This window comes from Aliarcobacter vitoriensis (assembly GCF_048320235.1).
Taxonomy (GTDB): Bacteria; Campylobacterota; Campylobacteria; order Campylobacterales; family Arcobacteraceae; genus Aliarcobacter; species Aliarcobacter vitoriensis.
Window position 1 is genome coordinate 1,038,088 of sequence record NZ_CP182882.1, and the last position, 57,671, is coordinate 1,095,758.

59 protein-coding genes (2 of these 59 only partly in view) are annotated in these 57,671 nt (G+C 28.1%); 27 read left to right on the forward strand and 32 right to left on the reverse strand.

Features of this window, described 5'->3' with window-relative positions; translation table 11 throughout:
• The 3 genes from ACNSOS_RS05205 to ACNSOS_RS05215 all read left to right on the forward strand — a co-directional run.
• A protein-coding gene (locus ACNSOS_RS05205) for a F0F1 ATP synthase subunit A (protein ID WP_113894508.1) crosses the window boundary here: on the forward strand, positions 1–255 show its 3' portion. It extends 432 nt beyond the left edge of the window; the window shows 255 of its 687 coding nt (coding positions 433–687); its start codon lies beyond the left edge, outside the window; the stop codon is at positions 253–255.
• Between the two features lie 62 nt (positions 256–317).
• The gene (locus tag ACNSOS_RS05210; RefSeq protein ID WP_418186197.1) at positions 318–890 is read left to right on the forward strand and encodes a thiamine phosphate synthase; all 573 of its coding nucleotides are present in this window, start codon (positions 318–320) and stop codon (positions 888–890) included.
• 174 nt (positions 891–1,064) lie between these two features.
• The gene (locus ACNSOS_RS05215) at positions 1,065–2,354 is read left to right on the forward strand and encodes a major outer membrane protein (RefSeq protein ID WP_418186198.1); all 1,290 of its coding nucleotides are present in this window, start codon (positions 1,065–1,067) and stop codon (positions 2,352–2,354) included.
• Positions 2,355–2,490: 136 nt separating this feature from the next.
• Here ACNSOS_RS05215 and ACNSOS_RS05220 read toward each other — a convergent pair whose 3' ends face one another.
• Complete coding sequence (locus ACNSOS_RS05220; protein ID WP_418186199.1) at positions 2,491–5,229, reverse strand: RecB-like helicase; 2,739 nt, start codon at positions 5,227–5,229, stop codon at positions 2,491–2,493.
• 84 nt (positions 5,230–5,313) lie between these two features.
• On the opposite strand from ACNSOS_RS05220, the gene argB reads away from it, so the two are divergent.
• From argB to ACNSOS_RS05245, 5 genes are all read left to right on the forward strand, one after another.
• Positions 5,314–6,213 carry an acetylglutamate kinase gene (gene argB / locus ACNSOS_RS05225; RefSeq protein WP_418186200.1) on the forward strand — a complete coding sequence of 300 codons (900 nt, stop codon included), beginning with the start codon at positions 5,314–5,316 and terminating at the stop codon, positions 6,211–6,213.
• A gap of 119 nt (positions 6,214–6,332) precedes the next feature.
• Positions 6,333–7,814 (forward strand): threonine synthase, encoded by a 1,482-nt coding sequence (gene thrC, locus ACNSOS_RS05230; protein WP_418186201.1) that lies wholly within the window; start codon positions 6,333–6,335, stop codon positions 7,812–7,814.
• A 142-nt stretch (positions 7,815–7,956) separates the two neighbouring features.
• The gene (locus ACNSOS_RS05235; protein ID WP_113894503.1) at positions 7,957–8,457 is read left to right on the forward strand and encodes a Rieske 2Fe-2S domain-containing protein; all 501 of its coding nucleotides are present in this window, start codon (positions 7,957–7,959) and stop codon (positions 8,455–8,457) included.
• Positions 8,458–8,467: 10 nt separating this feature from the next.
• The gene (locus ACNSOS_RS05240) at positions 8,468–9,718 is read left to right on the forward strand and encodes a cytochrome b (RefSeq protein ID WP_418186202.1); all 1,251 of its coding nucleotides are present in this window, start codon (positions 8,468–8,470) and stop codon (positions 9,716–9,718) included.
• The gene (locus ACNSOS_RS05245) at positions 9,715–10,743 is read left to right on the forward strand and encodes a c-type cytochrome (protein WP_418186203.1); all 1,029 of its coding nucleotides are present in this window, start codon (positions 9,715–9,717) and stop codon (positions 10,741–10,743) included. The genes ACNSOS_RS05240 and ACNSOS_RS05245 overlap by 4 nt, the downstream gene beginning before the upstream one ends.
• A gap of 71 nt (positions 10,744–10,814) precedes the next feature.
• Here the strand turns inward: ACNSOS_RS05245 and ACNSOS_RS05250 are convergent, their stop codons facing one another.
• A complete protein-coding gene (locus tag ACNSOS_RS05250) occupies positions 10,815–11,486 on the reverse strand; it encodes a 16S rRNA (uracil(1498)-N(3))-methyltransferase (RefSeq protein ID WP_418186204.1) in 672 nt (223 codons plus the stop codon).
• The gene (locus ACNSOS_RS05255) at positions 11,486–11,890 is read right to left on the reverse strand and encodes a hypothetical protein (protein ID WP_113909776.1); all 405 of its coding nucleotides are present in this window, start codon (positions 11,888–11,890) and stop codon (positions 11,486–11,488) included. Before ACNSOS_RS05255 ends, ACNSOS_RS05250 begins: the two co-directional genes overlap by 1 nt.
• Positions 11,891–11,995: 105 nt before the next feature.
• Here ACNSOS_RS05255 and queC point away from each other — a divergent pair, with 105 nt between their 5' ends.
• The 7 genes from queC (at position 11,996) to accA (ending at position 17,442) form a co-directional block, all read left to right on the forward strand.
• Positions 11,996–12,679, forward strand: coding sequence for a 7-cyano-7-deazaguanine synthase QueC (queC, locus tag ACNSOS_RS05260; RefSeq protein WP_418186205.1), 684 nt, complete (start codon positions 11,996–11,998; stop codon positions 12,677–12,679).
• Positions 12,680–13,201, forward strand: coding sequence for a 6-carboxytetrahydropterin synthase (locus tag ACNSOS_RS05265; protein ID WP_418186206.1), 522 nt, complete (start codon positions 12,680–12,682; stop codon positions 13,199–13,201).
• Positions 13,194–13,958, forward strand: coding sequence for a 7-carboxy-7-deazaguanine synthase QueE (locus ACNSOS_RS05270; protein ID WP_418186207.1), 765 nt, complete (start codon positions 13,194–13,196; stop codon positions 13,956–13,958). The genes ACNSOS_RS05265 and ACNSOS_RS05270 overlap by 8 nt, the downstream gene beginning before the upstream one ends.
• A gap of 56 nt (positions 13,959–14,014) precedes the next feature.
• Entirely contained in the window at positions 14,015–14,758 is a 744-nt protein-coding gene (gene fabG, locus ACNSOS_RS05275; protein WP_418186208.1) for a 3-oxoacyl-ACP reductase FabG, read from the forward strand.
• A gap of 93 nt (positions 14,759–14,851) precedes the next feature.
• Complete coding sequence (gene acpP / locus ACNSOS_RS05280) at positions 14,852–15,082, forward strand: acyl carrier protein (protein ID WP_026804042.1); 231 nt, start codon at positions 14,852–14,854, stop codon at positions 15,080–15,082.
• A 117-nt stretch (positions 15,083–15,199) separates the two neighbouring features.
• Complete coding sequence (locus ACNSOS_RS05285) at positions 15,200–16,459, forward strand: beta-ketoacyl-ACP synthase II (protein ID WP_113894494.1); 1,260 nt, start codon at positions 15,200–15,202, stop codon at positions 16,457–16,459.
• A 47-nt stretch (positions 16,460–16,506) separates the two neighbouring features.
• Complete coding sequence (accA, locus tag ACNSOS_RS05290) at positions 16,507–17,442, forward strand: acetyl-CoA carboxylase carboxyl transferase subunit alpha (protein WP_418186209.1); 936 nt, start codon at positions 16,507–16,509, stop codon at positions 17,440–17,442.
• 22 nt (positions 17,443–17,464) lie between these two features.
• On the opposite strand, the gene ACNSOS_RS05295 is transcribed toward accA, so the two are convergent.
• On the reverse strand, positions 17,465–17,803 hold the full coding sequence (locus tag ACNSOS_RS05295; protein ID WP_418186210.1) for a histidine triad nucleotide-binding protein: 339 nt from the start codon (positions 17,801–17,803) through the stop codon (positions 17,465–17,467).
• A 127-nt stretch (positions 17,804–17,930) separates the two neighbouring features.
• Here ACNSOS_RS05295 and pheS point away from each other — a divergent pair, with 127 nt between their 5' ends.
• The 7 genes from pheS to efp all read left to right on the forward strand — a co-directional run bounded on the left by pheS (position 17,931) and on the right by efp (position 27,267).
• On the forward strand, positions 17,931–18,923 hold the full coding sequence (gene pheS / locus ACNSOS_RS05300; protein ID WP_418186211.1) for a phenylalanine--tRNA ligase subunit alpha: 993 nt from the start codon (positions 17,931–17,933) through the stop codon (positions 18,921–18,923).
• Complete coding sequence (gene pheT, locus ACNSOS_RS05305; RefSeq protein ID WP_418186212.1) at positions 18,920–21,238, forward strand: phenylalanine--tRNA ligase subunit beta; 2,319 nt, start codon at positions 18,920–18,922, stop codon at positions 21,236–21,238. Before pheS ends, pheT begins: the two co-directional genes overlap by 4 nt.
• 11 nt (positions 21,239–21,249) lie before the next feature.
• Entirely contained in the window at positions 21,250–22,530 is a 1,281-nt protein-coding gene (gene aroA / locus ACNSOS_RS05310) for a 3-phosphoshikimate 1-carboxyvinyltransferase (RefSeq protein WP_418186213.1), read from the forward strand.
• A gap of 9 nt (positions 22,531–22,539) precedes the next feature.
• Complete coding sequence (locus ACNSOS_RS05315; RefSeq protein ID WP_418186214.1) at positions 22,540–23,376, forward strand: 4-hydroxy-3-methylbut-2-enyl diphosphate reductase; 837 nt, start codon at positions 22,540–22,542, stop codon at positions 23,374–23,376.
• A gap of 69 nt (positions 23,377–23,445) precedes the next feature.
• Positions 23,446–25,098, forward strand: a complete 1,653-nt coding sequence (locus ACNSOS_RS05320; protein ID WP_418186215.1) for a 30S ribosomal protein S1 — start codon at positions 23,446–23,448, stop codon at positions 25,096–25,098.
• A 12-nt stretch (positions 25,099–25,110) separates the two neighbouring features.
• Positions 25,111–26,697, forward strand: coding sequence for a phosphoglycerate dehydrogenase (serA, locus tag ACNSOS_RS05325; RefSeq protein WP_418186216.1), 1,587 nt, complete (start codon positions 25,111–25,113; stop codon positions 26,695–26,697).
• A gap of 9 nt (positions 26,698–26,706) precedes the next feature.
• Positions 26,707–27,267, forward strand: a complete 561-nt coding sequence (gene efp, locus ACNSOS_RS05330; RefSeq protein ID WP_113894485.1) for an elongation factor P — start codon at positions 26,707–26,709, stop codon at positions 27,265–27,267.
• A gap of 47 nt (positions 27,268–27,314) precedes the next feature.
• Here efp and ribD read toward each other — a convergent pair whose 3' ends face one another.
• From ribD to nadA, 12 genes are read right to left on the reverse strand one after another with little or no spacing between them, the layout of a single operon-like run.
• Positions 27,315–28,325: a bifunctional diaminohydroxyphosphoribosylaminopyrimidine deaminase/5-amino-6-(5-phosphoribosylamino)uracil reductase RibD gene (gene ribD / locus ACNSOS_RS05335; protein WP_418186217.1), complete on the reverse strand. Its 1,011-nt coding sequence runs from the start codon at positions 28,323–28,325 to the stop codon at positions 27,315–27,317.
• Between the two features lie 12 nt (positions 28,326–28,337).
• Positions 28,338–28,766 carry a ribosome maturation factor RimP gene (rimP, locus tag ACNSOS_RS05340; protein ID WP_418186218.1) on the reverse strand — a complete coding sequence of 143 codons (429 nt, stop codon included), beginning with the start codon at positions 28,764–28,766 and terminating at the stop codon, positions 28,338–28,340.
• A complete protein-coding gene (gene rbfA / locus ACNSOS_RS05345; RefSeq protein ID WP_418186219.1) occupies positions 28,763–29,131 on the reverse strand; it encodes a 30S ribosome-binding factor RbfA in 369 nt (122 codons plus the stop codon). Before rbfA ends, rimP begins: the two co-directional genes overlap by 4 nt.
• A complete protein-coding gene (gene infB, locus ACNSOS_RS05350; RefSeq protein ID WP_418186220.1) occupies positions 29,131–31,806 on the reverse strand; it encodes a translation initiation factor IF-2 in 2,676 nt (891 codons plus the stop codon). The genes rbfA and infB overlap by 1 nt, the downstream gene beginning before the upstream one ends.
• Positions 31,796–32,062, reverse strand: coding sequence for a DUF448 domain-containing protein (locus ACNSOS_RS05355; RefSeq protein ID WP_418186221.1), 267 nt, complete (start codon positions 32,060–32,062; stop codon positions 31,796–31,798). Before ACNSOS_RS05355 ends, infB begins: the two co-directional genes overlap by 11 nt.
• Positions 32,063–32,099: 37 nt before the next feature.
• Positions 32,100–32,981: a homoserine kinase gene (gene thrB / locus ACNSOS_RS05360; RefSeq protein ID WP_418186222.1), complete on the reverse strand. Its 882-nt coding sequence runs from the start codon at positions 32,979–32,981 to the stop codon at positions 32,100–32,102.
• A gap of 13 nt (positions 32,982–32,994) precedes the next feature.
• Positions 32,995–33,447: a hypothetical protein gene (locus tag ACNSOS_RS05365; protein WP_418186223.1), complete on the reverse strand. Its 453-nt coding sequence runs from the start codon at positions 33,445–33,447 to the stop codon at positions 32,995–32,997.
• Positions 33,448–34,353, reverse strand: a complete 906-nt coding sequence (lpxC, locus tag ACNSOS_RS05370) for a UDP-3-O-acyl-N-acetylglucosamine deacetylase (protein ID WP_418186224.1) — start codon at positions 34,351–34,353, stop codon at positions 33,448–33,450.
• Positions 34,350–35,732 carry a M23 family metallopeptidase gene (locus tag ACNSOS_RS05375; protein ID WP_418186225.1) on the reverse strand — a complete coding sequence of 461 codons (1,383 nt, stop codon included), beginning with the start codon at positions 35,730–35,732 and terminating at the stop codon, positions 34,350–34,352. Before ACNSOS_RS05375 ends, lpxC begins: the two co-directional genes overlap by 4 nt.
• Entirely contained in the window at positions 35,725–36,711 is a 987-nt protein-coding gene (locus ACNSOS_RS05380; protein WP_113894541.1) for a DHH family phosphoesterase, read from the reverse strand. Before ACNSOS_RS05380 ends, ACNSOS_RS05375 begins: the two co-directional genes overlap by 8 nt.
• Before the next feature lie 5 nt (positions 36,712–36,716).
• Positions 36,717–37,538: a carboxylating nicotinate-nucleotide diphosphorylase gene (gene nadC, locus ACNSOS_RS05385; RefSeq protein WP_113909792.1), complete on the reverse strand. Its 822-nt coding sequence runs from the start codon at positions 37,536–37,538 to the stop codon at positions 36,717–36,719.
• On the reverse strand, positions 37,535–38,524 hold the full coding sequence (gene nadA, locus ACNSOS_RS05390; RefSeq protein ID WP_418186226.1) for a quinolinate synthase NadA: 990 nt from the start codon (positions 38,522–38,524) through the stop codon (positions 37,535–37,537). The genes nadC and nadA overlap by 4 nt, the downstream gene beginning before the upstream one ends.
• A 91-nt stretch (positions 38,525–38,615) precedes the next feature.
• Between nadA and plsY the strand changes: the two genes are divergently transcribed.
• The 4 genes from plsY (at position 38,616) to prfB (ending at position 41,380) form a co-directional block, all read left to right on the forward strand.
• On the forward strand, positions 38,616–39,239 hold the full coding sequence (gene plsY / locus ACNSOS_RS05395) for a glycerol-3-phosphate 1-O-acyltransferase PlsY (protein WP_418186227.1): 624 nt from the start codon (positions 38,616–38,618) through the stop codon (positions 39,237–39,239).
• Positions 39,236–39,547, forward strand: a complete 312-nt coding sequence (locus ACNSOS_RS05400; protein WP_418186228.1) for a dihydroneopterin aldolase — start codon at positions 39,236–39,238, stop codon at positions 39,545–39,547. Before plsY ends, ACNSOS_RS05400 begins: the two co-directional genes overlap by 4 nt.
• Positions 39,548–39,603: 56 nt before the next feature.
• Complete coding sequence (locus tag ACNSOS_RS05405) at positions 39,604–40,206, forward strand: c-type cytochrome (RefSeq protein WP_418186229.1); 603 nt, start codon at positions 39,604–39,606, stop codon at positions 40,204–40,206.
• Positions 40,207–40,282: 76 nt separating this feature from the next.
• The gene (prfB, locus tag ACNSOS_RS05410) at positions 40,283–41,380 is read left to right on the forward strand and encodes a peptide chain release factor 2 (protein ID WP_418186230.1); all 1,098 of its coding nucleotides are present in this window, start codon (positions 40,283–40,285) and stop codon (positions 41,378–41,380) included.
• A gap of 36 nt (positions 41,381–41,416) precedes the next feature.
• On the opposite strand, the gene ACNSOS_RS05415 is transcribed toward prfB, so the two are convergent.
• From ACNSOS_RS05415 to ACNSOS_RS05470, 12 genes are all read right to left on the reverse strand, one after another.
• Positions 41,417–43,771, reverse strand: coding sequence for a PD-(D/E)XK nuclease family protein (locus ACNSOS_RS05415; protein ID WP_418186231.1), 2,355 nt, complete (start codon positions 43,769–43,771; stop codon positions 41,417–41,419).
• Positions 43,761–44,318 (reverse strand): hypothetical protein, encoded by a 558-nt coding sequence (locus ACNSOS_RS05420; protein ID WP_418186232.1) that lies wholly within the window; start codon positions 44,316–44,318, stop codon positions 43,761–43,763. The genes ACNSOS_RS05415 and ACNSOS_RS05420 overlap by 11 nt, the downstream gene beginning before the upstream one ends.
• A gap of 1 nt (position 44,319) precedes the next feature.
• Positions 44,320–44,949 (reverse strand): hypothetical protein, encoded by a 630-nt coding sequence (locus ACNSOS_RS05425; protein ID WP_418186233.1) that lies wholly within the window; start codon positions 44,947–44,949, stop codon positions 44,320–44,322.
• Positions 44,950–45,045: 96 nt separating this feature from the next.
• Positions 45,046–45,294, reverse strand: coding sequence for a DUF4006 family protein (locus ACNSOS_RS05430; RefSeq protein WP_113894465.1), 249 nt, complete (start codon positions 45,292–45,294; stop codon positions 45,046–45,048).
• Positions 45,294–46,187 carry a c-type cytochrome gene (locus tag ACNSOS_RS05435; protein WP_113894464.1) on the reverse strand — a complete coding sequence of 298 codons (894 nt, stop codon included), beginning with the start codon at positions 46,185–46,187 and terminating at the stop codon, positions 45,294–45,296. The genes ACNSOS_RS05430 and ACNSOS_RS05435 overlap by 1 nt, the downstream gene beginning before the upstream one ends.
• Position 46,188: 1 nt before the next feature.
• Positions 46,189–46,413, reverse strand: a complete 225-nt coding sequence (locus ACNSOS_RS05440; RefSeq protein WP_113894463.1) for a CcoQ/FixQ family Cbb3-type cytochrome c oxidase assembly chaperone — start codon at positions 46,411–46,413, stop codon at positions 46,189–46,191.
• Positions 46,414–46,422: 9 nt separating this feature from the next.
• Entirely contained in the window at positions 46,423–47,088 is a 666-nt protein-coding gene (ccoO, locus tag ACNSOS_RS05445) for a cytochrome-c oxidase, cbb3-type subunit II (RefSeq protein ID WP_113909798.1), read from the reverse strand.
• 14 nt (positions 47,089–47,102) lie between these two features.
• On the reverse strand, positions 47,103–48,569 hold the full coding sequence (ccoN, locus tag ACNSOS_RS05450; RefSeq protein WP_113894461.1) for a cytochrome-c oxidase, cbb3-type subunit I: 1,467 nt from the start codon (positions 48,567–48,569) through the stop codon (positions 47,103–47,105).
• Between the two features lie 162 nt (positions 48,570–48,731).
• Entirely contained in the window at positions 48,732–49,208 is a 477-nt protein-coding gene (smpB, locus tag ACNSOS_RS05455; RefSeq protein WP_113894460.1) for an SsrA-binding protein SmpB, read from the reverse strand.
• Positions 49,198–49,962 carry a 4-(cytidine 5'-diphospho)-2-C-methyl-D-erythritol kinase gene (locus ACNSOS_RS05460; RefSeq protein ID WP_418186234.1) on the reverse strand — a complete coding sequence of 255 codons (765 nt, stop codon included), beginning with the start codon at positions 49,960–49,962 and terminating at the stop codon, positions 49,198–49,200. The genes smpB and ACNSOS_RS05460 overlap by 11 nt, the downstream gene beginning before the upstream one ends.
• On the reverse strand, positions 49,955–50,821 hold the full coding sequence (gene truB, locus ACNSOS_RS05465; RefSeq protein ID WP_418186235.1) for a tRNA pseudouridine(55) synthase TruB: 867 nt from the start codon (positions 50,819–50,821) through the stop codon (positions 49,955–49,957). The genes ACNSOS_RS05460 and truB overlap by 8 nt, the downstream gene beginning before the upstream one ends.
• 9 nt (positions 50,822–50,830) lie before the next feature.
• A complete protein-coding gene (locus ACNSOS_RS05470; protein ID WP_418186236.1) occupies positions 50,831–52,885 on the reverse strand; it encodes an ATP-dependent helicase in 2,055 nt (684 codons plus the stop codon).
• Between the two features lie 116 nt (positions 52,886–53,001).
• Between ACNSOS_RS05470 and ACNSOS_RS05475 the strand changes: the two genes are divergently transcribed.
• On the forward strand, positions 53,002–53,898 hold the full coding sequence (locus ACNSOS_RS05475; RefSeq protein ID WP_113909803.1) for a LysR family transcriptional regulator: 897 nt from the start codon (positions 53,002–53,004) through the stop codon (positions 53,896–53,898).
• 37 nt (positions 53,899–53,935) lie between these two features.
• On the opposite strand, the gene ACNSOS_RS05480 is transcribed toward ACNSOS_RS05475, so the two are convergent.
• The 4 genes in view from ACNSOS_RS05480 to trxB are tightly spaced (at most 11 nt apart) and all read right to left on the reverse strand, a layout consistent with a single transcriptional unit that may run on beyond the window.
• Complete coding sequence (locus ACNSOS_RS05480) at positions 53,936–54,901, reverse strand: TIGR01212 family radical SAM protein (RefSeq protein ID WP_418186237.1); 966 nt, start codon at positions 54,899–54,901, stop codon at positions 53,936–53,938.
• Entirely contained in the window at positions 54,901–56,247 is a 1,347-nt protein-coding gene (gene purF, locus ACNSOS_RS05485; protein WP_418186238.1) for an amidophosphoribosyltransferase, read from the reverse strand. Before purF ends, ACNSOS_RS05480 begins: the two co-directional genes overlap by 1 nt.
• Positions 56,248–56,258: 11 nt before the next feature.
• Entirely contained in the window at positions 56,259–57,032 is a 774-nt protein-coding gene (gene dapB / locus ACNSOS_RS05490; RefSeq protein WP_113894453.1) for a 4-hydroxy-tetrahydrodipicolinate reductase, read from the reverse strand.
• Between the two features lie 11 nt (positions 57,033–57,043).
• Positions 57,044–57,671: the 3' portion of a thioredoxin-disulfide reductase gene (gene trxB / locus ACNSOS_RS05495; protein ID WP_113894452.1), read on the reverse strand. It continues 302 nt past the right edge of the window; only the last 628 of its 930 coding nucleotides appear in the window; its start codon lies beyond the right edge, outside the window — the gene reads right to left on this strand; its stop codon occupies positions 57,044–57,046.

Below are 57,671 nucleotides of genomic sequence, written 5' to 3' on the forward strand. Positions count from 1 at the left end.
TTAGCTCCTTTAATGTTCCCAATAGAGATTATCTCTCATCTATCAAGAATTGTATCTTTATCTTTCAGGCTGTTTGGTTCTGTAAGAGGAGATGATATGTTCTTAATGGTACTTCTTATGTTAGTACCTTGGATTTTGCCATTACCAGGATTTTTCCTTTTAGCTGTAATGGGTGTATTACAAGCATTTATTTTTAGTATCCTAACTTATGTTTATATAGCAGGATCTATTATGATGGAAGAAGAACATCATTAAGATGTCTTTGTAAAATAAAAAGGGAATAAGTTTTACTTATTCCCTTTTTTTATGGAGAGAATATGACAAATATGAAATCTTATCTTATCACTGATCCAAAGTATTTTTCAGATAATCCAAAAATATTTAAACAAACTTTAGAAAATAGTTTAAAATTACACAAAATAGATCTTGCTTGTTTTAGAGATAAAACATCTACAAACTTTGAAGAATTAGCAAAATTATTTTTAGATACTTGCAAAGAGTTTAATATAAAAAATATATATCTAAATTCCAATATACAACTAGCAAAAGATTTAAATTTTGATGGAGTTCATCTAAACTCAACACAATTTGAAAAAATAGGATTTGCAAAAAATCTAAATCTAAAAACTATTATATCTTGTCACAATCATAAAGAGTTAAAACTAGCCTTTGATAAAAAAGTGGATTTTGTAACATACTCACCTATTTTTGATACACCAAATAAAAGTGAAGCAAAAGGAATAGAAGATTTAAAGCAAACTATAAAAGAGTTTAATAGTCTAAATATATTTGCTCTAGGTGGTATAATAAAGGATATTCAAGTAAAGAAAATATCGCAAACAAATGCCTATGGATTTGCTTCTATTCGCTACTTTATTGCTAGTAATTAAGCCAAATTATCTATCAAATATAAATTCAAACTTAAATTAATCAAGAATTAATACATATTTAATGACTTTAAGAAAAGTTTAATTTTTTCTCATATAAAATAGTCGCGACGGTAAGCAAGGAAATATTATTTTTTGCAAATCGATTAAAATTTCGAAATTTTAGGAGAAACGAATATGAGAAAAATCTCAAAATTAAGTTTAGTAGCAGCTGTTGCAGTTGCTGGTTTTAGTACTGCTAATGCTCAACCATTAGAAGAAGCAATCAAAAATGTAGAAGTATCTGGATCTGTAGTTTATAGATATAATGATGCAAAAGCTAAAGATAAATTAAATGGTCAAACGATTAGTGAAAATGCAGATGTAAATAACAATTATAAAATTGCTTTAAATCTGTCTTCAAAAGTAAATGATTATGTTAAATTTAACTCAAGATTTATCGTTGGTGGAGCTGATTCTGGATTTGCTAGATTAGATACGACAGACAATGGAGATCAAAATGTTGATGTTACATTATCAAATGCATACTTTGCCTTAACAGCTATTCCAAATACTACAGTTAATGTTGGTAAACAAGGTTTAACAACTCCATGGACTGTTGCAGTTGATTCTGATGGAAATGAACAAACAGGGACTGGAGTTTTAGCTCTTACAACAGTAGGACCAGTTACAGGTGCTGCTGGTTACTTTAACCAAACAAATTTAGGAAAATCAGGTAATGGTTTACCAAGTCTTAATTCTTATACTGCTAACACTGGTTTAGTAGTTACTGGTCCAGGTGCAGGAGGAACTGTTCTTCTTGGTACAACTCCAAATGATGATTTTGGTGGTAAAGACATCGCTGTAGTTGGATTAATTGGTGATTTAGATTTTGTTAAATTAGATGCTTGGTACTTAAACATGGATGATGTTTTTGATACTTACTCTTTATCTGCAAAAGCTAATTTTGATTTAGCTGAAAATGCAAAAATTGGTTTAGAAGCTAGATATGTTCAATTAGAATTAGAAGATGAAGTTGCAACTGCTTTAGGTAGAGATGATAAAAACTCTATGTTCAGATTTGCTGTAGATGGTAAAGTATCTATTGTTAATGCAAAAGTTGCATATACAACTACAGATAAAAAAGGTGGTTTAACTGCTTTAGATAATGATGCACAAAATACAACTTTAGGTTGGAATTTAACATCTAATAATACTTTTGATGCTGATTACTGGCAAGGTGTTATCGGTGTAGATATCTTAGATAACTTAAACCTATCAGCTAATTATGGTCAAATTAAACATAAAGAAGGTAACTTCGCAGGTGCAGATACTTTAAAAGATAAAGAATACTATGCACAATTAACTTATAAAATGTCTAAAAACTTAAATACTTATGTAAGATATGGTAAATTAGAAGAAAAAGTTAATGGTGATAAACAAGTTGACGATACAGTAGGAAGATTACAAGTTGAATATACATTCTAATTTTTTTAGAGTATAAAACTTTCTTTCAAAGGTTGGGCTTTTGCTCAACCTTTTTTTAATTAAGAAGTGAGAATTCAGTCCTAATAAATACAAAAATCATATTTAAGATAAACTAAAATATTCTTTATACAATAAATCAAACCTCAACTTCAACAATATCCAAACTATCTTCTTTCAAATAAAATAGATAAGCTTTAACATTATGATTTGTAAAAATATCACTTATAGCTTTTTTATAGTAGCTAACTTGTATTTTATGCTCATCTAAAATCTGTCTTGTTGTTTTATAATCGATAATATAAAAACAATCATCTTTAAAAAGTAATAAATCAAGAATTTTCAACTCTTCTTTATACATCAAAGCTTGTTCATGAACTATTTTTGAATTTTCTAACAAACTTTGAAAAAAACTATTTTCTACTAGATTTTTTACGATTTTTTCTATTTTTATAAAATCCATATCATCTAAATAGTTTGAATATCTAGCTTTTGATAAATTTATAGCATAAAGCATAGAATAGATAGTAAATTCACTCATCATTTCTAAAACATAGTGAGTTGCAAGTCCAAAATACCTAGCTTTTAAGATTTCATCTTCTTCAACACCTTTTTCATTTACTATTTTTTGCTCTTGTTTTCCCAAATATATAGGGGTATAAGATATTTTTTCTATTTTTTTATCTAAACTCAAAGTTTCACTTTGAGATAAATGCCCTATTTTGCAAACACTTAATCCCAAAATATCAAAAGCCGATGACTTGGCTTTTTTAAATATGATAAGATTATTTTTTGCCCTTGTAAGTGCTACATAAAGAACATTTTTATCATCATCTAAACTTAAATTCTTCTCTTTTTCCAAAGCATTTTTATACTCTAAATCAAAATTCTCATATCCTGATATTTTATAAAAAATATTTTTCAGCTCTATATTTTCATAATCAAACAATAAAGAACTTTTATCAAAATTCTTCCTTTTTATCCTATCAAGTACAATTACTGTATGAAACTCCAAACCTTTGGATTTAAAAATAGTTAAAATTTGAAGTCCATTGTCTTGACTATTTTCTATACTTGTTTCAAGTTTATCTATCTCATATACAAAATCAACAATATTCTTATAATTTGTTGCGATATCCATCAGTTTTACAATATTTTCATCTATAATATCAAAATGTTTAGCAAGTTCATACACAATCTGGCTCATACTTTTTTGTGATATTTCAAAATCAAACTCAAAAGACGTTAAAAGTTTTCTTCCTAAAAGAGCATTAAAATTTTCTTTATATATATCTTCACCAAAATATATATATTTTATAGCATTTATCACAGCTTTTACATTTTGTTGATTGATAAGCTTTGAAGTCATATCTGTTTTTATTTTAAGATTTGGAAATTTTTCTTTTAGATAGTAAAAAAGTTCTAGCACATCACCATTTGTATAACATAAAATCGCAATATCATTTGGATTTATTCCACTATTTATAAGTTCATCTATTTTTAAAGATATATTTAAAAATTTATCTTCATTTTGTAGATTTCCATCTTCAATAACTTCTACAAAACCATCTTTTCTGATACTTTCTTGCTGTTGATAGTCGTAATTTGGCAAATTTAAAAAAGCACTATTTACGAAATCTATGATATTTTTACAAGAACGATAATTTGTATTTAAATGTTCAAGTTCAATTATAGGATTTGTTTTTAAAACAAAATCAAAAAGTTCTCTTTTACCACCACGAAATCTATAAATACTTTGTTTTGGATCTCCAACATAAAAAAATGTTTTAAATTTTGTTTCATCTCCTGATAAAATCTCTTCTATTAAAGGTTTTAAAATCTTGTATTGCAAAATAGAAGTATCTTGAAACTCATCTATCAAAATATGATGGTAAGTGCTATCAAGCCTAAAATACAAAAAATCTCTATTGATTTTTTGATTTAGAAGTTCATAAACTAGATTTGAAATATCATTGAATTCAAAATAGTTTTTGATTTTATTGAAGTTTAATTTATACTCTTTAAACTCCAAATATAGTTTAAAAATTTTATTTAAACTATAAGTTGCTCGTATTTTGTAGTAGTTTCTAAACTCTTCTTTTAAGTTTATAAACTCTTGATTTATCTCATCAGTGGCACATTTTTTAAAATAAGAGTAGTCAAATAAACTATCTTTTTCTATCCAAGTTTTTTCAAATAATTCTTCAAAATTTGTAAAATCTACTGCTTTTATCGCACTATTACTAGCATTTGGACAATTTGAAAAATGCTCTTTAATTTTAAAAGCTTGTTGTAAAACATTTTCTTTTTGTAAATCTATAAAATAACCATCAATCTCTAAAAGATTTATATTTTCATTTTTTTCTATCAAGATTTTAAAAAGTTCAAAAATCGAGTTAAACTTTTTTCTTTCATAATTTGAAAATTCAACCAAATCTTTAAAACTATTTTCATCTAAAGATTGTAAAAATTTGTAGCTTAAAAGTTCTATATCATCATTTTTTATATCAAAATCATCACTGATTCCTATGTAGCCACAAAACTCTCTTAGTATTTTATTTACAAATTTATCTATTGTAAAAATAGAGATTGTAGTATTTGAAAAACTTTTTATTAAAAATGATTTTTTACCTAAAATCTCCTCTTTTGAAAATCCAGAAACTCTTATTAATTCACCTAAATATGCTTCATCATCACCCAAAGTTTGCAAAGTTTTATATATCCTTTGACTCATTTCAAGTGCGGCTTTGTTTGTAAAAGTAAGTGTTAAAATCTCACTTGCATTTGCACCTTTTAACAATAGGCTAATATATCTTACAGTTAATGCAAAAGTTTTTCCACTTCCAGCACTAGCTTTTAATGCTAAATATCTTTTCATAAATCTATTCTACTATAAATCGTTTTAATTAATAAGCGATTTTTAGATATAATCCGTGCTTTAAAACTTGCAAGGATTGGCAAAATGGCACAAATAAACCAAAAAGTTCAAACTCTAATAGACGCAATTCCATATTTCAAAAAATTTTATGGAAAAACAATAGTTATAAAGTATGGTGGTTCAGCACAAACAAGTGATGATTTAAAAGAAAAATTTGCTCAAGATATAGTGTTATTAACTCTTTTGGGAATAAGACCTATCATCGTTCATGGTGGAGGAGCAAGAATAACAGAACTTTTAAAAAAATTAGAAATTCCATCATCTTTTGTAGATGGATACAGAGTTACTTGTCAAGAAAGTATGAGAGTTGTTGAAATGGTTTTAAGTGGAGAAATAAATAAAAATATCTCTTCTTTACTAAATTTTCATGGTTCTAAAGCTATTGGAATTTCGGGGAAAGACTCTGGAATTATCAAAGCCATTCCAAAAGATGGTGGTAAATTTGGCTTTACTGGAGATATCACAGAAGTAAATGGAGAACTTATTAATAATTTACTAAAAGAAGGGTTTATTCCTGTAATTGCACCTATAGCAAATGGAGATGAGCCAAATCATCCAGGATTTAACATCAATGCTGATGTTGCAGCTTGTAAAATAGCAATGGCTGTAAAAGCACAAAAAGTAATATTTTTAACAGATACAATTGGAGTTTTAAATAAAAGTGGAGAGTTAATCCAAACTTTAGATAAATCAAATGTTGAAATGTTTAAAAGAGATGGAACAATAGCTGGTGGTATGATACCAAAAGTTGATTCTTGTATTGAAGCAATATATAATGGTGTAAATAAAGCCCATATAATTGATGGTAGAGTTGAACACTCTATTTTACTTGAGTTATTCACAAATGATGGTATTGGAACACAATTTATAAGAGTTGATAATCCAAATAATGGTATTAATATAGAGAAATTATTAAATAGCTAAGTTTATTATGCACTTTAGAGTTTTGCTACTTTTAGTAATTTTTTCAAAATTGCGTTAAAAAGTAGTTATTAAATAAAAAGGTTTCCTTTTAAATGGGAACCATTAAAAGGAGAATATATATGAATTTTATTGAAACTAGAGGAAATGATGGAATAAAACCAAAAGAGGTAAGTTTTAGTGAAGCTATACTAAATCCAAGTACATCTTTTGGTGGGCTTTATGTTCCAAAATATTTACCAACACTTGAAGAAAACTTTATTCAAAATCATTTAAACTCAAGCTACAAAGAGTTGGCTTATGACATTTTAAAAGCTTTTGAAATAGATATTGATGAAAGTGAGATAAAAAAAGCTTTAGATTTATATGATAATTTTGATGATAAGAACAATCCTTGTCCTGTTGTTAAAGTTAAAGATGACTTATTTGTCCACGAACAATATCATGGACCAACACGTGCTTTTAAAGATATGGCTTTACAACCTTTTGGTTCTATTTTATCTTCAATTGCAAAAAAGAAAGATGAAAAATATCTTATACTTGCTGCAACTTCTGGAGATACAGGACCAGCAGCACTAAATACTTTTAAAAATAAAGAAAATATTCAAGTTGTTTGTCTATATCCAGATGGTGGGACAAGCGATGTTCAAAAACTTCAAATGGTTTGTGAAGATGGAAAGAATTTAAAAGTTTTGGGAATAAAAGGAAATTTTGATGATGCACAAAATGCTCTTAAAAATCTTTTAGCTTCATCATCTTTTAAAACTGAACTAGAAAAAGATAATATAAAATTAAGTGCTGCAAACTCTGTAAACTTCGGAAGAATAATATTTCAAATAATCTATCATTTTTGGTCATATATTCAACTACTTAAACAAAATGAGATTCAAAATGGTGAAAAAATATATTTAGTAGTTCCAAGTGGAAATTTTGGAAACGTTTTAGGAGCTTACTATGCACAAAAAATGAATTTACCAATAGAAAAACTTTTAGTTGCTTCAAATGAGAATAATATTCTTACAGAGTGGATAAACACAGGTATTTATGATATTAGAAACAAATCTCTAAAATTAACTAGTTCTCCAGCTATGGATATACTCAAATCTTCAAATATTGAAAGAGTTATTTTTGACTTATTTGGTGATAAAAGAACAAAAGAACTTATGGAAAATCTAAATAAAAATAGTATTTTTACTTTGAGTAAAGATGAAACAACAAAATTACAAGAATATTTTAGTGCTACTTTTAGTAATGATACTTTTGGTAACGCTACTATAAAAGAGTTTTTGGATATTGGATACCTAATGGATCCACATACTGCAACTTGCATAAAAGCTTATAATGAACTAAGAGAAAAACCTTTAAAAACTGTAATTTACTCTACAGCTGAATGGACAAAATTTTCTCCAACAGTACTAAATGCTTTAAATCAAAACTCTATAAAATATGCTGATAAAGAGGCTTTAGAAGAGATTTCATCTAAATATAAAGCAACTTTACCACAGACTATTAAAGATTTATTTAGTTCAAAAATCAATCATGATTTAGTAATAAATAAAGAAAATATAGAATCTGAAATTGTTAAATTTATTAGAAAGTCATAAGATTTTCTAATAAATATTATTTACTACTTTTCTACTCATTAATATATTTAAAAACACTTATTTATGACCTAAATCAATATTATTTAAGTAATTTTATAATAAAATCTAGCCTGATTCTAATTTTAAAAAAAGGAAGCCAAATATGTCTAAAGATACAAATAGACGAGATTTTATTGGTTACTCATTTGCTGCTGTGGCTGCAGTTGGTGGTGCCGCGTCTCTTGTTGGTATGAAGCAAGTATGGGATCCACTTCCTAGCGTTCTAGCTGGTGGATTTACAGAAGTTGATTTAAGTGTATTAAAAGCTGGTGAACCAGAAACTTTTACATGGAGAGGGAAACCTATCTTTGTTCTTAAAAAAACATCTGATATGGAAGATAACAAAAGAGATTTAGTTGTTGGTAGTGATAGATATACTGTTGCTATTGGTCTTTGTACACACTTAGGGTGTATTCCAGCTTGGAAAAAAGATCAATGGAAATGTGCATGTCACGGTGGAGAATTTAATGCGAGTGGACAACAAACTTTTGGACCTCCACCAAGACCATTAGATTTACCTCCATTTGAAGTAAAAGGGAATACTATCGTTCTTGGAAATGAAGGACCTGAGTATAAACAAATCGCTGATGCGATGATGGCGTAAGGAGGAAGAGATGGCAAAATTTGAAAAAGCTAACTCTGTTGGAGAGTGGTTAGACCAAAGATTAAACTTAACTACGTTTAATAAAGTTATGATGACTGAATACTGGATTCCAAAAGATATTAACTTCTTATGGGCAATGGGTGTACTTTTAGCTACTACATTTGGTATTTTAGTTATTTCTGGACTATTTTTAATGATGTATTATAAGCCAGATGTTGCTTTAGCATTTGATTCAGTTAATTATACAATTATGCAAGAAGTTGCATTTGGTTGGTTATTTAGACATATGCATGGAGTTGCAGCTTCTGTTGTATTCTTAATTATCTATATTCATATGCTTACAGGAATTTACTATGGTTCTTATAAACAAGGAAGAGAGATGATTTGGATCTCTGGAATGTTATTATTTATGACATTTAGTGCTGCTGGTTTCTCTGGATATATGCTTCCTTGGGGACAAATGTCTTACTGGGCTGCTATGGTTATTACAAATTTATTTGGTGGAGTTCCTGTTATTGGAGATGCTTTAGTTGTATGGATTAGAGGAGATTTTAACGTTGCTGATGCAACATTAACAAGATTCTTTATGTTACACGTGTTCTTATTACCAATTACTATTATGGGACTTATTGGTCTACACTTCTATACGTTAAGAATTCCTCACGTAAATAATCAAAGTTCTGAAGAATTAGATTTTGATGCTGAAGCTGAAAAATATTTAAGTGGTAAGAAAAAAGAATCAAAAGTTATTCCTTTCTGGCCTGTATTTATCTCTAAAGATTTAGCAGTTCTTGGAATTTTCTTAATTTTCTATTTCTATTTAGTATTCTTCCATTATAACTTTGCTATGGATCCAGTAAACTTTGATCCTGCTGATTCAATGGTAACACCAGCACATATTTATCCTGAATGGTATTTCTTATGGTCATATGAAGTATTAAGAGGATTCTTCTTTGATATAGCTGGAATTAAAGCATTTGATATTGGTTTAATAGCATTTGCATTTGCAAATGGTATTTTCTTAGTATTACCTTGGCTAGATAGAGATCCAAAAATATTACCAGCACATAAAAGACCAGCATTCTTTATTTGGTTCTGGATATTGATGGCTGATTTAATTGTATTAACTATTTGGGGTAAACTTCCTCCAACAGGTACAAATGCGTGGGTAGGGTTCTTTGCGGCTGTTACATTTATTTTACTGTTCGTTCTACTTCCACTTATCACAAAAATTGATGCAAAAAGAAGGGGAACACTATGAGAGAATTAAAAATATTAGCAGTAGTAGTAGCTTTAACACTTATTACTTACTGGGGAGTTGAGCCATTTGCTCACTCACAAATGCATCCACATGTTTCACCTGCAAATTTTGATTTTGCAGATGCTGATAAACAATCGGCACAAGAAGGTATTGAAAAAGCTCAAAAAGATTTAGCAGATGCTGAAAAAGCTGGAGTAGAAAAAACTATAAATGGTGCTAAAGTAACTTTAAATGAAAAAGTGGAGTTTGAAAAAACTATAAATGCTTTTTGGGCTGCAAATGAAGAAGCTATAAAAGCAACAGGTGATATAGCAAATGGTGAAATGTTAGTAACTACAAACTGTACTGCTTGTCATAGTATTGAGTCAAAAGGCTTCCCACAAATTATGGATAATGCAACTGCTGGATCAGCTTATGGGGTAACTCCTCCTGATTTAGGAAGTGCTGGAAAACTTTATACAAAAGAGTATTTAGTTGCGTTCATTAATAATCCTGCACTTGCTTCAAAAACATCGCATAAATTTGTAGATGGTAAAGTTCATCCAATGCCAGGATATGACTGGATGCCAGCACAAGAAGTTGCAGACATGGTTGCATACTTAAAATCTATTGCACCAAATGAAATGACAAATAAAGAGATATTTACTGATGCTTGTCAAAGATGTCACGGTATAAAATATGCTGATATGAAAGATGGTTCAATGTCTGCATTTACAACAAATGCTGATATTAAAAATTATATGGGGAAATTACCTCCTGATTTATCTCAACATATCAGAAGTAGAGGTGTTGATTTCTTACAAACATTTATAAACGACCCTCAAAAACAACTTGAAGGTACAGCTATGCCAAGAGTTGGTTTAAGTCAAGAATCTCAACAACAAGTTATAAACTATTTAGAAGAAGTTGGTGATTCTAAAAAAGCACAAAGAGAAGAGTTAGGACCTAAATTCTTAATCTATCTTGTAGTGTTTGCAATATTTGCATTCCTATGGAAAGCAAGTAGATGGAGAGATGTTCATTAAGAACATCTTTTCACAATAAAAAAAGGGATAGATTTAATATCTATCCCTTTTTTTATATATAAATTTTACAACTATAAAACAATTTGTGCACTAGCAGAGATTATTGCAGTTTCAGATTTTAAAATTAAATTACTATCGAATCCAACTACAAAATTTTTATTAAAAAGTTCCCTTTCTCTTTTTGAAAATCCACCTTCTGTTCCAATAACCAAAGTTTTTATATCATCTTTTTTAGTTCCAATTTTTTGATTTGAGAAATCTAAAAAGTATATATTTTTATTATTTTTTATAAATTCATCAATACTTTTACAAATATCTAGCTTTATTATACTACTTCTTCCACATTGAGATGATGAATTTATCAATATTTTTTCTAACTTTTCAATATTTATCTTAAAGTTATTTTGAGAAAAATCACTATAAATAAAAGTGATTTTATCAACTCCAATTTCATTTAGAGATGCTATTGTTTTTTCTATTGTTTTTGGATCAACAACACACCAAGCTAAATGTAATTTTCTTAAATTCTCACACTCTTTTTCTTCACTTGATATTAGATTTAAGATAGCTTTTTTTTTATCAACAAAATTTAATTTATACAGATAAATATTTTTATCTTTTAAATTTCTAAAATATATTTCATCATTAATTTTATGCCGTCTAGCTTTGATAATATAATTATAAACCTCATCTTTTATCTCTAAAGTTTCATTTCCACTTGAAGGTTCGTAAACAAATTGCATTAAAAAACCTTACTTATAGCAAAAACAGAAATCAAAACAGCTATTTCGATAAGATATATTTTTTTTGCATAAACATAAAATTTTTCTTGAAGTTCTACATCTGCGACTTTTATAACTCTCATTTTTTTATATCTTTTTATCTCAATTACCAATAAAAATATTGAAGCTGGTATCATTAAAGCAATAGTAACACTAAAATATTGCGCATAAAAAGCTACAATTGTACCTGTATAAATCACAATTGCATTGCTTAGATGATAAATAGGAGTCATAAATCTTAGTTTTTTTGCCAAAGATATAAAATCTTTTTTTCTCAAAACATAGTATAAATTAAAAAGCATAATTGCTAGAAAAATATATATTGCATAAATGTGTACTGATATTGCATCTTGCATTAAATCCATATTAGTTTATCTCACTTTTAAAAAATTTTGCTATTATATCCAACTTGTCATAAGTTTATAATTTCCAAATTCAATACATTTTTTATGACAAAAGGATTTTTTAATATGAATAACAATTTAAATAAAAAAGCTATAGTAATTTTAAGTGGTGGAATGGATTCAACTTTAAGTTCGTACATTGCAAAAACTGATGGCTATGAATTAATCGCTGTACACTTTAATTATGGACAAAGAACACAAAACAAAGAGTTAAAAGCTTTTAGAGATATTTGCAAAGAGCTAAATGTTGCCAATAAATATGAAATAGATATTCCATTTTTTACACAAATTGGTGCAAATGCTTTAACTGATTTAAATATAGATGTACCAACAAATGGTTTAGAAGATGGTGTACCTATAACTTATGTTCCTTTTAGAAATGGTATTTTTTTAAGTATTGCTGCTGCTATTGCAGAAAAAGAAGGTGCAACTGCTATGTATATAGGAGTTGTTCAAGAAGATAGTTCAGGTTATCCTGATTGTACTGATAGTTTTATAGATTCTATTTCTAAAGCTATCAATGAAGGAACAAAAGAGGATACAAAAATAGAAATCATAACTCCTTTAGTACATTTGAGTAAATCTCAAATTGTACAAAAAGCTATTGAGCTTGATGTTCCACTTGAACTTACTTGGTCATGCTATAAAGAAGAAAATGAAGCTTGTGGAGTTTGTGACTCTTGTAGATTAAGATTAAATGGTTTTACACAAGCAAATAAAATAGACCCAATAAAATACAAGGAATTTTAGATGTGGAAAATATCAAAAGAGTTTGATTTTTGTTATGGTCATAGAGTTTGGTCACAAACACTAAATGTTGATTTTTCTCTTGATACTTGTCTTATGTGTCGTCATCTTCATGGACATCAAGGAAAAGTAATAGTATATCTTGAAGCAACAACACTAAAAGATGGAATGGTTACAGATTTTAAACATTTAAATTGGTTTAAAGCATTTTTAGATGATGTTTTAGACCATAAGTTTATAATAGATATCAATGACCCACTATTTTCAACTATTGTACCAAATATAAAACAAGAAAATTTAAAAAAATTTGATGAGGGTTATTCTTTAGTTGATTTAACTCCTTTTAGAGATGAATTTTTAGAGCTTTATGAGAGTTTTATTATCGTTGATTTTGTTCCAACAAGTGAAAATCTATCGGCTTGGCTTTTGAAGATTGTCCAAAATAAAATGAAAGAGATAAATATCAAAGTTTCTCATATAGAATTTTTGGAAACCCCAAAAAGTAAAAGCACTTTTTATGCTTGAGATAAATGAGATTTTTGGTCCAACAATACAAGGAGAAGGAAAATTTGTAGGTTCACCTTCAATATTTATTCGATTTGGTAAATGTAATTTTTCTTGTGTTGGTTTTGGTGTAGAGTATGAAACTCCAAGTGGCATAAAAAAATGTGCTTGTGATTCATATTATGCTGTTGATAAAGAGTTTAAAGACAATTGGTATAAATATGAATCACATTTTGATATTATAAATGAAGTGAATAAACTTCTTGAAAATTTTGATTATAAATATAAAATTGATATTGTAATAACTGGTGGTGAACCACTTTTATATTGGAATAAAATAGAATTTCAAAATCTACTTAGATACTATATAGAAAAAAATCATAAAGTTACTATTGAAACGAATGGTTCTTTAGATATAAACTTTAAAGAAGAATTTCAAAAAAAACTTATATTTTCTATGAGTGTAAAATTAAGTAACTCTTTAGAACCTTTAAAAAAAAGAGTAAATAAAACAACTTTAACAACCGTTTTACAAAATTCTAGTGAATCATATTTAAAATTTGTCATTGGAGATGATTTCTTAACTCAAGCAATAGATGAAATCAATGATATTTTAAAGGATATTCCAAAGTGTGATGTTTATTTAATGCCTTTAGGTGACACTGCAAAACAGATAGATAATAACTCTATAAAAGTTATAAATCTAGCTATAAAATATGGTTTTAAATATTCTGATAGACTCCATATAAGAGTTTGGAATAATAAAAGAGGTGTTTAATATAATATAAATATTGCTATAATCTAGCTTTATTTAAAAAATAATAAGGATTAATGATGAAATTTTCTGGTGGTAATGTACTTATAACTGGTGCAGGTAGAGGAATTGGAGAGCAAATTGCAAAAACTTTAGCATCTTATGGTCTAAAAGTGTGGATTAATTATAGAAGTAAAATTGAGGAAGCACAAAAAGTTCAAGAAGAAATTGAAAAAAATGGTGGAAAAGCAGCAATAATAAAAGCTGATGTTACAAATGAAGAAGAATTTGTAAATATGATAAAAACTATTGTTGATAGTGATGGAGAATTAGCATATTTAGTAAATAATGCTGGAATTACAAAAGATAAATTAGCTTTAAGAATGAGTGTTGAAGATTTTACATCTGTAATTGATGCAAATTTAACTTCTGCATTTATTGGTTGTAGAGAAGCTTTAAAAACTATGAGTAAAAAAAGATTTGGTTCAGTGGTAAATATATCTTCAATAGTTGGAGAAATGGGAAATCCTGGTCAAACTAATTATAGTGCATCAAAAGGTGGATTAAATGCAATGACAAAATCATTTGCAAAAGAAGCAGCAAGTAGAAATATCAGATACAATTGTGTAACTCCTGGATTTATCCAAACAGATATGACTGATTTATTAAAAGCTGAAGTAAAAGCTGATTATGAAAAAAATATCCCTCTTTCAAGATTTGGAAATCCAAGTGAAATAGCTGATGCAGTAGCATTTTTATTGAGTGATCATTCATCTTATATTACTGGTGAAATTTTAAAAGTAAATGGTGGATTATATGTTTAAAATGTAGTTTTTAAACATATATTTTTAAATTTTAAATGAGTTTTAAAAACTTTTTTGTATAATTAGCGGACAATTTTATTAAAGGAATTAAAAATGGCATTATTAGATGATGTAAAAGCAGTTGTTGTAGAGCAATTAGATTGTGATCCAGCAGAAGTTAAAGAAGATTCAAAATTTATTGAAGATTTAGGAGCAGATTCACTAGATGTTGTTGAGCTTGTAATGGCACTAGAGGAAAAATTTGAAATCGAAATCCCAGATGAAGAAGCTGAGAAAATTTTAACTGTTGGTGATGCAATAGCATACATCGAAAATAACAAGTAATTTTATACTTTGATTAAATGAAAGATTTTTCTTTCATTTAAAATTTTTTCTATTGAGTTTTTATTGTAAAAATTGAATAAATAAAATAAGAATACTAATATATTGGAGCATAACTATATGAAAAGAGTTGTTATTACAGGTCTAGGTACTATAAATTCTACAGGACATAATGTAAGTGAATCTTTCGATGCAATTGTAAATGGTGTTTGTGGAATAGACAAGATAACACTATTTGACACAAATGATTTTACTGTACAAATTGCAGGAGAAGTTAAAAATTTTGATCCAGAAACTGTAATGGACAAAAAAGAGGTAAAAAAAGCTGATAGATTTATCCAATTAGGTATTAAGGCTGCTTTAGAAGCAATGATTGATAGTGGATTTGTAACAATTGAAAATAAAAAAGTAGATTCTACTATTGCAGATAGATTTGGAATTATTTCTGGTTCTGGAATTGGTGGATTATCAACAATTCAAAAGAACTCTACAATATGTGATACTAGAGGTTCAAGAAAAATATCTCCATTTTTTATACCTTCATCATTAGCTAATATGTTGAGTGGTTTTATATCTATTGAACACAATTTAAAAGGACCTTCATTAGGACATGTTACAGCTTGTGCAGCTTCAACTCATGCTTTAAGTGATGCTGTTAAAACTATTATGCTAAATGGAGCAGATAGAATATTGGTTGTTGGAGCTGAAAGTGCTATTTGTGGTGCTGGAGTTGGTGGATTTGCAGCGATGAAAGCATTATCAACAAGAAATGATGACCCAAAAACTGCTTCTCGTCCTTTTGATATTGACAGAGATGGTTTTGTTATGGGAGAAGGTGCTGGAGCTTTAGTTGTTGAAACTTTAGATAGTGCATTAGAGAGAAATGCAAAAATATATTGTGAAATTATTGGTTTTGGAGAAAGTGGTGATGCAAATCATATCACTTCACCAGTTATTGATGGACCGCTAAGAGCTATGAAAGCAGCTTTTGAAATGACAAAAAATATAACAGGAGAATATCCAAAAATTGACTATATTAATACTCATGGAACTTCAACTCCAGTTGGTGACAAAAATGAAACCGCTGCAATTAAAGCACTATTTGGAGGGAAAGAGAACTGTCCACCAGTTTCTTCGACAAAAGGACAAATAGGTCATTGTTTAGGAGCAGCAGGAGCTATTGAAGCTATTATGGCTATTAAGGCTTTAAATGAAGGTATTATTCCTCCAACAATAAATGTTATAAATCAAGATCCAGAGTGTGATTTAGATGTAGTCCCAAATGTAGCAAGAAAAACTGAATTAACAACAGTTATGAGTAATAATTTTGGTTTTGGTGGAACAAACGGTTCTATAATATTCAAAAAATATACGAAATAAATATATAAAAAAGGGATTTCCAATCCCCTTTTTATTGAGGAAAAAAATTGGCAACTTACTTAGAATTTGAAGAAAAAATCAAAAAAATTGAAGAAGAGATAATAATCGCAAAAACTAAAGCAGATGAACATGCTGTTGATATTTTAGAAAAAAAATTGGAAAAAGAGGTTGAAAAAACTTTTAAAAATTTAAATGATTATCAAAAACTTCAATTAGCAAGACATCCTGATAGACCATATGCGCTTGATTATATTTTAGGAATTCTTACAAATGCTTACGAGATTCATGGTGATAGACATTTTGTTGATGATCATGCTATTGTGTGCTACTTAGGATTTATTGGAACACAAAGAGTTCTAGTAATTGGAGAGCAAAAAGGCAGAGGAACTAAAGAAAAATTAAAAAGAAATTTTGGTATGCCAAATCCTGAAGGCTATAGAAAAGCATTAAGGGCCGCTCAAATGGCTGAAAAATTTCAAATTCCAGTTTTAATGTTAGTTGATACTCCAGGTGCATATCCAGGATTGGGTGCTGAGGAGCGAAATCAAAGTGAAGCAATTGCTAGAAACCTATTTGAATTTGCAAATCTTACAACACCAACTATTTCAGTTGTAATTGGAGAAGGTGGAAGTGGTGGTGCTTTAGCTATTTCTATTGCTGATAAACTTGCGATGATGAGATATTCGGTATATGCAGTTATATCTCCAGAAGGATGTAGTGCTATTTTGTGGAATGATCCAACAAAGGTTGAAACAGCAGCACAAGCACTGAAAATTACAGCTGAAAATTTAAAACAACTAAATTTGGTAGATGACGTTATCAATGAACCATTGATTGGTGCACATAGAAAAAAAGATGAAGCAATAATAGCGTTAAAAGAATATTTTTTAAGTTCACTTGAAGAGTTAAAAAAACTAACACCAAAAGAAAGACAAGAAAGAAAATATCAAAAGATAATGAATCTTGGTTCATTTCAAGAGTAAAAGCTAAACATCTTAGTTTAGCCTACTCTCTTTCTCTTACTAATCTTCCAACTTTTTCTCCACCTATTAAGTGAAAATGTAAATGGGATACCTCCTGCCCTCCATCAGATCCAATATTTGTAATTAGCCTATATCCACTTTTATCAATACCTAATTCAATTGCTACTTGTTGAATAAATTTTGTCATATCCCGCATAATGTCAGAATTTGTTACTTGGAATGAGTCAAAATGAATTTTAGGGATAACTAGAACATGAACATTTCTAGTTGGATTAATATCATGAAAAGCTAAAAAATTTTCATCTTCTAATACTATATTACTAGGTATCTCTTTATTTACAATTTTACAAAATATACACATATGATTATCCTTTAATTTGTTGCATTTGCTGTAAATATCATTATAACCAAACTCTAATAAAGTATTAGATACAATCGCTACTTTGAATTAGATAAATATAATATGAATTTAGAATTAGGAAACAAAAGTGAATCTTTGGATTGAAAAAATACAAAATACAAAAACACTTGAAGATTTGGAAAGTGTAAGAGTTGAAATATTAGGTAAAAAAGGTGTTTTGACTATTGAGTTTGCAAAGATGAAAGATATACCAAATGAAGAAAAAAAATCATTTGCAGAAAATCTAAATAAGCAAAAAGAAGCTATCACAGATGCTATTGAAGAGAAGAAATTAGAACTTGAAAAAGAGAGTTTGAATAAAAAATTAGAATCTGAAAAAATAGATGTTACTAAATTTAACAAAGAATTGTCATGTGGTGCAGTTCACCCAGTTTCTGAAACGATGAATAGAATAATAACTTATTTTCAAAATCTAAATTTTTCAGTTGAAGAGGGTCCTTTAGTAGAAGATGATTTTCATAATTTTGAAGCTTTAAACCTTCCAAAGTACCACCCAGCACGTGATATGGCAGATACTTTTTACAACAAAGATTTTACACTTTTAAGAACTCACACTTCACCTGTTCAAATAAGAACTATGCTTTCTCAAAAATCTCCTATTAGAATGATTGCTCCAGGAACTGTTTTTAGAAGAGATTTTGATATAACTCATACTCCAATGTTTCATCAAATAGAAGCGCTTGTAGTTGATGAAGCAGACAAAATATCATTTGCAAATTTAAAACATGTTTTAGTCGAATTTTTACAACATATGTTTGGAGAGGTTGAAGTTAGATTTAGACCATCATATTTTCCATTTACAGAACCATCAGCTGAAGTTGATATTTCATGTGTATTTTGTAAAGGAAATGGTTGTCGTGTATGTTCACAAACAGGTTGGCTTGAAGTACTAGGTTGCGGTATTGTAGATCAAAATGTTTTTGATGCAGTAGGATATAAAAATAAATCAGGATATGCTTTTGGATTAGGAATAGAGAGATTTGCAATGTTAATTCATAGTATTGGTGATTTAAGATCTTTATTTGAAAGTGATACAAGATTATTAGGACAATTTAAATGATAATTACGAAAAATTGGTTAGAACAATTCATTAATATATCTCATCTAAGTATTGAAGAGATTTGTAAAACTCTAAATTCTATTGGGCTAGAGGTAGATAGTGTAAATAATATATCAATTGCACAAAAAGTTGTAGTAGGTAAAATATTAGAAAAAGAGAAACATCTTGATGCCGATAAATTAAATATTTGTCAAGTGGACTTAGGAGACAAAATAGAACAAATTGTTTGTGGTGCAACAAATGTTGATATAGGACAGTTTGTAGCAGTTGCTACTGTTGGGGCTGTTTTAGGTGATTTAAAAATTAAAGCTGCAAAATTAAGAGGGGTAGAATCAAATGGTATGATTTGTTCTTCTACAGAACTTGGTCTTCCAAAGCTAAATGATGGAATTATGTTACTTGATAACTCTATTGGAGAACTTATTTTAGGAAAAGAACTAAAAGATTATACAAGTTTAAATGATACCATTATCGAAATTGGACTTACTCCAAATAGAGGAGATTGTTTAAGTATTTTAGGAATAGCAAGAGAATTAAGTGCTTATTATGAGATTCCTTTAATTGAACTTGATAAAGAAGTAAACTATAACGAACTAAGTATAGGTCAATTGTTTGATATTACTAGTAGCAATATTGACTCATTTTTGGCATACAAAGCAATAAATTTTACAAATTTTAAACTAAATTTAATCACAAATTTAAGATTAGCTACTATTGGAAAATTAAAAAACAACAGTGATATTAAAAACACTTTGAGTTATCTCACACACTCTGTAGGAGTTATTTTCAATGCCTATCCAAAAGATAAGGCTAAATTGAAAAATGAACTTTATGTTTGGGATTTAAAGAAAAATGGATTAGGATTTGATAGTCTTTATTCTCAAGGTGAGATTTTGAGTACTATTGGTGTTGAGCATAAAGATTTTGAAGAAGATTGTAAAGATTTTTTAGTTGAAGCTTCATATATAAATCCAGAAGTTATATCAAGAAAGGTTTTTGATACAAAAATTAAAACTAGTGATGTTTTTTATAAATCTTCAAGAGGAAGTGAACCAAATTTAGAGTTTGGTTTAGACTACTTCGCAAATTTTACGTCAAAATTAGGTGCAACTATATACTCTGGAACAAAAGAATTTTTAGAAGAAATAGAGAAAACTACTTTGAGTGTTAGTGTAAATAAAATAAACTCTATTATTGGAGAAGAAATCGATAAATTTGAAATTGAAAGAATATTAACAGCTTTAGATTTTGAAATAAAAGAGTCTTTAGATGATATTCTACTTATCAAAGTACCTTTATATAGACATGATGTAAAAAATATTGCAGATATAACTGAAGAGGTTATAAGAATGATAGGCATTGACAAAATACAAGCAAAGCCTTTAGCAATTGATGAAGTAAAAAGAATAAATAAAACATCAAATGATTTAATTAAGAAAAATAAAATAAGAGCAAAAGCAATAGAAAATGGTTTTTTTGAAACATTAACTTATGTATTCACTTCAAAAGAAGGTTTAGAAAAGTATGGATTTAAAACAGTTAAAAATGAACTAGATTTAATAAATCCAATAGTAAAAGAGCTAAATACATATAGAACTACTCTATTTTATAATCTAGTTGAAGCTTGTTCAAATAATTTTAAAGTGGGTGCAAGAAAAACATCTTTCTTTGAAATTGGAACAGTTTTTGATGAGAATAGAAATGAATCTAAAAAAATTAGTTTTATCTATAGTGGAGCATCTGAAATTGAAGATGTGAGCAATGCAGGAAAACCAAAAAATATTGAGTTTTTTTCATTTGCTAAAAAGGTCTTAAATAGTATTGGAGAATTTGATTTAGAGCCAATGATAGAAATAAACAATGATTTTATTCATCCATATCAAAATGCAAATATTTTAATAGATGGAAATATTGTTGGACATATATTTAAACTACATCCAAATGTAGCTAATGATTTTGATTTAAGTGATACTTTTATGGCAGAAGTTGATTTTGAGAGTATAAAAAATGATTTAATAAAAGCAAATCCTTACTCGAAATTTCAAGTTTCAAGAAAAGATTTAAGTATTATTACTCCAAAATCAATACAATTTAAAGAGATAAAAAAAGCTATTGATTCATTAAATAATACTATCATTAAACAATATAATTTAATAGATATTTATAGTGATGAAAAGTTAGGAGATAATGAGAGTTTAACTATAAGATTTATTTTACAAAGTGATGAAAAAACTTTGGACGATAATGATATTAACTCTATAATGAACTCAATTTTAGATGTTTTAAAAGAAAAATTGTCAATTACTATTAGATAAAAAGGAAAAAAGTGAAAAATTTTAGCATTAATAGATTAGTAAAACCTTTTGATATTACAATATCAACTATAGCAAGTGATAAATCTATATCTCATAGATGTGCGATGTTTTCACTTTTTTCAAACCAAACTTCACATATAAAAAACTATCTAACAGCTGAAGATACTCTAAATACTCTAAGTATTGTTGAACAGTTGGGTGCAACTATAAAAAGAGTTGGAAGTAGTGTTGAAATAACTCCAAAAGATATTCTAACTGAACCTTCAAACATTCTTGATTGTGGAAATTCTGGAACAGCTATGAGATTATTTTGTGGACTATTAGCAAGTATTGAAGGAAGCTTTATATTAACTGGAGATAAATATTTAAGAAATCGTCCTATGAAAAGAGTTGCTGATCCACTAAGAAGTATTGGAGCAAATATTGATGGAAGAGAAAATGGAAATAAAGCTCCACTTTTTATACGAGGAGTAAAAAATTTAGAACCTTTCGTTTATCACTCTCCTGTTGATTCAGCACAAGTTAAATCAGCTATGATTTTGGCTGCACTTAGAGCAAATGGAGTTTCAAAATATAAAGAAAATGAATTAACAAGAGATCATACAGAAAGAATGTTAAAAGGTATGGGGGCAACTTTAGAATATGATAATGAAGGATTTATAAATATTCATCCTTTAAAAAGCCATTTGAAACCTTTAAATATAACTGTTCCAACAGATCCATCTTCAGCTTTTTTCTTTGCAATTGCAGCAGCAATTACTCAAAATTCAAGAGTTTTGATAAAAAATGTTACATTAAATCCTACAAGAATTGAAGCTTATGAAGTTTTAAAAAGAATGGGTGTAATCGTAAACTTTATAGAAAAAGAAAATATTTATGAACCAATTGGAGATATCGAAGTAATAAACAATGAGTTAAATGGTATTGAGGTTAGTGAAAATATTTCATGGCTAATAGATGAACTTCCTGCACTATCTATTGCTATGAGTTTGGCAAAAGGAACATCAAAAGTTTCAAATGCAAAAGAACTTAGAGTAAAAGAAAGTGATAGAATATCAAGTGTTGTAAACAATTTGAAACTTTGTGGTGTTAAATTTACAGAATTTGAAGATGGATATGAAATAACTGGTGGAAGTTTACAAAAATCAACTATAAATTCATATGGTGATCATAGAATTGCTATGAGTTTTGCAATTGCTGGATTAAATTGTGATATGAATATAGAAGATATAGACTGTATAGAGACTTCTTTTCCTAATTTTAAAGAGATTTTAGACTCTTTATATATATAAGGATAAGTTTTGAAAATTGAATTAGCATCAAATTATGGTTTTTGTTTTGGAGTTAAAAGAGCTATAAATATTGCTCAAAAATATACAAATTCTGCAACAATGGGACCATTAATTCACAATCAAGACGAGATAAATCGTTTAAAAAATGATTTTAATGTTGGTCTTTATTCAAACTTAAATGATGTAAAAGAGAACGATACAGTAATTATAAGAACACATGGTATTCCAAAAAATGATTTAAAAAATTTAAAAGCTATGAATACAAAAGTGATAAATGCTACTTGTCCATTTGTTACAACACCACAAAACATTGTAAAAGATATGTCAAAAGATGGATACTCAATACTAATTTTTGGAGATAAAGAACATCCAGAGGTAAAAGGTGTACAATCATATGCTTCTGATTTAGATGATGTTCATATTGTTTTAGGAATTGAAGATTTAGAAAATATAAATTTTAAGCATAAAAAGATTGCTTGTGTTGCACAAACAACAAAGAAAAAAGAGACTTATTTGGAAATAGTAAATCATCTAATTTTAAGAAATAAAGAAGTTAGAGTCTTTAATACTATTTGTGATGCAACATTTGAGAATCAAGATGCAGCAAGGGATATTTCAATAAAAGCGGATGTTATGATTGTTATTGGAGGTAAAAACTCTTCAAATACAAAACAACTTCACTCTATTTGCCTTGAAAATTGCCATAATTCGTATTTAATTGAAAATGAAGATGATATAGATAGTTCTTGGTTCAAAAATAAAGAGTTTTGTGGAATAACTGCAGGAGCAAGTACACCAGATTGGGTAATTCAAAAAGTCGTAGATAAAATCAAAAATTTCAAATAGGTAATTTAAGCCTTTTTTTTGTATAATCGTCCTATTTTAAATAAAACTGGTAAACAAGAAGGTACGAAAATGCATATGGATGATATAGATTTAGGCGAAGAATTTGACTTTGAGCAACTACTTAATGAATCTTTTGAACAAGCAGAGAATAACTCTGTTGTTGATGGTGTAATTGTTGAAATTACAGACGAAAAAGTTTTAGTTGATGTTGGTCAAAAAATTGAAGGATTACTATCTTTAAATGAAATTACTATAAATGGTGAAGTAAAATATAAAGTTGGTGACACAATTCCTGTAATGCTTATGGGGAATAAAGGTGAAAGACCAAATATCTCACATAAAAAAGTTCTTCAAAAAGAAAAATTTGATAATTTTGTAAAAGCTCATGGTGATAATTTCGAAGATGTAATAATAGAAGGTAAAGTTGTAGCTGTTAAACAAAGAGGTGGATTTACAATAGAAGATACAGATGGTTGTGAATATTTTATGCCTCTAGCACAATCTTACATGAAAACTATTGGAGCTATTGGAAAAACAGTAAAAGCTAAGGTTATTAAAGTAAATACAAATCAAGCTTCTATAATTGTTTCAAGAAAAAAACTAATTGAAGAATCAAAATCAATCAAAGACACTAAGGTAACTGAAATTTTAGAAAACAAATCACCTATTGATGGTATTGTTAAAAAAATCACTTCTTATGGAATGTTTGTTGATTTAGGTGGAATTGATGGTTTAGTAAACTATAATGAAATATCTTACAAAGGACCAGTTAATCCTGCAAATTATTTTAGTGAAGGTGATACTGTTTCAGTTGTTGTATTATCTTATGATAAAACAAAACAACACTTAAGCCTTTCAATTAAAGCTGCTTTATCAAATCCGTGGGAAGAGATAAAAGATAAATTAGAAGTTGGAGATACAATCACTGTTACTGTTTCTAATTTTGAATCTTATGGAGCATTTGTTGATTTAGGTAATGATATAGAAGGATTATTACATATTTCTGAGCTATCTTGGAATAAAAATATTAAAAATCCAAAAGAAATTTTAAATATTGGTGATGAGATTAATGTTGAAGTAATTGAACTAAATTTTGACCAAAAAAGATTAAGAGTTTCTCTAAAAAATCTTCAAGAAAAACCATTTACAAAATTTATAAATTCTAATAAAGTTGGTGATGTGTTAAAAGGTAAAATTGCAACTTTAACTGAATTTGGTGCATTTGTTACTTTAGGTGAAGTTGATGGATTATTACATAATGAAGAAGCTTCTTGGGAACCAAATGCAAAATGTAAAACATTATTTAAAAAAGGTGACGAAGTAGAAGTAAAAATCATTAAAATTGATAGAGAAAAAGAAAATATATCTCTTTCAATAAAAGATATTGCAGAATCACCAGCTAAAAAATTCCAAGACAACTATAAAGTTGGTGATATTATCAAAGGTATCGTAAAAGACAAAAAAGAGTTTGGAGTATTTATCAAACTTGAAAACAATCTTGATGGATTAATTAGAAATGAAGATTTTGGACCATTAAATATTGATGATGTTAAAAATGGTGATGAAATTGAAGCTGTAATTATTAACATTGATACTAAGAAAAATAGAGTTAGATTATCTGTAAAAAGATTAGAACAACAACAAGAAAGAGAAATGTTAAAATCAGTGAATGATGACTCTTCTATGACTCTTGGTGATATTTTAAAAGATCAAATAAAATAAGTAGGATTTCTGATGAATAAACATACAATTGTAGTTTGTGATCATATTCATGAAGCTGGTTTAAATATTTTACAAAATACAGAAGATATAAATTATGTATATGCAGCTGATATTGATAAAACAAAACTATTAGATATTATAAAAGATGCAGATGTGGCAATTACTAGATCTTCAACTGATGTTGATGAAAAATTTTTAAATGCTGCAACAAATTTAAAAGCTATTATTAGAGCTGGTGTTGGTTATGATAATGTTGATATAGATGGTTGTAGTAAAAGAGGAATAATTGCTATGAATGTTCCAACTGCAAACACTATAGCAGCTGTTGAACTTACTATGGCTCATATGCTTTCTTGTATGAGAAAGTTCCCTTATGCTCATAATCAACTTAAAAACGATAGAGTTTGGAAAAGAGAAGATTGGTATGGAAATGAACTTTATGGAAAAAAACTAGGTGTTATTGGTTTTGGTAATATTGGTCATAGAGTAGCACTAAGAGCAAAAGGTTTTGAGATGGATGTTATTGCTTACGATCCATATATTCCTTCAACAAAAGCTACAGATTTAGGTATAAAATATACTACTAATTTTGATGATATTTTAGCTTGTGATATTATTACAATTCATACTCCAAAAAACAAAGAAACTATTGATATGATAAGTTTTGATGAAATTAAAAAAATGAAAGATGGAGTTGTTTTAATAAATTGTGCAAGAGGTGGATTGTACAATGAAGAAGCTTTAGTGGAAAATCTAAAATCTGGTAAAATTGCTATGGCTGGAATTGATGTATTTAAAAAAGAACCTGCTACTTCTCATCCTCTCTTAGATTTACCAAATGTTACTGTTACTGCTCACTTAGGTGCAAATACTAAAGAATCTCAAAGAGAAATATCTGTTCAAAGTGCTAATAATGCTATAGAAAGTGCAAGAGGAATTGCTTATCCAAATGCTTTAAATCTTCCAATAGATGAAAGTAAAATTCCATCTTTTGTAAAACCATATATTGAATTAACTCAAAAAATGGCATTTTTACTTGCACAAATAAGTAAAAGTGAAATTAGAGCTATTGAAGTAAATGCTGAAGGTGAATTAGGAGATTTTGTTGATTCACTACAAACTTTTGCAAGCGTTGGAGTACTAAACGTAAGCTCTGGTCTAAGTGTAAACTATGTAAATGCAAACTTCATAGCAAAAGAAAAAGGTATTGATTTAGTTACTAAATCTTCTTCAAATTGTAATGGATATAAAAATAAAGTTACTATAAAAATTACAACTTCAAAAGGTGTTAAAACTATATCAGGAACTGTTTTTGGCGATGAAGTTCAAAGAGTTATTGATTTTGATGGTTTTGCTATTGATATTGAACCAAAAGGTAAAATGATCATTATGAGAAATAAAGATATTCCAGGTGTTATTGGCAAAGTTGGAAATATTCTTGGAAATCACGGCATCAATATATCTGACTTTAGACTATCAAGAGGTAAAGATGGTATTGCTTTAGCAGTGATTTTAATAGATGAAAAAGCTAGTTCAAAAGTAATAGCAGAGCTTGAAAGTCTTGAGGCTTCAATAGCTATTGCTTATGCTGAAATTTAAGGAGAGAGTATGGCGATAGGAATGAGTGAATTAAAAAAAGGTTTGAAGATTGAAGTTGATGGTATTCCTTATAAAATTACAGAGTACCAACACGTAAAACCAGGGAAAGGTGCAGCATTCGTTAGATGCAAAATAAAATCATTTTTAAATGGAAAAGTTATTGAAAAAACTTTCCATGCTGGTGATAAATGTGAAGTTCCAAATTTACAACAAAAACAGATGCAATTTTTATATGATGATGGTGAATTGTTACAATTTATGGATACAACAACTTATGAACAAGAAGGTTTAACTTATGATCAAGTAGGTGAAGCGTTTGATTGGATTATAGATGGTATGAGTTGTGATATGATGTACTTTAATGGTAAAGCTATCACAGTTGAACCACCGATGGTTGTTGAACTAAAAATTGTAGAGACTCCACCAAACTTTAAAGGTGATTCTCAAGGTGGAAGAAAACCAGCAACTTTAGAGTCTGGAGCAGTAGTTCAAATACCTTTTCATATTTTAGAAGGTGAAACTATTAGGGTTGATACTAGAACTGGTGAATACTTAGAAAAAGTAAAGTAGATTTAAAGTATCTTTTAAACCCAAATCATAAAGATTTGGGTTTTTTATTATATATATTTTCTTTTTAGAAAAACTATTTTTTCATCTCCCAAATAATTTTCGTGTAATATTTCAAAATCTAAATTAATATCATTTATAGCATTTATTCCACTTCTAATATTTGGATTTACAATTAAAACAATAAAATCTATCTTATCTTTTAAAATATTAAGAAGATTATAAACTCCTTCAACCATAATAAACTTATAATCAAGTAATTTAAACAAATCATCTGAAACTATAACTTTTCTATTAGCTATATTAAAAAGTGGTATATTTTGGCTAAAAACCTTATTTTTACTATATATAAATACATCAGGATTTTTACCAAATACATATCTAGTATCTAAAGTTGGCTTATCAACTCTTACAGTGTTCCCACCAATCATAAGGAGGTCTATTTTATCTCTTAGAGTATGAACATAAAGTTTTGCTCTATGACTAGAGATTTGACCGTCTATCATACCATTTAAGGTTTGTGCCATTTTAAAAAATATACAAGTTTTATTTTGCCAAGTTTTAAAAGGAAGAATTAAATTTTCTCCTTCTTTTTTTAAAACTCCACTTACAACTTCAATATTTACATTTTGTAAAGTTTGTATTCCACCACTTGCTTGTTTATTTGGGTCTTCAACACTAACAATCACTCTTTTAGGTTTTAAAATAGATAAAAGTTTTGCACAAGATGGAGTTTTCCCTATATGATTACAAGGCTCTAAAGTTACAAAAATGTCACAATCTTCAAAAAAACCATCATGGTTTTCCATTAAAAATCTATGTATTTCAGTTGAATCATTTTTTATTTTTAGAAGTGAATTTGATTCTTTTGTTAAAAATGCAGTTTTTAGAGCGTTTATTTCAGCATGTGGCATTCCAGCTTCTTTATGTGCTTCTATTGCTAAAATTCTTCCATCTTTTACAATAACACAGCCAACAGCTGGATTTGGATAAGTTAAAAGTTGATATTTCCAAGCCTCATCAATGGCTAATTTCATATAGAAATTATCATCAATTTTCATTTTATTCTTTTCTTACCACTCAAAATATGTTGATGCACTTAGAATATTATCATAAGCTAATTCTTCTTCTCCAAACTCTGTAAGAATTACTATCTTTTCTTCATCAGCTTTTAAAAGTTTACCTTTAAAAACTTCAGTTTCAAGGTTTTTAACTTTTATAAGTTCACCAACACTAGCAATAAAATGCTCTTTTTTCTTTAGTTTTCTTTCAATTCCAGGAGAACTTACTTCTAAATTATAAACTCCATTCATTGGTTCTTCAATATCTAAAATTGGAGATATCATTCTAGAAACTTCTGCACATTTATCAAGATTAATGCCTTCAGGAGAAGTTACAACAACTCTAAAAACATTTCTATCATTTTCTCTTACTGTAATAATATCATAAAGTTTTAAACCATTATTTTCAACAATTAATCTTATTTGTTCTTCTAAATTCATTCTTCATCACTTTTTGTATTTTTATCTTTTTTTATTTGAGCAAATAAATCTTCAAGATGTTTTGATTTTTCTAAAGTTGTATCTGCTTCAAATTTAAAATTTGGACACTTATACCAACTTGTACTTGCTAAAACATCACTTTTTATTCTACCATTTGCTTTGTTTAAAGCTTGAACTACTGCTATTGTTTCTTCTTTACTAAAATCACTTCCATCAAAGTAAACAATAGCATCATATTTACCATTTTTACAATTAACACCTGTAATTGGCAATGAGTTAATTCTACTATCAGATAGTTGCGATAAAGCTTGTGGAATTAACTCCATCAATAAAGATTCTGTTCTTTGAAGATTTATACTTTTCATTAGTTATCTATTGAAACTTTTTCTTCAATTTGGATAAATGTTTCTATATAATCTCCAACTTTAATATCATTAAATTTTTCAAACATAATACCACATTCAAATCCATTTACAACTTCTTTAACATCATCTTTAAATCGTTTTAATGATGATATTTTACCTGTGTATGTAACAACACCATCTCTAATAATTCTAGCATGTCCACCTCTGATTACTTTTCCATCTGTTACTAAACATCCAGCAACTGTTCCAACTTTTGGAACAACAAATGTATCTCTAACTTCAGCTTGTCCAGTATTCTCTTCTCTAATAACTGCACTCATCATTCCAGACAATGCATCTTTTACATCATCAAGTAAATCATAAATGATTGAATACGTATTTATCTCTACTCCATCAGCTTTTGCTTTTGCTTTAACTGCTCCAGTTGGTCTTACATTAAATCCTAATATAATGCAACCTTCACTAGCACTTGCCAATACAATATCAGACTCTGTAATTCCACCAACAGCAGAATGAACAACTTTTACTTTTACTTCATCATTTGCAATTTTTTCTAATGAACCTTTAATAGCTTCTAATGACCCGCCAACATCAGCTTTTATAATAACTGGTAGTTGTTTGATTTTACCTTCTGCTATTAATCCACTCATTTCTTCAAGAGAAACTTTTGTAGATTTTGATAACTCTTTTGCACGTGCATGTTCAGCTCTAGTAGTTGCGATATCTCTTACTTCTTTTTCGCTATCCATAGCAATCAGACTAGATCCAGTTGTAGGAACTTCATTAAGCCCTAAAACAGTTCCAGTTTCACTAAGTCCAAGTTCTTTTACAATTTCACCCATATCATTTGTAATAGCTTTTACTCTTCCAAAAGTTGTATCACAAACTATATTATCTCCAACTCTTAAAGTTCCATTTTGTACTATAATATTTGCAACTGGTCCTCTTCCTTTTTCTAAAGATGATTCAATAACAGTTGCTTTTGCTTTTGCAGTAGAATCAGCTTTTAGTTCTAATAATTCTGATTGAATTAAAATATTTTCTAATAAATCTTCTATTCCATCACCAGTTCTAGCTGAAACAGGAATAAACTCTATATCACCACCCCAATCAACAGGAGTTAGATTTTTTTCAGCCATTTGAGCTTTTACCATATCTGGATTTGCTGTTTCTTTATCCATTTTATTCATAGCCACAATTATTGGACAACCACTAGCTTTTGCATGAGAAATAACTTCTTCAGTTTGAGTTTTTACTCCATCATCAGCAGCAACAACGATAATAATAATATCCGTAACATTTGCTCCTCTTGTTCTCATAGATGAAAATGCTTCGTGACCTGGAGTATCAACAAAAGTAATTTTTTGTCCATTTTTTATAACTGTATATGATGAAATATGTTGAGTAATTCCACCAGCTTCTCCTGCAGCTACTTTAGAGCTTCTAATTTTATCTAAAAGTGATGTTTTACCATGATCAACATGCCCCATAATAGTTACAACTGGAGGTCTTATTACAAAAGAACTTGTATCAATTTCTTCATCATAATTTTCCTCATAATTCACATCTTCTAAAGCATCTTTAACTGTTACAGATATTCCAAATTCTTCTCCAAGAATTTCAAGTTCATCTTGTTTTAAAAAGTCATTTTTTGTAACCATCATACCAAGGCTAAATAAAACTTTTATAACATCCGCTGGAGATTTTCCACAAGCTTCTGCAAACTCATAAACTCTTATATCCTCAGGAATTGTTACATCTTTTATTTCAAGTTTTTCTTGAACTCTTATAACTCTTTTCTTTCTTTTTCCTCTTTGAAGTCCAACTGGTGTATTACCAAATGCAGCTGGTTTAGAACTTCTTGAATGATTTGTAGTATTTACTGGCTTTGGCTCATCAAATATTTTATAAGTATCACTTAAATCCATATCAAGTAAAACTACTTCTTCTCCTAAAAGTGAATCTTCACTACTTGAGAATTCATCATAATTTCTAGCGACATCTAATCTTTTCCCATGATCTTGGGCTTTCACAGCAGTTTTTTTCTTTTCTTTTTTTATTCTTTGTCTATTTAATTCTTCTTGATTTTGACTTTTAAATTGTCGTTCATTTGTTGTTATAGTGTTATCATCATCTCCAAATATATCACTTAAAGATTTTAGAGGTTTTTTATTAGCCGTTTCTTCTATTTTAATTTCATTAACAACTTCTTCATTTGGTCTTTTCTTTTTAATAATCACCAAACCTTTTCTCTTTGGCATTATTTTATTTTGACTATCTTGTATCTCTTTTTCATCTAAAACTGAGTCATTTAATTGAGTTTTTACATTTGGTTTTGCGATTACTGGTTTTTTAACTTCAACTTTTTTTACTGTTTCTTTAGGTTTTACTTCAGATGAAATTTCTTCAACTTCTACTTCTTCTATGCTTTCGATGATATTATCTTCAGCAATCTTCTCTTTTTTTGCTTTCACAATCTTTGGTGTAGATACTTTTTTCAATCTTGAACTTTTACCTGTCATAATATATTGTGTAATCTCTTCAGCATCTTCAAATGTTACAGTTGCTTGTGCTGTTTTTAAATCTATCCCTAACTCTTTTGCTTTTTGCATCACTTCAGCACTAGTTGAACCAGCTTCTTCTGCAATCTCAAAAACTCTTACTTTATCTGACATCTGTTAGAATCTCCTTAAGTTGTATAACATACTCATCTTTATTTTTACACTCTTTACAAAGTGCTTTTTCAAATCTCTTACTATCTTTTATATTATCTATTCCCAAACTGCAAGGTTCACAAATATAAAAGCTTCTTCCAAAATTATCATAAAGTGATAATTTTTTATTTAAACATTTCAATCTTATTAGCTCTTTTTGCTCAAATTTTCCTCTACAAAAAATGCAAGTTCTTAAGATTATTTTTAAATTAGCCAAACATTATACCTAAAATTTTCTTAATCATAAAAAATTGCTAAATTTCAATTTTTACACCATAATTATCAAAATCTACTGTAAAAACTCTAAAATGTGGAAATTTTTCTTTTAAAGCTTGTTCAATTTTATGTGCATCTTCGCTATAAGCAATGGAAAATAGTGTTGAACCAGACCCTGATAATGTACTCATCAGTGAACCACTTTTTAAAGATGTTTTTTGAACTTCAAAAAGCTCTGGCATATGTTTCATTCTATATTTTTGATGAATTACATCTTGTGAAGCATGTTTTAACATATCCCAATTCTCGCTCATAAATGCTGCAGTTAAAAGTGAAGAGTGAGATATGTTAAATACAGCATCTTCTTTTGAGTATTTAAATGGTAATGTTTTTCTTGATAATTGTGTTGAAATAGGTCTATTTGGTACAACTATTACAGCTTTTAAACTTTTTGGAATAGATTTATTTATATATTTAACTTCATTTTCTTGAACACAAGCGACATTAAAACCACCCATAACAGCTGGTGTTATATTATCTGGATGACTTTCATAAGCTAAAGATAAATTTAACAATTTATTTTTATCTACTTTAATTCCTTCAATAGCATAAGCACTAGCTATTGCTGATACAATAACAGCTGATGAACTTCCAAGTCCCCTTGAAAGTGGAATTTCATTAAAAAATTCAAATCTAAAATGTCTTTTTTTCTGTGTCAAGTTATAATAAAAATCATTAAAAATAGAGATAAACATATTGTTATCTTTTAGTGCTGGGTTGTTTGAACCTTCACCTTTTAGTGATACACTGTGAAATTTTGCTGGTTTTATAATTACTTGATTTTTTAAACTTACTGCTAAACCTAAACAATCGAATCCTGGTCCTAAATTTGCACTTGTAGCTGGAACGCTTACTCTCAAATATTCTCCTTTTTTATACTGCTGGAAGATTATAAATTGGTAATGTATCAATATTAAATTTATAATCTTCTATACTCTTTGGTAATTCAAAATCCGAGATTTTACACTCATTTGGCAAAAAATCTACTTTAATATTACTTTGTTCATTTATAAAATATTTTTTACCCAAGGCTTTTATTGGAGAATTTTGATTAAATAAAAATCCATCTATTGCTTCAAATTCTATATTTTTTACCATAGTTAGTGTTTTTAAAAATATATATGCAATTTTTATAGACATAAAAGAACCAGGTGTATTTACATAAATAATTTTGTTTATATCAAACTCTTTTAATAGATTTTCAAATATTATTGGTAATTCATCAGATGTTAATCCATTTAATTTATACTCTTTTAAAAGTTGTTTATCCTTATAAATACCTATTAATAAAGGATTAGAAATAGTTATAACTAAAACTTCAATCAATTAAACACTCTCTTTTGCATAAGCCATTTCAAAAATTACAGCTTCACTATTTGCCTCTTCTAAATCTATAATTTCATAATTATCTTTATCTTCATAAAGTTTTTTTGTCAAAAGATGATTTAAATGATGACTTCCTGCAATAGCATCGTATTCACCAATAAGTGTATATTCTAAAAGTGCCATATCTCCAATAGCATCTAAGATTTTATGTCTTACAAATTCATCTTCATATCTTAAACCTTCTGGATTTAAAATCTTTGTTTCATCTAAAACAATCGCATTTTCCATACTTCCACCTAAAGCTAACCCCATACTTCGCAAGTATTGAACTTCATGTAAAAATCCAAATGTTCTAGCTTTGCTTATATTTTCTTTATACTCTTCTATTGAGTAGTCAAAGTGGAATTTTTGAGTCCCGATAGCTGGATGGCTAAACTTTATTTCAAAATCATAAACTATTCTATCTGATGGTTTTAAAGAAACTTTTTTACCATCTTCTGTTTCAACAACAACTTCTTTTTTAATTTTTATTGCTTTTTTACTCGCGTCAAGTTCAGCAATTCCAGCCTCTTCTATAAGCATACAATATCCAGATGCACTTCCGTCTAAAACAGGTATTTCATCATTATCGAGTACTATTCTTAAATTATCTATTCCATAAGCATACACAGCACTTAAAAGATGCTCTATTGTAGATACAACAACTCCATCTTTTCCTAAAACAGTTGCCATTTTAGTATCTACTACATACTCTTTTTTAAGTGGAATTGTAACTCCTACATCACTTCTATATATTACTATACCACTATTTTCAGGAAGAGGTTCCAATCTCATTTTAACAGGGACACCTTTGTGAAGACCTATTCCTACTATTTCAACACTCTTTTTTAATGTTCTTTGTTTCATTTTTGATTTCCATCTATAATTTTAATTGCATCATTTATAGTATTTGTAAGATTTAATTTCATCCAATTGCTATCTAACCACTCATTTGGATTTGCTTCTATACCCTGAACCAAAATACCAAAATGTAAATGGTCTCCAAATACAGCTCCAGTTGCTCCTGTATTTGCTATTTTTTGTCCAGCTTTTACAAAATTTCCTACTTCAACATCTTGGCTACTTGTGTGTGCATAAAGTGAAGCCAATCCCAAACCATGATCGACAATAACACTATCACCATAAATTCCCAAATAGTCTTTAAAAATAACTTTTCCAGGATTTGAAACTACAATATCAGCTCTTCTTACACTAGCCCAGTCCATACCTAAATGCCATGCTTCATCTATTTTTTCACCATTGTAAAAATAGTGTCTTCTTTCTCCAAACATTGCAAAAGTTTTTGCATTTGACATTCTTACAAAAGTTTTTACTTCAAAAGGCATATTTTGGCTATCTTGGAAATTTTTAACAACTACATTTTTAACTGTTTTAAGATTTTGTTCTCTTAAATCTTTATTTGCTTTTACAAAAATATCAACGGGATTTGTAGGGATATCCATATTACTTAACTCTAAAACATTTTTACTAACACTATAGATAAACTCATCACTAATATTCAAGTTATCAACTTTCTCTTTAAAACTTTGAATGTAATATGGTACTTTCGTAATAGATTTATTTCCGGCCATATCAACAGCAACTACATTTACCCCTTTCCACTCTTTTATATCAATAGGCCATGTGATTATAGAGATATAATAACCACTTTTATAAAATGGAAATAGTTCAAAAATAACCTCATCATTAAAAGTTACATAATAATCTTTTAAATTGTCATCTTTTATCTCTGTTATTAAAATCCCACTTCCACCTTGTTTTAACATATAAGAGTTTGATAAAACGCTTGTAATAGGACTTCTTCTATCTATTATGAGATTTGTATCAAGAATAGCCTCATTCCCACTAAAAAAGTTCCAACTGCTATTATCTCTTGCTTTTACTCTTAAAACTACATTTGAAGATTTAATTTCATTAAATTTAAAAGGTTTTAGCTCATAAGTTAAAATTCCACTATTTTTATCTTCAGATACAAGTTCACTATCGATAATTAACTCTTTTTGTCCATCAATTACAATAGCTTCAAAAGATTTTATCTTATTTTTATCAGAAATTTCAACTTTAATAGGTGCTTGTAAATTCCAGAAAATATCCTTTTGATTTATCTCTTTTTGAATATAAATATTTGGATTTTCTCTATCCATAGTTAAAATAACACTTAAAACAACAACGGCAACAACCATAATAGCTATACTTATGTATAATAATCCACTTTTTTTATCCATAGACTTTTAAAACTTCCTTTAATATTAAATTTTTTGCTTCAATTACATCTTTTACTTCTATTGTACAACCTGAAGCATTAAAATGACCTCCACCATCAAAAGCCATAGCAATTTTTGACACATCAATGCTACCTTTTGAACGTAAAGAGACTCTACAAAAACCTTCAATCGCTCTTACAAAATATGCTAGTTTTACAACTGCCATACTCATAATCATATCTAAAGCATCTTCACAATCACGGCTATGAGCACCTGTTTGTTTGAACCATTCTGGTAATGCATAGATAATAGCAACTTCTCCTTCTTTGTAAAGTTCCAAACTATCTAAAACTTTTGGAATAATTCTGTATTTTGCCAAACTATCACTTCTTAAAAGCTTATTTGCAATATAAGAAGGACTTGCTCCACACTCAACTAAAAAATTAATTTTAGTAAATGTTTGCTCATCACATCTATTTAAAGAAAATGCCAAAGTATCATCATAGATTCCTACATAAAGTGCTATCGCACTAGCTTTTGAGATATTCAATCCATTATATTTAAAAAATTCAAAAACAAGTTCTGCTGTTGAACTTTTATATGGATCTACAATATTAACTACTCCAAAATTTTCATTTGAAGCGTGATGATCAAAATTTATAAGTGGAATATCTTTTGGTAATTCAAATCCTATTCTTTTATAAGTTCCACAATCTACACTAATTGCTAAATCATAAAATGGTGGTAGTATATGTGTCATTTTTTCAAATCTAGGTATAAATTTAAGATTTTGTGGTAAATCACTACTAACATTAAAAACTTTATGTTTTATCTTATTTTCTGAAAATAAATTTGATAGAGCCAAAGCTGATCCAATAGAATCTGGATCAGGATTTACATGAGTAATTATCAAAATATATCTACTTTTTTCTATAAGCTTCAAAGCTTTTGATAACTCATTTGTATCAACTTTATTATTTAAGATAAAATCTTTTTTCATAAATATCAATCAACTCTCATAGAGAAATCAAGCCAAGTTGCTTGATGAATAATGCTTCCACTACTAATAGCATCCACACCTGTTTGTGCATATTCTCTAATAGTTTTTATATTTATATTTCCACTAGCTTCAAGCATAATATGTGGATAATTTTTATTTCTAAAATCAACAACTTCTTTTATTTGTTCTGGATTCATATTATCACACATTATAATATCTCCACCAGCACTCATTGCATCTTTTACCTGCTCAAAAGTCTCACATTCAATCTCTATTTTTGTAACCCAAGATATTCTTTTTCTAGCCTTTTTTACAAATTCTGCAAGATTATCAATAGTTCGAAGATGAGTATCTTTTAGCATTAAACAATCATCAAGACCAAGTCTATGGTTTATAGCTCCACCAATTCTACTCGCATATTTTTCAAAATCTCTCAATTGTGGTCTTGTTTTCCTAGTATCTAAAAGTACAACATCTATTCCATCAAGCATTGTTACATATTTATTTGCCATTGTTGCAATACCTGAAGCATGTTGTAGCATATTTAACATAGTTCTCTCGCTAGAAAGTAGTTTGGAAGCCTTACCTTCCAATGTAGCTAAAACATCTCCAACTACTATTTTATCACCATCTTGTTTTAAAAATTCAATATCTATTTTTTCTGTTCTAGCTAAAATTTCAACATATTTAACTCCAGCTAAAATTCCATCACTCTTTGAGATTATCTTTGCTGTAAAATCACCTTTTGGAGCAATGTCAAAAAACAAATCCCCTCTTCCATTATCTTCATTAATTGCATTTTTTACAAATTTTCGTATATTTATCATACTTCAAACATCCTTTCTAGTGCTATTTTTGCCCATTTAGCTGTATCTTCATCTACAAAAATTTCACACTCTTTAGAAATTTTATCATCTTTAATAGATTTTAATGTATTGTAAACGTGTTCTAAAGTTGTTTCATTCATTGTTGGGCACTCTGGTTTCGTAGAGCTTAAAATATATGTATTTTTTTCTCTAAGTCTATTTACCATATTAAACTCTGTTCCAACAACAACTTTTTGCTCAACTGGTAGATTCTTTATATATGTTATTAATTGTGAAGTTGAACCAACAAAATCTGCTTTATCACAAACTTTTGGGTCACACTCTGGATGAACAGCAACTAAAATATCTGGATATTTTTCTCTATAGAAATCTATATCATCAACATTAAACTGTTGATGAACACTACAAAATCCATTGTAACAAATAATATCTGCTTCATTTAAATTTGTTCCATCACCAACAACTGCTGATTTTAAATTTAGTGATTTTGCAAAATTTTGTCCTAAGCAACGGTCAGGAACAAAAAATATTTTTTTACCACTTTTTAAACCTTTTTCTATTATTTTGTAGGCATTTGAAGAAGTACAAACCATTCCACCCATCATTCCAACTCTTGCTTTTACCCTTGCACTTGAATTTATGTATGTAATAGGTAAAATATCTTCATTTTTAATTCCAGCTTCATTTATAATTTTTAGATTTTGTTCAAAATAGCCTTCATCAATCATTCTAGCCATTGCACAACAGGCAATACGTGGCATTAAAACTCTTTTTTGGGGACTCATTATCTTTACACTTTCACCCATAAATCCAACACCACAAAATACTACAAATTTTGTATTTGTATTCATAACTTTTTTTGCTAATTCTAAAGAATCACCAGTAATATCAGCCAATTCAAACACTTCATCTCTTTGATAAAAGTGTGCTACAAGTGTAACATCAAGCTCATTTTTTAGTTTTAAAATCTCTTCTTTTAAATTCAAAATAAAACCTTTTAATATTTTTATTAAGTGGGAATATAGCAAAATTTTAGTTATAATCTCATTTATTTTAGTCAAAAATCAAAGGTTATAAATGGAATTTTTTACAAATCAAAACATAATATTTTATCTTTTAGCTTATCTTGTAGGCTCTATTCCTTTTGGATTAATTTTAGCAAAAACTTTTGCAGGAGTTGATATAAAATCACAAGGAAGTAAAAGTATAGGAGCTACAAATGTTCTAAGAGTTGTAAAAGAAAAAGACCCTAAACTAGCAAAAAAATTAGGTATCGCAACAGTTATACTTGATGCTTTAAAAGGAACTATTCTTTTAATCATTGGTTTATACTTAAACCTTAGCTATGAAACTTTATGGGCAATGGCAGTTTTAAGTGTTTTAGGACATTGTTACTCTATTTATTTAGGGCTTGAAGGTGGTAAAGGTGTTGCTACTGGACTTGGAGTTTATATAGTTCTTATTCCTTATTCTACTTTAATTGGTGCTATTGTTTGGATAGTTTGTGCAAAAGTTTTAAAAATATCTTCTTTGTCTTCTCTTTTAGGACTTATTGCTGCTGTTGTAAGTGCTACATTTATATATGATGACTTAAATGTAGGTTCAAATGTACCTATGTATTTAATTGCATTTATTATTCTATACAAGCATATTCCAAATATTATTAGAATTATAAAAGGTGAAGAGAAAAAAGTTATATGAAAATAGAGATTGAAAATCTTACTTTTAAATGTATTATTGGTATTTTAAATTTTGAAAGAGTAAAAAAACAAAAAGTTATATTAAATATATCTTTTGAATATGATTTTGTTGATAACTCTTTTATAGATTATAGTGAAGTTTCTATTTTAGTAAAAAAAACTATGAAAAAAGAAAAATTTGAACTTTTGGAAGATGCTATAAAAACTATTGAAAAACTTTTATATGATACTTATAATATAAAAAACCTAAAATTAAAAATATCTAAACCTGATATTTTAAAAGATTGTGTCGTAAGCCTATCATCTTGAAAAAGATTTAGTCAAATTATGGTAAAATCTTGCATTTTTAAAAAAAGGATTTTATCTTGAAAAAATCGATTATTTCTACATTTATACTCTTAGGAAGCTCTCTTTTAGCTGACACAACTATGTGTTTTAAAGAAAATCATCCATCTATTGCAACTATCGAAAGTACACCACTAAATGGTGGAGCATGTGCAGGAAAATACTCTATTAATGATATGAAAAAGAAAGGTTGGCTAGTTGATGATATAAAAATCAATGGTAATAGCTATATTTATATATTAAAAACTCCAGATAATGCAAAATCTATAACTCCATCAGGAATTAGCCAAGAGCAAATGGAAGCAAATATTATGGCTAAACTAGAAGCAAAAAAAGAAGCAGAAGAGACAGCAAGAGTTGTAAAAGAATCAGAAGAATTAAGAGTTGAAGCACAAGATTTATATGTAGCTCAATGTCAAAATTGTCATGGAGAAAAAGGTGAATCAAGAAAAGGAAACTCAAGACTTAAAGATTTAACAATTGCTGATATGCAAGAGGCTTTAAGAGAGTATAAACTAGGAGTTGGAGAAAAAGCTAGTTCAGTATATGCACCTGTTCATATAAACTTCTTAAATGACAAAAGTATAAAAGGTATAAAAGCTTATTTAGATAGTATTCAATAATTAAAAAAGGTCTTTGCCTTTTTTAATTTTCTCTTCAAAAACTAAAAATATATATAACTTAAAGGATAAAATCTAAATGGATGCCTATGAATATTCAGAACTTCTAAAACTACTAAATACAAAATTGAACAATATAAAAGGTATTCTAAAACCTGATGATTTAAATAAAAGATTACAAGAAATCATTGAGCTTGAAGCTGGTCAAGATTTTTGGAATGATGTTGAAAATGCCACAAAAGTTGGCATTGAAAAAAATAGAATTTTAGGAAAATTAAATAAATTTAATAAAGCATATGATTCTTTAAATGGTACAAATGAACTATATGAGATGGCCAATAGTGAAAAAGATGAAGACACTTTAGCTTTATTATATGAAGAAGCACCATATTTAGAAGATTTGATAAAATCAACAGAAATTTCTGTAATGCTTTCAAATGCTGATGATGCTTTAAATGCAATAGTAACAATTCACCCAGGAGCTGGTGGAACAGAAAGCCAAGATTGGGCTTCGATTTTATATAGAATGTATTTAAGATGGGCTGAAAGAAATGATTTTAAAGTGGAACTTCTTGATTATCAAGCAGGAGATGAAGCTGGAATAAAAGATGTTTCTTTCATAATTCGTGGAGAAAATGCTTATGGATATATGAAAACTGAAAACGGTATTCATAGACTTGTTCGTATATCTCCTTTTGATTCAAACGCAAAAAGACATACATCTTTTACATCTGTTATGGTAAGCCCTGAAATTGATGATAATATTGATATTGTAATTGAAGATAAAGATATAAGAATAGATACTTATAGAGCAAGTGGTGCTGGTGGACAACACGTAAATAAAACTGAAAGTGCTATAAGGATTACTCATATTGCTACAAATATTGTAGTTCAATGTCAAAATGATAGAAGCCAACATAAAAATAAAGCAAGTGCTTTAAAAATGCTAAAATCAAGACTTTATGAATTAGAACTAGAAAAACAAAGAGCATCTAAAGATAGTGGTGATAAAAGTGAGATTGGTTGGGGACATCAAATCCGTTCTTATGTTTTGCAACCATACCAACAAGTAAAAGATAGTAGAAGCAATATTGGATATTCAAATGTAGAAGCTATACTCGATGGCGATATTACAAAAATGATGGAAGATGTTTTAATAGCTACAAGTTCAAATTAATAAATACAAAGTATGTAAGAAGTTACATACTTTTATTTAATCTCTATTACAAATCGTTCTATAAGTACAATATTCACAAATACTTTTATCATCAGTTTTACAAAAATCTATTGTTTCTTTACTTTGTTTTTTTAAATCATCAAAAATTGTTTTTAAAAGTTCTAGTTTTTGTTCCAATAAAACTTCTTCTTTTAAAGAGTTTTCAAATAAATCAAAATAAAAAGCCTTGATATTTGAACTTTTATACAAATCTTTAATAGCTAGAAAATAAAACTCCAACTGAAAATCATAAGATTTAGGATAAGTGTTTATAGTATCTACTTTCAAACTTCTTGAAGTTTTATAATCTATTAGTTCAAAACCATCTTCAAATTTATCAACTCTATCTATAACTCCTGTTATTCTAAAATCATTAAAAGTTGTGCTAAATTTTTTCTCAATTTCTACAATATTTCTAGTTTTTAATCTATCTTTATCGAGCTTTAAAAACTCTTTTAACTTTTGTTTGTAAACTTCCAAATCAAGTATTAAAAAAGGATTATCACTTTTGTATTTTAAAAATAGTTCATCAACTTTGTTTATATCTCTTTGTGAATCTTTGTAAAATTCTTCCAAAACTTTATGCACAATATCACCTAGTTCAAAAGCTTTAGGAAGTCTTGAAATAGTATGTTCATTTAGTTTTAATATATATTTAAAATACCACCTTCTTTTACACTCTAAAAAAGTTTTCAAGCTACTTGCAGACCATATTTGTTTTGTTAAATCTATAGTCTTAGATATATTTTCTTCAATATATTCTAATTTCTTACTTTTATATAATATATCTTTATAAGCTTCATCATTTGTTGAGATTTTAATATTTGTAAAAAGTTCATAAGCAAATTTTGAAATTTCATCTTCGTTTGAACTAACATATGAAATATAAAGATTTTTAGTATTATCTGTCAATCTTTTGTAGTAGTATCTTTGTAAGTTTTCCCTATCATTTTTTGTAGGTAAACTTGCTAAATATTTTACTTTTGTGGATAAGAACTTATCTTTTATAGATATTTTTGGAATATATGAGTCATTAAAATCACAAATTATAACTGCATCAAATTGTATAGCTCTTGTTTCAAGTAGTCCCATAACTGTTATTTTACCAGAATGGGCATCATCTAGTTTTATCTCATCTAATTTTTGTAAAAAAATTTTAAAAGCATCTTTTAGACGTAAATTATTGTGATTTGTAAAAAATATAATATTTAATCTATATATTAACTCATCAAATTTTTCTACTAATTCAATGTTTTCTTCATCTCTTTTTATAAATTCACAAATATTTTCAAAAGTTTCTTTTGATATATGAATATTCCAAATTGATTTTATATTTTCATCTACATATTTTTTATCTATATCAAAATATTTTAAAGCTTCCTTAGTTTCAATTTCAGGTGAATTTATATATAAAAATATACTATTTGCACGTTGATAAAGTTTTTTATTTTTTATATCTCTTCCCATTGCAAAGTTAAAATACTCTTCATTGTCATTTAACTCTAAAATTTGAGCAAAATTCTCATTTGGTAATATTACAGCTATATTTTGTGGATTTATACCTTTATTTATCAAATTTACGATGGTAGATTTTATATATGCAACTTGATTAAATCTTGTAGAAAAACCTTTTATTTGAAAATTTTCTAATCTTTTATTTGAAAATATTTCTTCTATAATTTCAATAGAACTTAAATTTATAAGATATTCAAAATCTACTTTAAAATCATAATTGAAGTCTTTAAATAGTTCTATCGATTTTTTATTGTATATATTTGAATAAAACTTTATAAAAACTTTTGTTTTTTGTGAAATCTTTTTAATTATTTCATACTCTTGTTTTGTAAAATATCCTTCATAAACTATTGTTATCTCATCAAATCTTTTTATAAAACTCTCATTTATAGTATAAAACTTATCTAAATTTACTTTATCAATATATAAATTCTTTTCTAAAATATCTAAATAATTTTTATATATTTGATTTAAAATATCTAAATGCTCACTATAAAATTCATAAGTATCAGCTCTTTGCAAATTAGAAATTTCTATTTTCTCACTACTTAACTCTAAAAAAAATCTATATATATACTCGCCCTGCTTTAAAAACTTAACAAAACTATTTGAAATACCAAGTTTTTTTATATCAATACTTTTTATAGCTTCATGTAAAAATATAACTCTTTGTTCATCTTGAGCATATCTATAAGAATTCAATGATATAGATTTTTTTAAAAATTCATCGATTGTTAGTGTTGTTGGAAGAAGAGTATTTTTTGATTTAAAATCAAAAATATACTCTTTTACTGCTCTACTTGTAGGAAATACAAAAAGAGTCTTTTTATCTAGCATTAGTCTTTATGAAAATATAGCCTATGCTATCATTAACTTTGAAACTTCCTGTAATATTCCAGTTTGTTTCTTGGCTTATTTCAAATTCTGATATAAAATCATTATTTACATTTTCAAATTTATCTTGTTTTAATATTACGTCATTGTCATTTGTCATTGTTTTTGTAATAACTAAATCAATATCGATATTTTCTTTTTCATTACTATCTTTTGATGTAGCGACAACTTTTAAAGTATTATTACCAATCTTTAATGTATCTTTATGATTAGAGTATTTTTCAATAACTCTTTGTCCATATTTTATATCTTCCGTTGTAAGACCAAAATCTTTATCATTTAATATAAAAGATAAATTATATTTTGATAGAAATTCTTCATTTGCTTCCATCAACTTATTATAATTTTCATCAACATCTTGGTATTTTAACAAAAAACTTCTATCTTCAATAACTGGAGCTTTAATCGCTTTAGATACTGTCCATATTATCATTGAAAAAACAAAACTAAATATACCTATAAAAAATAGTGGCCAATAATTTCTTTTCATATTACTTTCTCTTTCTTAATACTGCATAAGTATATGCTAAAAGTCCGCTGATAATTAAAAAATACATAAAAACTCTCCAAATTGTACTAGATATTTTTCCAGCACTTCCAATGCTACTTTCGAGTTTTATATCTTGTTTTTCAGCTAATTTATCAGCAATAGCTGCATATCCGTTTAAAGTTGCAGCACTAACTTTTGCATAAAGTGTATTTTTATCTTTTGATGCAAGCAATGGTACTACATATCCATTTAAAATATCATTTTTATCTATAGAATCTTTTAAATTATCACTGAAATTCAAATTTACCATATTTTCTTCAACATAAATTGTAATTAAAACATAAGGATTTTGTAAAGTTTTTAAAATTTCATTTTCATGCAATTTAACTATTTCTATTTTATCTTTTGTTGTAATATTAGCATCTAAACCTAAATTAGATTTTGCATAGATATATATATTAACACCTAATTTAGATTTAACTTCTTCACCTATTTGAGTGATTTTCACCTTTGCTCTATCATCAATTAAACTATCATCATTTAAAATATAATTTTGTGCAAAGCTATTTGTATATAAAAAAAGTAGAAGTGAAAAAATCACTCCTACTTTTATAAATTTAACATTTTTCATTTAACCAACATATACTTTTGCTGCGTCGAAATATGCATAGTATGCAGTCATAATAGCGGCAACTAAAAGTAAAATACCAATAATTTTATCCATACTCTACTCCTTATTTTCAGAACCAACTAATTGGTACTGTTTATGGTTTTCAGGGCTATTAGCTTTTAATCCTTGTAAATCTTGATTAATGCTATATGCGTTTGTAGCTTCTCTTTGTTGAACTAAAACAGCATTTGTAACTAAAACAGCAAGAATAGTTAAAAGTAGTACAACAGCAACTAACATTCCACTAATACCATTTAATTTAAAAATACCTCTTTCGTTCTCATTCATTTGTGTATTATTTGACATTATTTATCTCCTAAACTTCTAATATATGAAGCTAAAGCTTTTTCTTGAGTTTCATTCAATCTCTCATTAAAGCTTGGCATTTGCCCTAAAAGACCTTTTTTACCTTCTTTTAATACTGCAAAAACAATTGCATCATCATAATATTTGATATTTGGACCAACAAAAGGCATACCTTCACCATTATCACCATGACAAGCTGAACAAGTTGCATAAGCTACTGGTTGCTCACCTTTAAACCCACCTGCAACATAAGTAGCAACTGCTTCAATATCAGCATCTTCTGTTAGCATCATTGGAGGCATTCCAGCTGGATAAGATTGAGTTAAATGATTTGAACCATTTTTAATTGTATAAATGATTTGATCTTTACTCATTCTTTTTGTTAAATCTTGAGCTTTTCCTGCAATTCCTTCTGCATCAACACCATGACAAGGTGCACATTGTACTAAGAATAATGATTGTCCCATTGCATTTAAAGTTGATTCATTTGCATTTACCCATTTTTGCTCAAATTTAGCATTATACTCATTTGTTTCTTCATTCCATTGTCCAATTTGAGAGAACCCAGTAATTGGATAACCAATTGTAAAGTACCAGAACATCCATAGTATTGTTCCTATGAATGCTAATGCCCAACCTGTTGGAACAGGATTTTTATATTCACCAATACCATCCCAATTTTCATCAGCAAGTTCACCACTTGCTGTATCATTTTTCATCTGATTAACATATTTTAGAACAACAAATGTACTAATCGTAATAATTGCTGCTGCACCTAAGAATGTTAATGCATTAATATAATCATCACTAATAAAAGCATCACCCGCAACAAAGTAAGTTCCTGCCATTAATGCGATGATAAGAATTATTCCACCTATAACCATAGATTTCATCTTATTTCTCCTTATTACCTATATCTTTTTCTCTTTTTATCTCTTCAAGAGGAGTCGAAACACTTGAATCATCATGTACAAGCTTTGAGTATTTTTCAAAATCTCTTTCTCCTTTTTTATCTCTTCTATAAATAGAAAAAGCATAAGAATAAAATAGAATGAATACAACTAAAACCAAAAAGAATTTAGCATAACCTTGTACTGTTAAAAGTGTTTCGTATTCCATAACAAACCTCTATTTTAAAGAATTTAAATATGCAATTAATGCAACTATTTCAGGAACTTCACCATTTTCAACAGCTTTTTTAACACTCTCATTTTTCATATCAGCTACAATAAGTTTAGCTTCTTCTAAAGCTGCTGCTTTTGCTTCTTCCCAAGTACCAAGTTTAGGCATACCTTCTTGATCATAAGGAGTGTTAAATACTTTTTTAACAGTTAATGCTTCTGCATAAGCTGTTTCTATATCAGCTTTATTTGAAAATTGGTGTTTGTATGCTGGCATAATACTTCCAGGTACAACTGCTTTTGGATCCCACATATGGTTTTCATGCCAATCTGTAGTTCTATAATTTCCAACTCTTAATAAATCTGGTCCAGTTCTTTTTGATCCCCATAAGAATGGTCTATCATAAGCATACTCTCCAGATAAAGAATACATACCATATCTATCAGTTTCTGATTTAAATGGTCTAATTAATTGTGAGTGACAAGCATTACATGAATCTTTAATATAAACATGTCTTCCTGCTAACTCTAACACACTGTAAGGTTTTGTACCAACAGTTGGTCTTGATTGTTTTGCAAAATCTGGAATAACTTCTATAATCCCTGCAAATGCAACAAATATAAATACTAGCACCGCAAAGAAAAACGGTCTTTGTTCAAACCAATGAAACATTTTTTCTCCTTTTCTTAAGCAGCTACTGGAGTTGCATTTACTGGTTCTTTATCAAGAACTCTTCCACATCTAATTGTTTTGTAAATGTTATAAGTAAATATAAAGAATCCTATTAGGTATAATAACCCACCAACTGCTCTAATTGTATAGTATGGATGTAATACTGTAACTGTATCAATAAATGAATAAACTAATGATCCATACTCATCATAAGCTCTCCACATCATACCTTGAGTAATACCTGCGATCCACATAGATGTAAAGTATAAAACAATTCCAACTATTTGTAACCAGAATTGAGTTTCCATTAAAGATTTAGAATATAACTCTCTTTTAAACATTCTTGGAACTATATGGAATAGTGCTGCCATAATCATAAATACAACCCATCCTAAAACACCATCATGAACGTGCCCTGGAATCCAATCTGTAAAGTGTGCAATTGCATTAACAGATTTAATAGACTGAATTGGTCCTTCAATTGTAGATAACATATAGAATGTTGAAGCTAAAACCATAAATTTAATTAATGTATTTGTTTGTAATTGATTCCACTCACCTTTCATAGTTAAAAGCATATTAATTGCAGATCCCCATGATGGTAAAATAAGAACAACAGACATAACAGAACCCATAGTTTGCATCCAATCTGGAACAGTTGAATAAATCAAGTGGTGTCCACCAGCCCATAAATAAACAAACAATAATCCCCAGAATGCTAGGATAGATAATTTATATGAATAAACATTTTGACCAGATTCTTTTGGTAAGAAGTAGTAAATCATAGCAATAATTGGTGTAGTAAATAAGAACGCAACAGCATTGTGTCCATACCACCATTGAACTAGAGCATCATTAGTACCTGAATACATAGAAACAGAGTGAATCCATGAACCATAATCAGTGAATAAATATGTTGGAACTGCCATATTGTTAAATAAATATAACATAGCAACAGCAATAAATGTTGAAATAAAGTACCAAATAGAGATATATAAAGTTCTCTCTCTTCTAATTCCAATTATTCCAAAAATAGAAATACCCCATAAAACCCACCAAACAACAACTAAGATGTCTATTGGCCATTCTAACTCAGCATATTCTTTTGATGTTGTAATTCCCATAAATAAAGTTACAACAGCAACAAGAATAGTTATAAAATATAACCAAAAGTGTAATTTAGCAATTACCATTAAAAAAGGTGACTCTTTTAATGAAACTTTCAATACCCTCTGTGATATATAATACCATGTTGCAAAAATACCACTTAGTGTAAATCCAAATGCAACTCCATTTGTATGCAATGGTCTTAGTCTACTAAATGTACCATATTCCCCTGCTAAATAATTTAGCTCTGGAAAAGCTAATTGAAAAGCAAGTACAACACCAATTGTCATACCAATGATACCAAACAATATTGTTGTAAATGTAAAACACTTAGCAACTGAGTAATCATACTCAATTTGTGCACCGTTTTGCATCAATTTCCTCCTACAAATTTATATACAAGTCACAAAATGTCACTTATTAGCTAAAATAATATCTAAGAGAAACTTAAAATAAACAAAAAAATTAACAATTAATTAACGATTATTTGCACTTTAGAGCATATTTTTTACAAAAAAATTAGGATAAAAATTATCCTACTTATAATTTTTTAAAGCTATTTGAGTATCTCTTTTCATACTCTTAATTTTTAAATCTTCTCTTTTATCATGTAACTTTTTACCCTGTGCTGTAGCGACTTCAACTTTAATCATATTCTTATCATTAAAATATAGTTTTGTACATATTAAAGTCATACCATCTTTAGTAACTTTTGAATACATTTTATCTATTTGTTTTGAATGTAAAAGAAGTTTTCTTGATCTTCTTTCATCTGGTCGATAAGTAGTATGAGCTGTACTAAGATGTGATATATGTGCATTTAGTAAAAACACTTCACCTTTTATTATTCGTACAAAAGAGTCTTTTAAATTCACTCTTCCCTCTCTTATTGCTTTTACTTCACTACCTTCAAGCATAATTCCTGCTTCTAAACTATCTAAAATAGTAAAATCATGAAATGCTTTTTTATTTCTAAAAACTAAATTTCTTTTTGTATCTTTTTTATTTGCCATTATTTATCCTAAAAAATGAACTTCCACTTCCGCTAAAAAACCAACCTTTTTGTGCAAATTTTTCTAAATTTGAATATAAACTAAGAGCTGGTTCGTATAAATCATTTGCACTTTTTATATCAAAATTGCTTAAAATCTCTTTTGATGATAAAGAAAATAATTTTTTGCTATCTTCTTGACTGATTTCTTTATAAAATTTTGCTCTAAATATTTTAAAAATTTCTCCTGTATTACACTCAATACTTGGGGTAAAAACTTCAATATCTAAAATATCTTCATCAAATTTCTCAACAATTTCACCTATTCCACTAACATTAGCACTATCATATTCATAAACAAAAAAAGGAATATCTGCTCCTATTTTTTCACCTATTTTTGATAATTCATCTTTACTCAAAGCTAAATTACAATAATTATTTACCATATTTAAAAAAACTGCTGCGTTTGAACTTCCACCACCAAGTCCTGCAAATTCTGGAATCTTTTTATCTATTTTTACAATATAATTTTTAAAAAATTCTTCAACACAACTAAACTTTTTAAGTTCTAAATATGCTTTATAAACTGTATTTTTTTCTAAGTTACAAGAAAAATCTCCAATCAAAGTAAAATTATCAACTTTTTCTTTTTCAAAACTTATAGTATCGTACAAACTATGCACCCTTAAAAATCTTGAAGCTAGTTCATGATAATTTCCTCTCAAACCAGTAATTTTTAAAAAGATATTTACTTTAGCATAAGATTTTTCAGTCAATTCTTTCCTTTATTTTTGGTATTTTGTTTAAAAGATATTTTACCTCTTTATTCTCTATTTCTACTATAGAAAAAAAATCTTCACAAATTATGAGATATTTACCATCCTCTTTATTTTCCAAATATTCAACTGTTATTCTTTTCCCATCTTCAAGCCATTTTTGTGTACCAAAATATCTATTTTGTGGTAAATTTATAAAATCAAGTGGATTTAACTCTTTTTCATTTTGATAAAAAAATTTTCCTTCTTTTATTCTTTCCAAATATGATAATGTACCTTTTACTCCTAACTTTTCAAGTAAAATTTGTGCTAATGAACGTATATATGTTCCTTCGCTAACTGTTGCTTCAAAAGTTATAAAAGGGTGATTGTATTGTAAAAGTTTTATATCAAAAATGCTCATTGTTGATTTTCCAAGCTCAAAATCCAAACCATCTCGTGCTAATTCATAAGCTTTTGAACCATTTACTCTTTTTGCTGAAAATTTTGGAGGAATATATTCAATTTCTCCTTTTAAACTATTAATTTGCTCAATTAGAAGTTTATCATCAAGCTTTTTTTCAAAGCCTATTTTTTCAACTCTTTCAATATCAAAAGATTCAGATTGAACACCCAACCAAATAACAGCTTTATATATTTTTGGAGCTTTTTCTATATATTTGAAAAGTTTTGCATACTGTCCAAATGCTACTATCAAACAACCTTTTGCAAAAGGATCAAGTGTACCACTAAATCCAGCTTTTTTATTTTTATACTTTCTTTTTATCTTATTTAAATAAAAATTTGAACTAATAAAAATAGGTTTATTGACAACTAAAAGTTTATTTACTTCACCCTTTTCATAAAACCTCTTTTGCAATATCAAGCCTCAAACTTTTACCACAAATGAAGATAATATATCTCTTTTTTGACCACCAAAATTTATTGTAAGTTTACAATCTTTACCTACATTTACAACTTTTTCAACTCTTCCTGAACCAAAAATTTTATGATTTACCATATCACCTTTTTTAAATCCAGATTGTTTTTCTATAACTAAACTACCTTTTACTAAACCACTTTCAACCAAGAATCTACTTTTGTTTAATTGTGCTCTTTTACCTTTGTAAAATCTTGAATGAACAAAAGAGAGTGTAAGATTATCCATAGCTCTTGTAAGTGCAACATAACCCAATCTTCTCTCTTCTTCTAAATCAGTTCCATCACCAATTATTGGGAAAAAACCTTCTTCAAGCCCTATGATAAAAAGATGTTTAAATTCTAAACCTTTACTAGCGTGAATACTCATCATTGATACAGCTTCACCACTATATTCATCATTTTGACTTTCTAATACTATTTCATTTAAAAAATCTTTTAAATCTAAATGTGGATTTTGTATAAAAAAATCTCTAATATATCCATAAAATTCATCTATATTCGCTTGTCTTTCAAATCCATCTGGAAGATTATCATAAGATGCTCGATAATCAAATGTTTCTTCAAAACTATCTAATAATCGCATTTTAGAAGCATTCATAATTTCTCTTAAATCCAAAATAGATGCTTCAAAAACCTTCAATGTTCTTGCATTCTTTTTACCAACAATAGAACTTAACTCTTCAGCATTTAATTCCTGAATTAGATCAAATATTGATTTATTTTGTTCAGTTGATTTTTCTTCAAGTTTTTCTATTGTTGTTGTTCCAATTCCCCTTTTTGGCTTATTTATAACTCTTTTTATAGAAAAATTATCACTTAAATTTATTAAAATCCTAAAATATGCTATTAAATCTTTTATTTCTGCTCTTTCATAGAATTTCATTCCACCAACAAGCTTATAATTAAGTCCAGATTTATTAAATCCCTCTTCTAATGAACGACTTAAAGCATTAACCCTAAATAAAATTGCTATATCTTTTGCACTTTCTCCACTTAATATTAAAGATTTTATATCTTCAACTATTTTTCTTGTTTCATCATTTTCATCATTAGACTCATAGACTTTTATAGAACTACCTTTTTGTCTTGTTCCTACAAGTTTCTTTCCTAACCTATCACGATTATGTTCTATTAAAGCATTTGCATGGTGCAATATAGTATCTGTTGAGCGATAATTGTCTTCTAGTTTTACAATCACAGCATTTTGAAAATAATCAGAAAAATTCAAAATATTTTTTATAGTTGCTCCTCGCCATCCATAAATAGACTGGTCATCATCACCAACAACACAAAGATTATTATGATTTGTACAAAGTAGTTTTAAAAGTCTATACTGTAATTCATTCGTATCTTGATACTCATCTACCATTATATACTGGTATTTTGAACTAGTATCTTTTGCTATTTTTTCATTGTTTTTCAAAATTTTATATGGTAAAAGCAATAAATCATCAAAATCTACAAGATTATTTTTTGATAAATGCTCTTCATATAAAGCGTAAATATCTGCAATTTCAGTGTAAAGCTTTCCTTGTGCTTGAGATTTTACCTCAAGTGGAGATAAAATAGAATTCTTATATCTTGATATTTCAGAAGTCAATAAAGCTGTTGGGATATCTTTATTTATACTTTTTAAAACTCTTTTTTTATCATCACTATCTATTATAATAAAGTTATTTTTTCTATCCAATTCACTAATATAAAACTTTAAAAAAAGTAATCCAAACTTGTGAAAAGTACAAAGAAGAGGTGGAGTATTTATCATAGAGTTATCAAGTAAAGAAAAAGCTCTTTCTCTCATCTCTGTAGCAGCTTTATTTGTAAAAGTAAGAGTTAAAATAGATTTTGGATCAATCCCAATAGATATTAAATATGCCAATCTAGTCGTGATAGTTTTTGTTTTACCACTTCCAGCTCCAGCTAAAATAAGTAATGGACCATCGATATGTTCTGCTGCAATTTTTTGCGATTTGTTTAATGATTGTAATAAATTATCAGACATCTTTTCTCCCAATATTTAAAGATTATAACATAAATATTATAAATAGCTTATTTCTCTTAATTATTCTATATATAAATAAATGTTATGATTTAGATAATTTATTTTTGGAGAACTTAATGCTTACTGATTTCGCTAAATTAGAAACTTTTTTAACTGTTGTAAGAGAGAAATCTTTTTCAAAAGCATCTGCAAAGTTAGGTATTTCACAACCAGCTGTAACACAACAAATGAAATATATAGAAGATTATTTAGATGTTCAAATAGTTGATAGAAAGAAAAATGGTATAAGGCTTACTAAAGAAGGACAAATTTTACATGCAATAGCTCTTAAAATAGAGAAGTGCATAAGTAATGCTGAAAAAGACTTACTAAAAATTATGAACAAAAATGTAACATTTATATTTGGAGCTTCTTTTATAATTGGAAATTATATTTTACCGCGTTTTTTAAATAATTTAAAAGAAAATATTCACAATGATGTATCTATAAATGTATCAGTTTCTCACGAAGCAATAGAAGATTTACTTGATAAAAAAATTGATATTGCTTTAGTAGAAAATTATATTCCTAATGATGAAATAATCTATAGAGAATGGATGGAAGATGAAATAGTAATATTTTCAAATCAAAAACTTCCAGCTAAAGCAAAGCCTGAAGATTTACTATCTTATAAATGGATTTGTAGAAATCCAGAATCAAATACAGGAGAAATTTTTAAAGAGAGTTTAGAAAAAGCAAATTATCCTGATTGTGATACTTTTGAAGTTACAAGCGAAGTTACAAGTGCTACAACTATTGTTCAAACAGTTTTACACTCTGATAAAAATGCAACTCCAGCCGTTTCTATTGTATCAAGAAATGCAATAGAATCACTTCTAAAATCTGGTGCTTTGTTTGAATCAAGAATTGGAAATCAAAAAATGCTCAGAAAATTATATATCGCTTATAGAAAAGATAGAAAACATGATGCGTTTATAGAAAATGTTGTAGATTATTTATTAAAAATTAAATAGCAAATTTGCTATTTAATTTATTTAACCTAAATAAAGATTAATAATTTAAACCAACTTTTTCCAAAGCAAGTCTAATATTTTTTATTTGTTGATGTTTATCTTTACACCATAAAGGTGATAAAAGTGTATCATCATCTATTCCAGCAGTTATTCTTTGAACAGATACATTTTGCGGTAAATTTACAATAGATTTCACAACAGTATCTATATAAACTTCTTCACTAATAGGAGTAAATCGTCCTTTTCTAAACTCATTTGTCAAAAGAGTGTTTTTCACCACATAAAGTGGGTGGAATTTGATACTATCTACTTTTAATTCGATAGTTTGTTTAAAAGTTTCCAACATCATTTCTTGATTTTCATTTGGTAAACCATATATTAAATGCCCACAAACATTCAATCCTTTATCTTTTGTTCTTTGTATCCAATACTTCATATTTTCTACACTATCTGCACGATTTACTTTGTCAAGTGTTATTTGAAAAAAGCTTTGTATTCCATACTCAACCCAAATCTCTTTTTGTTTAGATAAATCAACTAAATAGTCTAAAATTTCATCTGTTACACAATCTGTTCTTGTACCTATGCTAAGCCCAATTACATTATCAAAACTGAGTGCTTTTTCATATAAAACTTTGAGAGTTGTTAAATGTGCATAAGTATTTGTAAAAGATTGAAAATAAACTATAAATTTTTGTGCTTTAAATTTATTTTGGAGTCTTTTTTTAGTAGATAAAAATTGCATTTCAAGTTGTTTTAGTTGATTTTCTAAAAATGGATTTTCTTTTATATTTGGATTTAATTTGAACTTTGGTTTTCGCTCCTGTAAATTTGGACTAAAAGAGTCATTTTCACAAAAAGAGCAACCACCTTTTGCCTTTGTTCCATCAATATTTGGGCAAGTAAACCCAGATATTGAGATAGGAACTTTATAAACTTTTTCACCAAATTTATTTTTAAAATATCTTCCGATAGTTAAAACTTCTTGTAAATCCTTATTCATTATGCTTTTACGAAGTAATCTCCATCAAAACTTTCAAGGGCATAATGTCTATCATCACCTATTGCACTTACTAAATCATCTATTGAAAGATACTCTAAACTATCTGCTTCAATATATTTACAAACTTCATCTTTTGTCATTTGTGTAGAGATTAACTCCTCTTTTGTAGGAGTATCTATTCCATAAAAACAAGGAAATTTTATCTCTGGACTGGCAACTCTAAAATGTACCTCTTTTGCTCCAGCTTCTTTTAACATTCTTACTATTCTTTTTGATGTTGTTCCTCTTACAATTGAATCATCAATAACAAGTAATGTTTTACCTTGAATAATTGATCCCATTGGGCTTAATTTCATTTTTACTTTTAAGTTTCTCATCTCTTGAGTAGGTTCTATAAATGTTCTTCCAATATAGTGATTTCTTATAATTCCATATTTAAAAGGAACTCCACTTTGTGCTGAATATCCTAAAGCTGCAGGAACTCCACTATCTGGAACAGGTACAACCATATCAAATTTGGTTTTACTATTTACATCATTTTTTGCTAAAGCTTTACCCATATTTTCTCTAGTTGTATATACATTTTTACCATCAATCACAGAATCAGGTCTTGCAAAATATACATATTCAAATGCACATGGTCTGAATTCTGGTTCAAAAAGTTGTATTGATTCAGGTTCATCTGATTCACCAAGAATCAACATTTCTCCAGGTCTTACATCTCTTATAAACTCTGCTCCAACTAAATCAAAAGCACAAGTTTCACTAGCAACTATATATCCACCACTTTTTAATTTTCCTAAAGACAGAGGTCTAATTCCATATCTATCTCTTATTACAAACTGTTTACTTCTACTTTGAACAATAAAACAATATGCACCAATAGTTCTATTTAAAGCTTCAACAATTCTATCTTTTAAATGATCTTTTGTATTTTTTGCAATTAAATGTATTAAGTTTTCTGTATCCATTCCAGTTTGAAAAATAGCACCTTTATCAATCAAATCTTGTCTTACTTCATCTTTATTTATTAAATTTCCATTATGAACGATTGATATTTCACCTAATTTATATTTTGCATAAATAGGTTGGGCATCTAAAACAGAATCTCTCCCAGCAGTTGCATATCTATTATGACCTATTGCCATATCACCTTTTAAGTATGATAATGCCTCCTCATTGAAAACTTCAGAAACTAAACCTCTATCTTTTTTTGTATATATTTTCCCATCACATGATGATGAAATACCTGTTGCTTCTTGACCTCTGTGTTGCATAGCAAAAAGAGCTATTGAAGCTAATCTTGCTGCATTGTCATTTCCATAAATTCCTACTATTGCACACATTGTTGATTTCCTTATAGACCTAAAGCATCATTTATTGAATATAAATGAGCATCTTTTCTTACTATCCATTTAGCAACTTTAATTGCACCTTTTGAGAATGTGTTTCTTGCTGTTGCAGTATGATTTAGTTCTAAAAACTCTCCATCATTATAAAAACCAACTGTATGACGCCCAACTATATCCCCGCCTCTTAAAGCCATAACAGAAATTTCATCTTTTGTTCTAGCTCCAATTTGCCCATCACGACCTGAAATTCTAACTTCATCAAGATTTAAATCTCTTGCATTACTAGCATATTCAGCTAAAGTTAATGCTGTTCCAGATGGAGCATCAACTTTATGTCTATGATGTTGCTCTACAATTTCTATGTCAAAGTCTCTCAATGTCTTTGAAGCAAGTGAAACAAGTTTGTTTAGAACAGCAACTCCTAAACTCATATTAGTTGCATATAAAATAGGTACAAGCTTACTAGCTTCAAGAAGTAAGTTTTGCTGGTGTTTATTTAACCCAGTCGTAGCAATAACTAAGGCTTTTCTTTTCCCACCTTCAACAACAGCATTAAGAAGTTCTTCTGTTGCAACTGGGATAGAAAAATCAATAATTACATCACTTTCATCAAATAATACATTTATATCATTTGTAACTACTGTATTTTCTGGTAAAATTTTCTCTAATTTATTTAAAACATGGACACAAGACAATACTGCCTCTTTATCATCTTTCAAATCATCAATTAAAAGCGAACCAACTCTTCCTGTACTTCCTAATATACCTATTTTAATCATTAAAATATTCCTTATCCTAAATATTCAATTATATCAACTGCTGCTGTTGCACCATCTGCTGCTGCACAAACTACTTGTTTTGCCGCATCAATTCGTATATCTCCAGCTGCCCAAAGTCCTTTTACACTTGTTCTCATTTTTAAATCAACAACAACTTCTCCAGTTGCACTCAAATCACATAAGAAACTTCCATCAGATTGTTTTAAAGGAGCATTTAATACATTTCTTCCAACAAAAACAAAAACACCTGGTGTTGGTAAATCTCTTATTTCTCCAGTTTTATTGCATTTTACTTTAAGTCCAGTTACACCACTAGCATCTCCGAAAACTTCTTCAACACTCACATTTGTAACTTCTTCTATATTTTCAGTTTTTTTAATATGTTCAATTGTACTTGGAGCTGCTCTATAAGTATCTCGTCTATGTACTAAATATACTTTGCTACACATTTTTGATAAATAATAAGCTTCTTCTAAAGCTGAATCTCCACCACCAATTACAGCCACTTCTTTACCTCTGTAAAAAAATCCATCACAAGTAGCACAAGTAGAAACTCCTCTTCCAAAGAATTCATCTTCTCCTTTGAACCCTGCTCGTCTAGGAACTGAACCTGTAGCCATCAAAACAGATCTTGCTTCA

Excerpts from the sequence above, each read along its gene's own strand:
- ACNSOS_RS05210 (WP_418186197.1), top strand. The coding sequence starts at position 318 with ATGACAAATATGAAATCTTATCTTATCACTGATCCAAAGTATTTTTCA.
- ACNSOS_RS05215 (WP_418186198.1), top strand. The coding sequence starts at position 1,065 with ATGAGAAAAATCTCAAAATTAAGTTTAGTAGCAGCTGTTGCAGTTGCT.
- ACNSOS_RS05220 (WP_418186199.1), bottom strand. The coding sequence starts at position 5,229 with ATGAAAAGATATTTAGCATTAAAAGCTAGTGCTGGAAGTGGAAAAACT.
- argB (WP_418186200.1), top strand. The coding sequence starts at position 5,314 with ATGGCACAAATAAACCAAAAAGTTCAAACTCTAATAGACGCAATTCCA.
- thrC (WP_418186201.1), top strand. The coding sequence starts at position 6,333 with ATGAATTTTATTGAAACTAGAGGAAATGATGGAATAAAACCAAAAGAG.
- ACNSOS_RS05235 (WP_113894503.1), top strand. The coding sequence starts at position 7,957 with ATGTCTAAAGATACAAATAGACGAGATTTTATTGGTTACTCATTTGCT.
- ACNSOS_RS05240 (WP_418186202.1), top strand. The coding sequence starts at position 8,468 with ATGGCAAAATTTGAAAAAGCTAACTCTGTTGGAGAGTGGTTAGACCAA.
- ACNSOS_RS05245 (WP_418186203.1), top strand. The coding sequence starts at position 9,715 with ATGAGAGAATTAAAAATATTAGCAGTAGTAGTAGCTTTAACACTTATT.
- ACNSOS_RS05250 (WP_418186204.1), bottom strand. The coding sequence starts at position 11,486 with ATGCAATTTGTTTACGAACCTTCAAGTGGAAATGAAACTTTAGAGATA.
- ACNSOS_RS05255 (WP_113909776.1), bottom strand. The coding sequence starts at position 11,890 with ATGGATTTAATGCAAGATGCAATATCAGTACACATTTATGCAATATAT.
- queC (WP_418186205.1), top strand. The coding sequence starts at position 11,996 with ATGAATAACAATTTAAATAAAAAAGCTATAGTAATTTTAAGTGGTGGA.
- ACNSOS_RS05265 (WP_418186206.1), top strand. The coding sequence starts at position 12,680 with ATGTGGAAAATATCAAAAGAGTTTGATTTTTGTTATGGTCATAGAGTT.
- ACNSOS_RS05270 (WP_418186207.1), top strand. The coding sequence starts at position 13,194 with ATGCTTGAGATAAATGAGATTTTTGGTCCAACAATACAAGGAGAAGGA.
- fabG (WP_418186208.1), top strand. The coding sequence starts at position 14,015 with ATGAAATTTTCTGGTGGTAATGTACTTATAACTGGTGCAGGTAGAGGA.
- acpP (WP_026804042.1), top strand. The coding sequence starts at position 14,852 with ATGGCATTATTAGATGATGTAAAAGCAGTTGTTGTAGAGCAATTAGAT.
- ACNSOS_RS05285 (WP_113894494.1), top strand. The coding sequence starts at position 15,200 with ATGAAAAGAGTTGTTATTACAGGTCTAGGTACTATAAATTCTACAGGA.
- ACNSOS_RS05295 (WP_418186210.1), bottom strand. The coding sequence starts at position 17,803 with ATGTGTATATTTTGTAAAATTGTAAATAAAGAGATACCTAGTAATATA.
- pheT (WP_418186212.1), top strand. The coding sequence starts at position 18,920 with ATGATAATTACGAAAAATTGGTTAGAACAATTCATTAATATATCTCAT.
- ACNSOS_RS05320 (WP_418186215.1), top strand. The coding sequence starts at position 23,446 with ATGCATATGGATGATATAGATTTAGGCGAAGAATTTGACTTTGAGCAA.
- serA (WP_418186216.1), top strand. The coding sequence starts at position 25,111 with ATGAATAAACATACAATTGTAGTTTGTGATCATATTCATGAAGCTGGT.
- efp (WP_113894485.1), top strand. The coding sequence starts at position 26,707 with ATGGCGATAGGAATGAGTGAATTAAAAAAAGGTTTGAAGATTGAAGTT.
- ribD (WP_418186217.1), bottom strand. The coding sequence starts at position 28,325 with ATGAAAATTGATGATAATTTCTATATGAAATTAGCCATTGATGAGGCT.
- rimP (WP_418186218.1), bottom strand. The coding sequence starts at position 28,766 with ATGAATTTAGAAGAACAAATAAGATTAATTGTTGAAAATAATGGTTTA.
- rbfA (WP_418186219.1), bottom strand. The coding sequence starts at position 29,131 with ATGAAAAGTATAAATCTTCAAAGAACAGAATCTTTATTGATGGAGTTA.
- infB (WP_418186220.1), bottom strand. The coding sequence starts at position 31,806 with ATGTCAGATAAAGTAAGAGTTTTTGAGATTGCAGAAGAAGCTGGTTCA.
- lpxC (WP_418186224.1), bottom strand. The coding sequence starts at position 34,353 with ATGAAACAAAGAACATTAAAAAAGAGTGTTGAAATAGTAGGAATAGGT.
- ACNSOS_RS05375 (WP_418186225.1), bottom strand. The coding sequence starts at position 35,732 with ATGGATAAAAAAAGTGGATTATTATACATAAGTATAGCTATTATGGTT.
- ACNSOS_RS05380 (WP_113894541.1), bottom strand. The coding sequence starts at position 36,711 with ATGAAAAAAGATTTTATCTTAAATAATAAAGTTGATACAAATGAGTTA.
- nadC (WP_113909792.1), bottom strand. The coding sequence starts at position 37,538 with ATGATAAATATACGAAAATTTGTAAAAAATGCAATTAATGAAGATAAT.
- plsY (WP_418186227.1), top strand. The coding sequence starts at position 38,616 with ATGGAATTTTTTACAAATCAAAACATAATATTTTATCTTTTAGCTTAT.
- ACNSOS_RS05400 (WP_418186228.1), top strand. The coding sequence starts at position 39,236 with ATGAAAATAGAGATTGAAAATCTTACTTTTAAATGTATTATTGGTATT.
- prfB (WP_418186230.1), top strand. The coding sequence starts at position 40,283 with ATGGATGCCTATGAATATTCAGAACTTCTAAAACTACTAAATACAAAA.
- ACNSOS_RS05415 (WP_418186231.1), bottom strand. The coding sequence starts at position 43,771 with ATGCTAGATAAAAAGACTCTTTTTGTATTTCCTACAAGTAGAGCAGTA.
- ACNSOS_RS05420 (WP_418186232.1), bottom strand. The coding sequence starts at position 44,318 with ATGAAAAGAAATTATTGGCCACTATTTTTTATAGGTATATTTAGTTTT.
- ACNSOS_RS05425 (WP_418186233.1), bottom strand. The coding sequence starts at position 44,949 with ATGAAAAATGTTAAATTTATAAAAGTAGGAGTGATTTTTTCACTTCTA.
- ACNSOS_RS05430 (WP_113894465.1), bottom strand. The coding sequence starts at position 45,294 with ATGTCAAATAATACACAAATGAATGAGAACGAAAGAGGTATTTTTAAA.
- ACNSOS_RS05435 (WP_113894464.1), bottom strand. The coding sequence starts at position 46,187 with ATGAAATCTATGGTTATAGGTGGAATAATTCTTATCATCGCATTAATG.
- ACNSOS_RS05440 (WP_113894463.1), bottom strand. The coding sequence starts at position 46,413 with ATGGAATACGAAACACTTTTAACAGTACAAGGTTATGCTAAATTCTTT.
- ccoO (WP_113909798.1), bottom strand. The coding sequence starts at position 47,088 with ATGTTTCATTGGTTTGAACAAAGACCGTTTTTCTTTGCGGTGCTAGTA.
- ccoN (WP_113894461.1), bottom strand. The coding sequence starts at position 48,569 with ATGCAAAACGGTGCACAAATTGAGTATGATTACTCAGTTGCTAAGTGT.
- smpB (WP_113894460.1), bottom strand. The coding sequence starts at position 49,208 with ATGGCAAATAAAAAAGATACAAAAAGAAATTTAGTTTTTAGAAATAAA.
- ACNSOS_RS05470 (WP_418186236.1), bottom strand. The coding sequence starts at position 52,885 with ATGTCTGATAATTTATTACAATCATTAAACAAATCGCAAAAAATTGCA.
- ACNSOS_RS05475 (WP_113909803.1), top strand. The coding sequence starts at position 53,002 with ATGCTTACTGATTTCGCTAAATTAGAAACTTTTTTAACTGTTGTAAGA.
- ACNSOS_RS05480 (WP_418186237.1), bottom strand. The coding sequence starts at position 54,901 with ATGAATAAGGATTTACAAGAAGTTTTAACTATCGGAAGATATTTTAAA.
- purF (WP_418186238.1), bottom strand. The coding sequence starts at position 56,247 with ATGTGTGCAATAGTAGGAATTTATGGAAATGACAATGCAGCAAGATTA.
- dapB (WP_113894453.1), bottom strand. The coding sequence starts at position 57,032 with ATGATTAAAATAGGTATATTAGGAAGTACAGGAAGAGTTGGTTCGCTT.